Source organism: Lentzea sp. NPDC003310 (genome assembly GCF_040610935.1).
Classification (GTDB): Bacteria; Actinomycetota; Actinomycetes; order Mycobacteriales; family Pseudonocardiaceae; genus Lentzea.
The window spans coordinates 454356-511861 of the sequence record NZ_JBEXNC010000003.1 but is presented as its reverse complement, the minus strand read 5'-3'; the positions used below and the strand labels follow the sequence as shown (position 1 = coordinate 511861).

Below are 57506 nucleotides of genomic sequence, written 5' to 3'. Positions count from 1 at the left end.
CCTCTGCGCCTTCGTCGAGGCTGTGCGTCCAGTCGAGCAGCTGTTTCAGGCCCTTGCGGAAGATTTGCACTCGTTCGTCATCAGGCTCGTCGCGGAACGGCTGGCAGTCGATGATCATCTGTGCTTGCGTTCTGAGCACGCCGTTGAGGCACGCTTCGGACAGCAGTTCCTCCAGCGACTCGTGCGAGTCCGCGAGAGGAAAGAACCTTGGGCGCTCGGAGTCCTGCAACCGTTGCCGCACAGCGAAGATCTCGGTCGACTCCACGACGAGCGAGTCCAGACACGCCCACAGTTCGTCGATGACGGTGCGGAAGAGCCTAGTCAGTTCCTCTTTAGCGCCATAGGGCCAGCTTGCGTAGACGGTGAGATACCCAGTTCCATCAGGTTCTACGACCACGCCTTGGTCGAGAAACTCATCGTCGAGTAGGTCGCCCCAGAGGGCGCTCAGCTGGGACTTGGCGTCGAGTGCGGAACGGAGGTGCGCGTGCGCCCTCGGGTAGGACTCGCCGATCATCGTAGGAGCGTAGTCCGGATTCGAACGATAGCCCGATGATGCATCTGAGGTGGACGTGGCGAAGCTGCGGGCGTCGTGGGGAGATTGTCAGCGATGCGCTGGTGCATCGGCTATCGGCATCGTTGCGGGACCATCGTCTGGTGTCGCCAGGCACGTGGTGCGTTGACACCAGCGCCTGGTCGCCGAGAAGTGGGGCCCACCCGAACAACCTGTCACTTCCGTTTGGTGCCATCGTGGTCATGCTTTGAGGAAGTCGCGGTTGCCGCGTAGTCGAGTGGGGTGGCTGGGCCTCCACGAAACGAGCCCATTAGCGACAGAACTCGCTTGGCAGCACTTGGTACGGGCGCGTTGGACGCGACACGCTCAACGGACCAATCGCGGGCCCCTGTGGTGGCAGCCGAACCAGCGCAGCAGGCAAGCACCTGCTTGCAGGCGATGACGATGTTGACCGTCGCTGCCGGCGTGCTGCACAGCTCACCAGATGCTGCACACGCTCTTCCGTCGGCTTGGCGTATCGGCTTGTCTTGGTCGGCGGCCGGATCGCAACTACGGCTGCTGCAACTTAGTCGGCTTGTACCGCTGGCTACCAGTAGAGTCGATCCGTGGAACCGAGAGAAATTTTCTCGTCATCGCAACGCTGGATGATGGCTGGGTTGGACGCGTTCTCACGTGACGACGGCTCGGAGGACTTCGTCGTCCACCACATTGGTGTCGCGACAGAGCATCTGCTCAAGGCGTACCTGGCGTCGCTACACCCGGCCCACATCGTTGATGACAAGCACTGGGAGTCCTTGCTGCACGCCACTGGTCACGGTAGCCGCTCAGGAATTCCTCGCTCACGCACCAAGACGATCGGGTTGAAGGCCGCATTCGATCGTGTTAAACGGCTGATCCCCAAAATCTCTGTTTCTGTACAGGAGTTCGAGCCGGTCTTGGCGGCGCGCAATGGAGTCGCTCATGTTGGTTACCACGACGATGCTGAAGCACGATCCGTGCTCACGACCGTAATCAGGCTTGCTGTCCCGGTCTTGGCTGCCATCGAGGAGCTGAACGAGGTCGACGACTGGGCGTCGCGCTACTGGGGCAGCTATGGTCAACTTCGAGATGACCTTCTGGACGAACGCACGACAGAGCTACGGCTGGGACTCACGGCGAAGATCGCCCGGGCGAAAAGGACTTTCCTCGATCGGCTGGCTGGGATTGAGGGCGTGCAGCGAGGTGCCGTGATTGAAACCATCGGTGCCCACAACCCCTACCCATGGCATGCGGACTATGAGCAAAGAGCTGAGTCCTGTCCTGCTTGCGAGGGACGGGGATGGGTCCGCGGTCAAGTTTCGATCGACTGGGAAGACGACGGCGAAGGAGTTGGTCCCCGCGTCACCGCCTATGTTGACGGCTATGAGTGCGCCGTATGCGGAATCAGCCTCGGTCGAGAGGAAATGGAACTTCTCAAGCTTGATGCACCTGTCCAGCTAGAGGTTGAGGATGCTTATGAGTGGCTGCAGCCAGACGAGGACCTCTATCGCGATCGTTGACCTGCGACGGCTAGGGAACGCTAGCGCTCGTCGAAGAGGCGGCTGATGATTCGCGTGGCGCGGCCGGTGCGCAGCGAGCCAATGCCGGTGCGGGAATCCGCACGCCTGGTTCGGAGTCAGTTCCAAACGAGCCCAGTGGCATCCTCATCTGCAGCAACGAAATCCCCGTTGCCGCAGGAGACGGCAGCGGGGATTCCGCTTACTCGAACAACCTCACTCGCGGCACTTCTTGCCGGTGTTCACGCAGTTGACCAGGCGGTTCATGATCTTCTGGGACATCACGTTCGCGAAGTCGTCGTGGTCGGTGAGCGGGTTGTGTTCCTCTTCCGGGAACGAGTCGACCGAGTACAGGCGTGCCTGCTGGACGTCCCTGGGGATGTTGTAGGTCAGGGAGATCCGCAGCTGCGGAACGGCCTTGAAGCCCTTCTTGCACTTGCCGTTCTGGTCTGGGAAGACGATGTGGTCGCGGTGGTTGGCGGAGTCGATGTTCTTGCCGTCCCAGCAGCTCGGGAAGTCGTGGATGCGCTTGACCTTCGATCCCTGCGGGCAGATCGGATACTTGTCGATCAGGACCTTGTCCTCGAAGCCCTGGCAGGTCCAGGAGGCCTTGGCGTTCTTCGGGCCGTTCTGGCCGGCCTTGGCGTCGCCGTAGAGCACGCGCAGGAACTTCGGCATCGCGACGACCTTGCCGGTCGGGGAACCGCGGAACTGGAGATCGACGACTTCTGGGCGCTGGATCTCACCCTCGTTGCCCGGCAGCTCGTTGTTCGCGTTCTCCTCGACGTTGTTCTGGTTCTTCTTGTTCTCGGTGCCTTCGGCCTGGGCGTTGTCGCTGTTCTCGCCGCCGTTGTCGAGGCCCTTGTTGTTCTGGTCCTTCACCTTGCAGGGTGCGAGCTGCTTCAGCTCGGGTGCCTGCTGGTTCAGTCTGCGGAAGGCGATCTCCATGCGGTCCAGCACCGCGGCGCGCTTGTCCTTCAGCGGGCCGAGGACGGCGTTCTGCACGAAGTTCGGACCGCCCTGGCCCTGCGACGAGGCAATGCGCTTGTCGGCCTCGTCGATCTGCTTCTCGATGTTCTCCAGCTCGCGGCTGATCTCGGCCTGAGCCCCGTCGGGGACGTCCTCGGGCAGCGCGGAGGCGACGTCCGGGCACTCGACGGCGGGCGCGGCCTTGTCGGCCTTGTCCTTGTCTTGCTGCGCCTTGTCGTCCTTCTTCGGCGGTGTCTTCTCCTCGTCGTCTTCGGCCTTGTTGATGCGGATGACGGGCCAGAAGTAAGCGGACTTGTCGCCGTTCTTGCAGGTCGTGCCGGCCTTCTGCAGCGACTTGTTGTTCGAGTCCGCGTTCGTCGACAGGTTGCCAACGTAGTCGTGCAAGTGCTGCGCACCGTTGCGGACACCGGGCTGCGCGATGAAGTTGTCCGGGTTGAAGTGCCCGTTCTCGTTTCGACCGCAGTCGACGGTGAACGTACCCGTGGTGGCGTCGTTCTCCGGCTTCGGTTTCTTGACGTTCGGCTTCACCTTGGTGATGTCGACGAACAAGCCTTTGTCCAGAGCGCCGTCGGCAAGCGCCGTGCCGTCGGTCGAACCGACAGCCACCACCGCGGCACCGCCAGCGACCAGTGCCATCGCCGCTGCGGCGGCGGTCAGCCAGATCGTGGATTTCCTCCGGTGAAAAGCCATTTGCCACCTCGTGTAGTCCGATAAAACGGCATGGTGAAGCTGACGGCGGTTGGCCGTGTCGTTCGGGGTGAGCTTCGGTGTTCGGTTAGTATGATCGATATTTACTTCTCGTATTTACTTTTGGGCCCGGATATCATTCGCACTCCGAAAGTGCGCGTGCTGGCACCGCTGTCGCGCCGAAGAAAACCCGGTTGTTCTGGCCGAATACGCCTTGCTCGGCGGTGCGGGTGAACCTGGGTGCCCTCTGGTGCAGTTGGGATCACGCCGTCAGTCGGGTTGGGCGACGCGTCCGCTGCCTGCTGATCTCCGCTGGCGCCTGGTGCCCCGGTGCTGTTCGGAGGAGAAGCTAGCGGTTGCGGCGACTCGATCGCGCCGAAGTCGACGCGTCCGGTGTGCTCCTGGATCTGCGCGGCATAGGCGTAGACCTTGCCGTGAGCTATGTGGAGTCGGTTGGTGAAGACGGAGTCGAACTCGTCGCCGTTGGCCGCGTCTATCTCGGTGAGCCAGCCCGTCTGCTCGTCGGTGGCCTTCTGCGGCAACGTGACTTCGAGCAGTACGCCCGCCCGGTTCACCATGTTGGCCACCAGGGTGCGCCTCTCGATGGGGTACTTGCCGGCCTCTTGGATCTTCGGCTGGTCTGGCCGTTTGGCCTTGCCTCTCTCGCCGGCTGGCTTCTCCCGCAGCTCGGTCTGGTTGGCCCGGTTCACGAAGTTCCGGTTGGCAGGTCCGAGCGGGCCCCGCCGGGTCTGCGTGACCTCGTCGCCCCTCCCGCCACTACCGGGTGGCGAGGTTGAGATGGGGCTGGAGGGATTGGCGGCCTGACCAGTTGGGCTTCCGGTGGTGAGCGGCACGGCCGGCGCAGCGCCCGCCGGCGCGACGATGAGTCGCATCGGCGTTGCCAGGTCTGTGGGGAGTCGCACGAACTGAACTACGAACCAAGATAGTAGTACGCCTCAATCCGAGACTTCAGTGTTATCTAAACGTTACCTGGTCCGGCGCGGTCCAGGCCTGGCATCGAGGGCTATAGACCTGAGCGCGCGTTTCGTGAGTTGGGGACCGTTCATCGAGAGTTCGGTGAGCTCGCTCCAGGCGCGCGTTCGGGGGTTCTGCGGGGACGTATCCGGCGCGGCGACCGGTCCTGCGGCGGCGACAAGGTCAGGCCAGGGCTACCGCTGGAGCCCGCCGATGTGGAGGAATCGGCTTCGGCCATCAGGCGTCTTCGTGTCCGCAGATGCCGGTTGACCACCGCATCGTCGGTTTGTTCGAGAACTTGGCGGCCTCAAGCCAGTCCGGGCGTTAGGTCTCGGTGACGCACGCTTCGCGCCGCAGGGGCTTAGGCCTAGACCTGAACGCACTGTGTTCACCCCTGCCTTCTGTACTCCGCTGGGTGAATGACCGAGCGTGTGCGGCGTTGCAGACTCGATCCAGGTGAACATCGCTGAAAGGGGGAGCGGTGAGTCAAGGGTCGCTGTTCGGGCCGGATGCGGCGCCGGTGGCGAAAGCCGCTGATGACGCTTGGCGTCGAATGCAGGTGCTGGTCACGGTCAAGGCCGCGCCGAACCCGTCGGCCGCCTATGGCGAGACCGTCTGCGTGGCGGGGTTGAGCATGGATCTGGACGCGCCGGGGTGGGTGCGCCTGTATCCGATCAACTTCCGTGATCTGGAGTCCGCGCAACGGTTCAGGAAGTACGACATCGTGTCGATCAAGGTGAAGCCTGCTCGCAACGACCCTCGCGTCGAGAGCTGGAAGCCGGACATGACCAGTCTGGTGGTGCAGGACTACCTCAAGCCTTGGAAGAGAAGGCGGCCGTTGGTCGAGCCGTACGTCGAGGAGTCGATGTGCGAGGTGCTGAACGCGGTCAGGTCTCGTCCGCCGGCCCGTTCGTTGGCGGCGGTCCGTCCTGCTTCGGTGCAGGGCATCGACCTTGAGTCTCATCCTGGCTGGACGGCGGACGAGCAAGACAAGATCAACAGGTACGTCGGTCAGATCGACATGTTCGGCACTGACCGCACGGCCCTGGAGGCTCCGCGCTTCAGGGGTTGGTACCGCTACAAGTGCACGACGACCAGCTGTGGTGGCCATCGCCAGGGCATCCTCGACTGGGAGTTCGTGGCCCTTCAGCGCCGGTTGGTCAAGCTTGGTGACGACGCGTTGAAGGTCGAACTGCGCAAAAGGTACTTCGGCGAGATGTGTGCTGCTGGCAAGGACGTCGTGTTCTTCGTCGGCAACCAGGCCAAGCGGCAACACGTTTTCGGAGTGGTCGGCGTGTACTGGCCGCCGCGCTAGACCTCGACGAGGTCGCGCTCCAGCCGAAGGCGCACCTGGTGAAGGACGACGTCGCGGTGGCACCGCTGCTCGTCGGCCTCGAAGCACATAACCGCCACGCGCTGGTGCTTGGCGAGCTCGACGAGTTGGTCCAGCGCGGTCTCCGCGGCCTCGTCGGTGAGCAGTGCCGAATAGCGGTCACGGGCTTCGGAGAGTTCCTGAAGGCTGCCGCCGAATCCGGCCCGGTTGGTCTTGGGGTTGCCCAGGCCGCGCAAGTGCAGGTACTCGGCACCTGTGGAGGTGACCGCGGTCGAGAGTGCTGTCTTGCTGAAACCTCGCTTGCGGGAGATCGGAGTCAAACGAACGTCGACGAGGACGTTGATCCGCTGTTCGCCGAGGCGTGCGAGGAACGCGTCCAGATCAACCCCTTCGTAGCCGGTGCCGACGATGCCTGGTGCCGTTCCGTGCATGCGCCGACCCTTTCACAACCTGGACGGGCGGTCGTCACCGGTCTTGCCGCCTCCGTTGGCTGGCCGAGAGTTCCCACGTCGATGCCAACATATCGATGAGTGTTGAGATGACACTCACTTGGACTAGATTCCAACTTATCAACGAACGTTAGGATGAATCGTGACGGACGACCGCAGGGACACCTGTGACCTGTTGTGCCTGGATCTGCCACATGCCGAGGAGATCCGGACGGGTCTGCCCGAGCTGGGTGTGGTGGAGGCGGCGGCAGCTGCAGCTCGGGCGCTGGGCGATCCGACCAGGTTGCGGGTCGCGGCTGCGTTGTTGACCGGCGGCGAGTTGTGCGTGTGCGACGCCTCTTGGGTAGTGGGTGCGGCTCAGAACCTGACGTCGCACCACCTGCGGCAGCTCAAGATCGGCGGGCTGGTGTCGTCTCGGCGTGACGGGCGGTTGGTGATGTACGCGCTGACCGGTCGCGGGCGCGCGTTGGTCACCGCGGTTCTCGAAGTGCGGACGGAGCAGGTCGTGCCTGCGGGTGACGGTGGAGCGTTGAAGGGGTGAGTCGTGGCTGAGGAGTGCTGCGGGCCGCAGGAGTTGAGCGTGCGGACGACGGGGCAGGGTGACGAACACGGTCCCGACGAGGGGCCGGGAAGCCTGTGGCAGGTCCGCGAACTCCAGCTGGCCGCTGTCGCTGCGGTGCTTCTGGCTGTTGGGTGGTGGATCGGGTCCACGGGCGCGGAGCTGGTGGGCGACGGGCTGACGTTGGCGTCGGCCGTGGTGGGTGCGGCCTCGTTCGTGCCGGGCGCGGTGCGTGGCCTGCTGCGGCGTCGGGTCGGGGTCGGCACCCTGATGACCATCGCCGCTATAGGTGCCGTGGCTCTGGGGCAGTTCACCGAGGCCGCGATGCTCGGCGTGTTGTTCTCGATCGCGGAGGGCCTGGAGCACTACGCGATCGTGCGGACACGTCGTGGCCTGCGTGCCCTGCTCGGGCTGGTGCCGCCTACCGCGTCGGTGCTGCGGGACGGGACCGAGCTGCAGGTCTCGCCGGACGAGCTCGTGGTCGGCGACCGGATGGTGTTGCGGCCCGGTGAGCGTGCCGCGACCGACGGGGTCATCCGGACCGGCCACACCAACCTGGACCTGTCGGCGATCACCGGTGAGTCGGTGCCGGTGGAGGCCGGGCCTGGCGACGTCGTGCACGCCGGTGCGATCAACGGTGGCGGCGCGATCGAGGTCGAGGTGACGTCCCGGGCGTCCGACTCCTCGCTCGCGCGGATCGTGCACATCGTCGAAGAGGCCCAGGATCGGAAGGGCGCCGGGCAGCGGCTGGCTGACCGCATCGCGCGTCCGCTCGTTCCGGCGATCATGGTCTTGGCCGCCCTCATCGCCGGCCTCGGGGCGCTGTTCGGCGAACCGATGTTGTGGCTCGAACGCGCTTTGGTCGTGCTGGTGGCCGCTTCGCCTTGTGCGCTGGCGATTTCCGTTCCGCTCACCGTCGTTGCCGCTGTGGGGGCGGCGAGCAGGCAGGGGGCGCTGATCAAGGGCGGCGCCGCGCTGGAGGAACTGGGCCGCATCGGCACGGTCGCGTTGGACAAGACCGGCACGCTGACCCGCAACGCTCCGCGCGTCATCGACGTCCTGACTGCTGGGGAGGCAACGCGCGAGCAGGTGCTGGCGACCGCGGCCGCGCTCGAAGCCCGCAGCGAGCACCCGCTGGCGCGCGCGATCTTGCAGGCCTCGGCAGCTGTTCCTGCCGCTGACGACGTCACCGCGGTGCCTGGGCGCGGACTCACCGGAACTCTCGACGGCGCTTCGATCCGGCTGGGCAAGCCGGGGTGGGTGGACGCCGGCGCGTTAGGTGGCCAGGTCGACCGCCTTCAGCGGGCGGGCGCAACCGTGGTGCTGTTGGAGCGGGATGGGGTTCTGCTCGGCGCTGTCGCGGTTCGCGACGAGTTGCGCGACGAGGCTCCCGAGGTCGTCAGCAGCCTGCGTGGGCTGAACATCGACACCGCGATGCTCACCGGCGACAACACCGCCACCGCAACGGCGTTGGCCGGTCAGGCGGGCATCTCGACCGTCCACGCCGAGCTCCTGCCCGAGGACAAGGCCGCCCTGGTCGAGCGGCTGCGCAACGGTCGCAGGATCGCCATGGTCGGCGACGGCGTCAACGATGCTCCTGCGCTGGCGACCGCCGACGTCGGTATCGCCATGGGCGCCATGGGAACGGACGTGGCGATCGAGACCGCGGACGTGGCGTTGATGGGCGAGGACCTCCGGCACCTGCCTCAGGTTCTGGCGCACGCACGGCACGCGCGTCGCGTGATGCTGCAGAACGTCGGGTTCTCGTTGGCGATCATCGGGGTGTTGATCCCGTTGGCGGCGTTCGGGGTCATGGGTCTGGCGACGGTGGTGTTCGTGCACGAGTTCGCCGAGGTGCTGGTCATCGTCAACGCGATTCGGGCGGCCAAGAGCACACCGTTGCCCGAGGTGACCGCGGTCGCTCCAGCTACACCGCAGGCGTTGAACCTCACGGTCGTGGGCAACAAGCAGGGCGACTCCGGCTGTTGCGACGCCTGCTGATCCCTCCTGCAAGGCACCTCTATCCTGGTGTTCGTGTTGAACGGAAGGCGCCTTGCCACGACGACTGCGCCAGGCGTTGTGCGCCTGGTGGTCGTGCTCGGCGTCTTGTTCGGCTTGATCGTGGTGCAGGCCGCTCCCTGCCTGGATCGCGTTGATGTTTCGGGCCACGGCACAATTTCCGTAGTCGTGTCGAGCGATGCCGCTTCCGTCGATCAAGTGGAAGCTGCGGCTTCGTCAACGCCGTTGAACGCCCCGGCTGGTCTGGTCGGGCTCTGCGTTGTTGTTCTTCTCGTGGTGCTGTTCGTGATGGCGGGGCTCGAGCGGCTGAGCCGGTTGATCGCCGTGCTGACGCGTCCTGGCGGCAGGCGGCCTGTCTTCCGTCGTCGGCGCCCGACTCCTGATCTGGACGTTCTCTGCGTGCTGCGCGCTTAGGCCGAGTCTTCCCCGTTCCGCACGGGGAATCGACCTTCCTTTCGCCGTCACACTCGGAGGCTTGAGTTCGTGCTGTCCACGTTGAACCATCGATTGGCCGTGACCATCGCGGCGATGCTGCTCGTCACTGGTTGTGCCACTGGAAAAGACGCCGTTGTTCCCGGCGGGACGTTCGAGTTCGTGGCGCCGGGAGGACAGACCAAGATCTTCTACGATCCGCCGTCGCAACGGGGGACGGTGGCGGGACTTGCCGGTGAGAGTCTGATGGAGCCGGACAAGCAGATCTTGCTGGCTGACTTCACCGGTCAGGTCGTAGTCCTCAACGTGTGGGGGTCATGGTGCGGGCCCTGCCGTGCCGAGGCCGACGATCTGGAGGCGGTCTACACCGGGACGAAGGAGTCCGGGGTGAGCTTCCTCGGGGTCGACGTGCGCGACGACCGTGCCGCCGGTCAGGACTTCATGCGCAACTTCGGAGTCACCTACCCCTCGATCTTCGATTCGTCCGGGCGTTCTTTGCTGGCGTTGAAGGGCTTTCCTCGCAACACCGTGCCCGCCACGATCGTGCTGGACCGTCAACACCGCGTCGCTGCCGTCTTCTTGACCGCGCTGGTGCGTGACGACCTGCTTCCGGTCGTGCAGCGTGTCGCGGCTGAGGCGACTCCATGAACCCCACCGACATCGCCGTCTCCGGTCCGCTGCTGCTGGCCGCGTTGATTTCCTTGGCTGCGGGGGCGATTTCGTTCGCCTCTCCGTGCGTCATCCCGCTGGTACCCGGCTACCTGGCCTACCTCGCGGGGCTTGTCGGCGCGGACGCTCCAGCGGTGGACACCGATCCCGCGCAGGTTCGTGCAGGGCGCTGGCGTGTCGCCGGTGCCGCGCTGTTGTTCGTGGCGGGCTTCGCCGTCGTGTTCGGGGCTGCGGTGCTCACGGTGTTGGGCGTCTCTGACGCGCTGCTCGCCAACGAGTTGTTGTTGCAGCGCATCGGGGGCATGGTCACGATCGCGATGGGCTTGGCGTTCTTGGGCTTCATCCCCTCGCTGCAACGCGATGTGCGGCTGCGTCACCGGCCGCAACGGGGGATCTGGGGTGCTCCTGTGCTCGGTGCGGTGTTCGGCCTCGGCTGGACGCCGTGTCTCGGGCCCACCCTGGCCGGGGTGATCGCGCTGGCCAGCGGAACCCAGGCGGGTCCGCCGGTGTGGCGGGGCCTTGTGCTCGTCCTGGCGTACTGCCTGGGGCTGGGGCTGCCGTTCGTGCTGCTGGCAGTGTCCGCGCGCTGGGCGATCACCACGGCGAGCTGGCTGAGGCGCCACACGAGGGCGGTTCAGCTCACCGGCGGGGTGCTGTTGCTCGCCGTCGGAGTGTTGTTGGTGACCGGGCTGTGGGGTGAGGCGATCATCTGGCTGCGCGGGCCCATCTCTGGCTTCAGCACGCCTTTGTGACTGGGTCGGGCAGGAGCAGGTCGCGGGAGATCCTGGTGAACTCCTCGCCGTAGCCGGCCTGATCGGTTCTGGCGAGGCCGCCTACCTCGACGAGGGTGCGTCCGTCCGCGTTCGGGGTCGCGCGCACCCAGACGCGGCGGCGCTTGATGGTCAGCGACGTGCCCAGGCCGACGGTGATCAGCGCGGAGAACACCAGCACCCACCCCTGCGTGGGGTCGTGCGAGATCTGGATCGACACCCAGTCGCGCACGCCGTCGAAGCGGATCACCGTGCCGTCGTCGAGGCGCAGGTCCTCGCCGACGCGCAGGTTCTGCCGGGCCACCCTCACCAGGCCGCCGTTGTCGACCATCCGCTGGTCGATGGAGAAGATCGACTGGCCTCGCCCGGAGTCGGTGCCCAGGTCGCCGCGGTAGACGTCGACGGCGACCGCCGGGTCGTTGGCGGCGGGGAACGCGGACGTCAGCACCTTGTCGCGGAACTCGGCGGTCGGTGCGAGCAGGCCGGTGATCGCGAGTTGGTTGCGGCGGCGTTGGTCGCCGTCGGCCATGTTCGGCGGGTCGAACTTCGTGGCGCCTTCCGAGGCCAGCGTGATCGGGTCCACTGGCCGCCATTGCGTTGCACCGGTGCGGACTTCGCCGTTCGGGAAGGTGACGGTGAACAGTGGCGTGTAGCCGTGGCCGAGCAGGTAGACGCGGTCGCCCGCAGTCCGCAGGGGCCGGTTGACCTCCAACGCGTACGGCTTCCAGGTGTTGTTGTCCAGATCCGCGCCGGACTGGTAACCGATGTCCGCGCGGAAGCTCTCGGGCTGGCCGTTGGACAGATAGCGGGCGGTGAAGCCGTCGACCTTGACGCACAACGGAGTCAGCTGGGTGCCGTCCACGCGCAGACCGGGCCGGAACCAGTCGTAGTTGTAGACACCGGAGTTGCAGAACTGGCCGCCGTCGGCCTGGACGATGACCTGGCCCTCGTAGTTGAACATCTTGCCCAGCGCGAACGCCACGAGCAGGCCCAGCAGGGAGAAGTGGAACACCAGGTTGCCCGCTTCGCGCAGATAGCCACGTTCGGCGCTGATGGTGCGCACACCACCGGGTTCTTCGCGAACGGTGCGCCGCCAGCCCTGGAGTCGGTGTCCGGCTTGGGCGACTACTTCTTCGGGTGTGCGCGACGCCTCGGCTGCCGCGTGGTGTGGCATTCGAGCGAGGTTGCGAGGCGTGAGCACTGGCTTGGCTCGCATCTGCCGCACGTACTCCGCGGTTCTGGGCAGCAGGCAGCCGATCAGCGAGATGAAGAGCAGCACGTAGACGGCGGAGAACCAGTAGCTGGCGTAGACGTCGAAGAACTGCAGCCGATCCAACAGCCGGCCCCACCAGCCGTTCGCCACGATGTACTGGTCCACCCGCACCGCGTTGAGAGAACGCTGCGGCAGCAGGGCACCGGGCATCGCGGCCAGTGAAAGCAGGAAGAGCAGGGTCAAGGCGGTCCGCATGGACGTGAGACCACGCCACGCGTTGCGCAGGAACGGGACTGTGGTGCCAAGAATGCTGGGCGGCATCAGGTGAACCGCTTTCGTTCGTCCGTCATCGACACGTCGGCTTCACGCTTCGGTATCTACTATCCAGCATAGTGGTGAACGGCTGTCGGCCGGTGTCCGTAGTCACCTGAGAGGGACATCCGCCGTTGAAGGGAACCACCGTGAGCAGAAGGCATGTCGTCGTGCTCGTAGCGCTCCTGCTGACCGCTGCTTGCTCAGCAGAAGGTGAGAGCGGATCCGCTCCGAACGGGACCGAGCAGCAGGCGGCCGGCCCCGCCGTCGGCGCGGGCAGCAGCACTCGGGTTCTTCCCGGCGACATCGCGACCTTGCAGGTGGTCCAGCTGACGGGCGGCGGCGAGATCCTCGCCGACAGCCAGAAGTACACGCTGTACCGCAACGAGAAGGACTCCACGAACCCGCCCAAGTCCAGCTGCAACGACGAGTGCGTCCTGGTGTGGCCGCCTCTTCTCGCCCCCGGCAGCCAGTTCGACCTCAAGGGTGTCGACAAATCCCTTGTGGGCACGATGAAACGTGACGACGGCACGTTGCAGGTCACCGTCGCCGGACGACCGCTCTACCGGTACGTCGACGACGAGCAGGCCGGCGATCTCAACGGGAACGGGGTCGACAGCCAGTGGTTCGCCGTCACGCCCGTGGGGGAGAAGGTCCGCCCCTGAGGTTGTGGTCCACACGGGACACCGGGTGGCGTCCCGTGTGGACGAGGATCATGCAGACGTGGTCGAGCGCTTCCTGATGAACAGAATGGCGCCCACCGCGCCGACCACGCCCACGGCGACGATCAGCCATACCCACCAGGGCATTCCGCTGCTCTGATCGGTCTGCGCGTCAGCCGCCGGGGCGATCGAGGGTGCGGCCGAGCTCGGCGTGGTCGTCGTGGTCGGGGGCGGAGTGGTCGTGGTGGTCAGCGGAACGGTCATCGTGAACTTCACCGCTCCGGTCACGGCGTGGTCGTCCGCCGAGCCGATCTTGTAGTTGAGCGTGTAGACGCCTGCCGGACCGGCCGGTGTGACCGGGACGAGCAGCGAGGCGTCCTTGCCGGTGAGCTGACCGACGGTCCACGCGGTGCCGTCCGCACCGGTGACGGTGACGGTGGTCTGGTCGACTTGGATGGGCTCGTTGAACGTCAGCGTGATCTGCTGCGGTGGCGCGGCGACCTCGGCGCCGTCCTTGGGGTCGCTGGAGATCAGCTGGGTGTGCGCCGAGGCCAGTGGAGCGGTCGCCAGGAACGACAGCAGGAAGATCGGCAGGAGGATCAGGACGCGCTTCACTTCGGGTCTCCGGTCTGTGTGGTGCGGCGGGAACGCAGGGCGGTGCCAGCCGCGATGCCGAGTGCTAGGGCGGCCACCCCGAGGGCGGAGCCGCCGAGCCAGGTCGCGGACGAGCTCGGCGCCGCAGCGGCAGCGGGGGCTGGAGTGCCATGCTCGCCGGACGAGTCCGACGACGCTTCGGCGTCGGTGGCGACGAGCTTGAGCACGGGCGCGGGATGGTCTGGTTCGCCCTGGCCTTCCGCGGGCGGAGGCTGGTTCCAGTTCACGACCTCGCCGCTCTCGTAGGTCTGCACGGCGTTGATCACGAGCCGCTCGGCGTTGTCCGGCATCGTGCCGAGCGTCACGGCGAACTCCGCGAACTCGTTGGGAGCGATGCGGGTCCCGGCCTCGGCGGTCCAGGTGATGCTGCGGAACGCCTCGGTGAACTCGCTGTTGCCGACTTTGACCGGCGGGTCGAGCTTGGCCTTGACCACGTCGGCCTTCCAGCCCGCGGTGCTGCGGGTCCGGACGGTGCGCAGCGGGAACTCGGCGGGCAGGTCGAGTCGCACCGAGACGGTGCCGGAGCCAGGGCGTTCGTTGGGAACCTTGAAGGTGATGGTCGCGGACTTGCCTCTGACCGCCTGGCCTGGCACGGGTTCCAGATGTGCTGAGGCCGCTGTGCTGGTGAGCAGCGTGGTCGCGCACGCGACGACCGCGGCCGCCGCGAACACGCGTGGGTACTTCGGGGACATGGAGCTCCTCGCATGACAGAACACCGGCCCGAGAGGACCGGTAGGAAGGGGATGTCAGCGGGGGAGCGGAGGGCCGCGTCTGCTCGCGGACGTGAACACGACGACGCCGTGCAGCACGTCCACGAAGTCGGTCACCGGCCTGGACACGGTCCGAGGTACGACGATCGGCGCGAAGACAAGAGGCAACGTCCGGCGCACGGCCGTGATGAAGCCGAGCAGGCACGCGTCGGCCTTCGCCAGCAACGCGCCGAGCAGCACGCCTGCCAGCACGTGCGCCAGCGCCATCCGCAGGCTGTCCGGCCCGGCCGACGGGCCGTGGTGCGATCCGCCGGTGTTGAGCAGCAGGTGCATGAAGAGCTGCGCGACGCCGAGTGCCAGAACCACGGCCACCGGCGAGCGCTTCCGGTCGGCGAACGCCGTGGCGGCGGCACCGATGAGTGCGGTGACGAAGAGCGTCATCGCGCCGTCCGGGAAGTCGCCGCCACCGATGCCGTGAGCTGTGACGGTGAGCGCGGTCGCGCACGTCGCGAGCAGCCCTCCGCGCACCACGCGCAGCGTCTTGGGCAGCTCCGGACGTCCGGTCACCGCGCCATGCTAACCACGTCGCGCAAAATGCACGTCAGGTCGATCTTCCGTCCTCTTCGGACTCCGTCGCGAACGAGCGCCGCGGGCCGTTGCCCACCAGCATGCGGCGCATCTCCTGATTGGCTTTCCGGTTCGGGTCGCGGTACTGCGCGAAGCCGACGGCGACCAGACACGTGACGATCACCAGGGCCACCACCCCGAGGATCCAGGTGCTGCCTTCGCCGTCGTGGCTGGCCAGGGGAATCGTCTGGAGGAGCAGGTGTGCGTACATCGTTTCTCTCAGTGGTGGACTGTGCGCGCGACGAGCAGGGACTCGAGTTCTTCGACCTCGGACCGATGGCCCGCGCGAACCTTCTTGGCCAAGGTCGTCTCGGTCTGGTCGTGCCGGAGCATGAGCTTGAGGAACGCCACGTCGAACGCGCGGCCCGACCGTTCACCGAGCTTCCTGATCCGGCTGTCGTCCGTGCGGTCGAGCGCTCGGGTGATCAGTTCGACGCGGTCGGTCTCGATCTCGAACGCGATCCGCCTGATCTCCGGGTCGTCGCTGTGCTGGATCGCCAGGCCCGCCATGCGCACGGCGATCGCGTGATGTCTCAGCAGTTTCGCCGGCGTCGCGGGCTTGGCCGAGGCCGTGCCCACGAGGTAGCCGGCGATCACCAGGGCCAGGCCGAAGAAGGCCAGGATCAGCAGGAGCGTCCAGTTCACGGACCCTCGCTCGGCGTCGGCGCGGAGGACTCGGACTCGGGGCGGCCGTTCACCGGCACGGCGTCCGGGCCGGGCTTCTCCGCGACGAACGGGGCCGGGTTCGCGAGGAACTGCGAGTTCTCGCAGGACGCGCCGACCTCGGGGTAGGTGTTCGGGTTGCGCAGCAACGAGGAGATGAACTGGTCGACGCGCTCGTCGTCGGCACTGTCCAGCTTGAGCTGATGTCCCCACGTCTGCAACGAGATCGGCTTGTCGAGGCCGGGGAACGGCGACAGCATCGTGTACGAGATGCCCTCGACCTTCGACTTCAGCTTGTCGAACGCCGGGCCGGTGACCTGGTCGGGGTTGTAGGCGATCCACAACCCGCCGTGCTCCATCGAGTGGACCATGTTCTCGCTGCGCACGGCCTTGTCGTAGACGACGCCGGTGCAGTCGGCCCACTGGCCGTCGTGCGCGCCGCCGATGGGCGGGTTGTGCTCGTAGGCGACGCGTTCGGTCGGCTGCACGTGCTTGGCGGCCGGGAACTCCTTCTTCACGACGCCCGTGATCTTGTCGGACGGGTCCTTGTTCGTGTCCGAGGGCTTCCACTGGGCCAGAGCGGCCTCGCGGTCGTTGTTCGCGGAGATCTGGGTGAACGCGTAGCCGAACACGCCGCCGGCCAGCCCGAGTACGGCTACGACGGCGATGATCGTGCCCCATGGTGTGGCCTTGGTGCTGACGATCGGCTTCTTGGCGCGCCGTTGCTTGGTTTTGCGGCCACTCGTCATCCCCAGCTCCCACCGGTTGTCAATTACTAATGACCCTAGTACTAAACTCGCTGCGGAAACTATGCCACCTAGTAGATGGAGGCAAGGTGCCGGTACAGCGGCGACTCCTGCCGATGGCTCTGACCAGCGCTCTTGTGACGGTCGCGGTCGTACCCGCGTCCGCGCAGCCCGCTCAGGACCCATTAGCCCGTTACAACGAACTGGGCGCGCAGGCGGCGAAGACGAACGAGGACCTGCTCAAGGCCCGCGAGGACCTGACGGCCAAGCGCGCCGACCTGACCAAGGCCGACGAGGCGGAGAAGTGGGCCAAGAGCGAGGAAGGCAGGTTCCGCGAGCAGGTCGACGTGCTGACCTCGGCGTCGTTCGAGGGCGCTCGGCTCACCAAGCTGTCCGCGATGCTCGTCGCAGACTCGCAACAGGACTTCCTCGAACGGCTGTCTGCGATGGACCTCATCGCCGCTGACAACGCCGAGGCGCTCTCGAGACTGGCCGCCGCGGTCACCACCGCCGAGAACGCCCGTCAGCAGGCCCAGGAGGCCACTGCGGCGGCGGAGAAGCTGGTCGGCGAGGTCGAGGGCAAGCAGAAGGAGCTCGACGGCAAGATCAAGGAGGTCAAAGCCGCGCTCGGCGCGCTGGACCCCTCCGTCCGCAGCGGACTGGGCAAGGTCAAGGACAACGGCAGCTACCTCGGTCCGCCCGGCGCGGCCAACACGGCGTTGCAGGCGGCGCTGTCGAAGCGCGGGTCGCTCTACCTCTGGGGCGGCACGGGCCCGGACCGGTTCGACTGCTCCGGCCTGATGCTGTGGGCGTACAAGCAGGCGGGCATCACGTTGCCTCGGGTCGCGGCGGCGCAGTTCAACGCGGGCCGGGCGGTCGCGCTCGACGCGCTGGTGCCCGGCGATCTTCTGTTCTACGACGACGGCACCGGCAATCCCGCGACCATCCACCACGTCGCGATGTACGTGGGCGAAGGGAAGATGGTCGACTCGCCGACCGACGGTCAGGTCGTCGACATCCGCTCGAGCCGTGGCGACGGGCACCTCATGGGAGCGCGGCGCATCGCCGGGTGACCGTATTCTTCCCGGACGGAGGTGCCATGCAGGGGCTGGGTGAGCTCGAGTCGGCGGTCATGGACGTGCTGTGGCGCGGTGACGGCGACCGGACGGTCCGCGACGTGCTCGAAGAGCTGTCGAAGGAACGGGAACTGGCGTACACGACGGTCATGACGGTGCTGGACAACCTGCACCGCAAGGGCTGGGTCGAACGCGAGAAGGTCAGCCGGGCGTTCCACTACCGGGCCGCGCTGAGTCGTGAGGAGGCGGCGGCCAGAGCGTTGCGGGCCGTCCTCGAGTCGACCGACGACCCGGCCGGGGTGCTGCTGCACTTCGCGCGGTCGGCGTCCGAGGAGGAGGCCGACGTGCTCCGCAAGGCCTTGCGGAAGCGCCGATGACCGTCGCCGTCGCGCTCCTGCTGGGCGCGTTGACCGTGGCCTGGACGGGCCCCCGGATGCTGGACCGCCTGCTGGTGCTGCGGGCGCCGGCCGGAGCTTTGCTGACCGGCTGGCTGATGATGGTCGCCGGGTGCCTGACGACGGTCACCGCAGCGGTCGTGATCGCGGTGCTGCCCGGCCACGGCCCGGCGCCGTTGCTGGTCGGGCTCGTGCACCAGTGCTGGCAGACGTTGAAGCACGGCGGCTCACCCCGGACGGAGGAGATCGCGGGACTGCTCTTCGCGGCGATCCTGCTCGGCGTGGTGGTCAAGCTCGCCCTGTCGCTCGTGCGGCACCACCGCTCGCAGGGGCGGTTGCAGCGCAAGCAGAGGGACGCGCTGAACTTCGTCGCGCAGGAGCAACCCGGTGCGATCCCGACGTGGTGGATCCCGCACGACCGGCCGCTCGCCTACAGCCTGGCCGGTCGCCCGGCGCTGATCGTGGCGACCGATGGTCTCAACCAGCACCTGAGCGAGGCATCGGTGGCCGCGGTGATCGAGCACGAGCGTGCGCACATCCTCGGCCACCACCACCTGCTGGTCGGGTTCGCGAAGGCTCTTGCCTCCGCGGTGCCGTGGACGCCGTTGACCCGCCGTTCTCCTGAGCTGGTCGCGGCCCTGGTCGAGCTCGCCGCGGACGCCACCGCTGCTCGAATGCACGGCGCCGACGCGGTGCGGTCAGCGCTGGTCACCATGACCGGCGGCGCGACGCCTCCCACTGCGCTGGCGATGGCGGGCGACTGCGTGGAGCTGCGTCTGCGCAATCTCGGCGGACCTCAGTTCTCCGGCGCGCGGACGTGGTTCGCGGGGGCGGCCGCGATGGCGTTGCCGATGGTTGTCGGGACTGCGTTGCTCGCGGTGGCGGCCTTCGCGTTGTGTCCCTTGATTCTTCCGCTGTAGGTGCGGCGAAGGGGCGGACCGAGTCGGTCCGCCCCTTCAGCCTTGTTCGGTCAGTTCTGCTGGAACACCACGTCCACCCAGTAGTTGCCGCCGTTGTACGTGGTCGACGGGAACCCTGACCCCGCCTGGAACACGCCGTTGGCGATCCCCGCCGCGAGCGGCGGACTGGTCACGGCCGATGCCGAGAAGTACCCGGTGTCGAGCGCGTACCTGCCCGTCGTCGTGGTGTACGAGGCGACGTAGGTGGTGTCGGCCGTGATGTCGACCGGCGTGCTGAAGGTCAGCGTCTGCCACCCGGTCTCCGTCTCGTTCGAGAACGTGCCGGTCGCCAGGCGCGTTCCGTCCGAGGTCCAGAGCGACCCGGTGTGGGTGCCGGTGTTGCCCGCACCCTTGTAGAACTTCACGCCGGTGACCTTGCCGCTGACGGACGACGTGAATCGAACGCCCAACTCGTAGGCGCCGCTGTCATCGGTCGCCGCGACCGTCGGAACCGTTGCGGCGCTGAACAACGAGCATGGGCAGGTCTGGGTCGTCGCTGCGGTGAACGACCAGGTGGTCGCCGCCGGCATCAGGTTCCCGTACGCGTCCGCGATCCGAAGGCTCGCGGTGTACTTCGTGCCTGCCGCCAGACGCGAGGACGGAGTCCACGTGACGGTCCGCTGATCCCCGGACAACGCCAGCGTGCCGGTGAGCTTCGCGCCGCCGGGGTCGGTGACGCCGAACTGCGCCGTGCTCAGCTCGACCGGCTCGTCGAACTGGGCCGTCACGGTGGTCGTCAGGCTGACTCCGCTCGCACCGTCGAGTGGGGTCCTGCTCTGCACCACAGGGGCGTTGTTGTCCGAGTTGGGTTGGTAGACGACGTCGACCCAGTAGTTGCCGGAGCCGTAGGTCATGGTCGGGAACCCGGTGCCGGGCACGAACACGCCGTTGGTCTCTTGCGGTGCCGTGAGCGGGCCGGAGTTGACCGGGCCCGTGCCGAAGTACCCGGCGTTCACCGCGTAGTGCCCGGTGGTCGTCGTGTACGAGGCGGTGTAGGTCTGGCCAGCGCTGACGATCACCGGCTGGGCGAACGTCAGGGTCTGCCAACCGGTCGCGGACTCACCGGTGAACGTGCCGGTCGCGAGCCTGGAACCGTTGGCGTTCCAGAGGCTTCCGGTGTGCGTGCCGGTGTTGCCGGACCCCTTGTAGAACTTCACGCCCGTGATCTGGCCGGACTGATTTGGCGTGAACCGGACGCCGAGCTCGTACGCACCGCTGTCGTCCGCGGACGTCTCGGCGGGCACCGTCGCCGTGCTGAAGAGCGAGCAAGGACAGGTGGCCGTCGTGGTCGTGGTGAACGCCCATTCCGCCGGGGCTGCCAGGGCGATGCCGTTCGCGTCGGCGATGCCGAGGTGTGCCTGGTACCGGGTTCCAGGTGCGAGCTTTCCGGCCGGCGTCCAGGTGACCGTCTTCTGGTCGCCGGACAGCGACACCGAGCCCGACAGCCTGCCGCCTCTGGGATCGGTCAGCCAGATCTGCGCCGACGCGGGGTCGACCGGTTCGCTGAACGTCGCCGTCAGCGGAGCCGTGAGCGACACGTTCGTCGCGTCGACGCCCGGCGTGCGGTTGGTGACCGTCGGGGGAGTGGTGTCGCCGTTGAGGCCGTTGCGATAGATGACGTCGACCCAGTAGTTCGTCGCGTTGTACGAACTGTTCGGGAAACCGCTGCCGTACTTGTAGACGCCGTTGCCGCCATCGGTGCCGTTCTGCAAGGCGTGCAACGACTTGTAGTCCGCGCCCTGGCCGTTGAAGTAGCCGGACGTGACCGAGTAGCGGCCGTTCGGGGCGAGGTAGGAGACGACGTAGGTCGTGTTCGCCTGCACCGCGACCGGGCTGCTGAACGTCAGCTTCTGCCAGCCCGACGTGGTCTCGTTGGTGAACGTGCCGGTGGCGAGCAGCAGTCCGGTCGAGGTCCAGAGGCTGCCGGTGTGGGTGCCGGTGTTGCCAGGACCCTTGTAGAACCGGACGCCGAGCACTTCGCCCTTGCCGTCGAACCTGACCTTCGTGCCGACCTCGACCTGGTTGGTGTCACCGGAGTCCACTGTGGCCGGTGCGGCGAAGTCGTCCCACACCGTGCACGGGCACGCCGCCGGTCGTGGCGATCCGGTGGTGAACGTCCAGGTCGTCGCGGCGGACAGGTTGTTCGACGCGTCCGCGGCTCTGAGCGACGCCGTGTAGGAGGTCGCCGCTGCCAGTGGTGCTGACGGGGTGAAGGTGACGGTTCTCGTGTCCGCGGACAACGAGGTCGAGCCGGCCACCGCGCCGTTCGGGCCGGTGACGGTGAACTGGGCGCCGGTCAGCGACACGTTCTCGTCGAACGTGCCCGAGACCGTCGTGGTGAGCGCGACCGAGCCGGCGTTCGCGGCGGGGGAGCTGGACGTCTGGATCGGTGCGCGGGTGTCCGGCCCGGGGTCCGGCGCCCACACCACGTCGACCCAGTAGTTGGTGTCGCCGAAGGTGTTGTTCGGGAAGCCCGCGCCGAACTTGAACACGCCGTTCGGCCCGTCCGTGCCGGACTGCAGGCCGGTGAGCGGCTCGAGCTTCTTGTCCTTGCGGAAGAAGTACTCGGTGTCGTAGGAGAACCGGCCGGTCGGGGTGAAGTATGAGGCGATGTAGGTGGTGTTCGCCTGCACCGCGATCGGGGACGGGAACAGCAGTGTCTGCCAGCCCGTCGCGCTCTCGTTCACGAACGTGCCCGACGCCAGCAGGTCGCCGTTGCTCGACCACAGCGACCCCGTGTGCGAGCCGGTGTTGCCGTCGCCCTTGTAGAACCGCACGCCGCGCACGTACCCGGCCGTGGCGCTGCGGAACTTCATGCCGAGCTCCAGCGCGGAACTGTCGTTAGCGGAGGCAACCTTCGGCAGGTCGCTGCCCGCGAACACGCCGCACGGACAGGTTCTCGATGTCACGCCGGGTGTCGCCGAGACCGGTTGCGAGAGGTTCGCCGAGTCGTCGACCGCGCGGACCCGCAGCTGAGCGGTGCCGGACTGCGAGGGTGTGTAGGTGTAGTTCCAGGTGGTCTGGCCGGCGACCCAGTTGGCCGGGTGCCAGCGGTTGCCGCCGTCCGTCGACACCTCGACGCCCGCGACCTGCCCGGCCGCGTCGATCACCGTGCCGGAGAACGTGTACGGCTGCCCGACCGTGGACTGCGCGGGCACGTTGCTGATCGTCACCCCCGGCGGGGCCGTGTCGCTGCTGGGCGTGGCCGCGGTCAGGCCCGCCTGCAGCGTGGACGGGAAGACGCCCATGTCCGCGAGGAAGTTGATCGTGGCCTGCTTCATGCGCACGTCGGACGTCGGGGTGTTGGTGCGGAACGCGTGCTCGTCGTCCACGCCCCAGGCCCACTGCACGGTGCCAGCCGCGAGCACGAGTGATCCGCTCGGGTGCCGGTAGTACGTGACGGCGTGCGTCTTGACCTCGGAGCCGTACTCGTCGCCGTGATTCTTCAGCACGTAGTAGCCCTGCAGGTCGACCGTCGTGCGCGACAGCTGGGCGACGCCTGGCGGCTGGAACCCGTTGTCCTCCACGGTGTTCCACTCGTAGCCGAGCGTGCCGGGCTGGAACGTGTAGGTGCTGCCGGCGGCCATGGTCTGCAGGTCGGTGTGCCGCCAGAGGCGCATCTTGCCGTACGCGGCGGGCACCTGCATGGCGTCGTCGCGGCGGCCGTTGACGGTGAAGAGGTTGCCCAGCAACGCGTTCTCGGGCCTGCCGCCGTCCTGTGGCGGGCTGTAGCGCGGGTCGCGCCATGTGCCGGTCCAGTCGTTGAGCCCGTCGTTCTGGGTGCCCTTGGTCTCCTTGAACGCCGCCACGGTGCGCCAGTCGGTTTGGGAAGAGTCGATGCTCTTCTCCCAGCGGTGCTTCCAGAAGATCTCGTTGCCCGTCAGGAACGCCAGGTGCACTCCGGCGTCGCGGGCGGCCTCGACGTTGGCGCGCTGTTCGTTCGACCAGTACTCGGGGTGCCCGACGGGCATGAAGACCTTGTGGTTCTTGATGAGCTGGCCGCGCCGGGCCGTGTCGGCCTCGGTGGTGTAGGTGACGTCGTAGCCGTTGGCTTCGAGGAACCTGAGCATCGGGTATTCGGCGTTGAAGATGAAGTTCTCGTCGCCGTCGCCGCCGGTGTAGGGGCGGTTGTAGCTAACCTTGTAGGAGCTGCCGCCCTGGCCGGGGCCGTCGCCGAAGTAGAGGCTGTTGCCGCCGTAGCGGTTGTACGCCACCCACGTCGCGTCCGACGTCTGAAGCATGATCTTCGCGCGCGAGGTGTCGTCACGAACGACGAACACGATCTCGTTCTCGGCGCCCGTGTCGGTGCGCTTGGTGCGTGCGTAGTAGATGCCCGACACCGCGTCCGCAGGCACGTTCCAGCTGAGCGACACCGCCCAGTTCCCGCAGTCGATCAGCGCCGTGGGCCCGTCTCTGAGACACGGCGGCTGGTTCTGCGGGGTGTTCCGGCTGGTCTGGCCCATGTGCCGCGCACCGATACCGCCGTACCAGCCCAAACGGTAGATGTCGATCGTGTAGGACGACGCCGTGGTGAGCATCTTGAAGTCGACACGACCGCCAGGCGTGACGCTGATGTCCGTGGTGAACCCGAGGATCGAGTCGTCCCTTGAGGACACCTGCCAATCCGGCGTGCCGGACTTGGTGTTCTCGCAAAGCACCTTGTTGGACACCGGAGTGTCACACGGTGCCGCCGACGCCATCGGTGCGGACGCGACCACGAAGGGCATGGCCACGCCCGCACCGACCACAACGGACAGGAACGCACGGAAAATACGTCTTCGCAGCGGAAGGGGTCTGGCCTTCGGCGCCGTCATGCAGTCCACCTCTCGGAATACCGAACACTCTCTGCGACACGGCGACTACTAGACCCCTTAGTAGTAGCTCGTCGTCTCGGTGTTCGGTCCCGCGCTGGATTGCGTTACAAGTACCGGGAAATCCGCTGGTGTGATCTCAGTCGTCGACGCACCCGGCGTCGGGATCGACCGCGAGCACGACCTCGACCAGCTCGGTGAGCGCTCGTGCGAGGTGCGCGTCGGCCAGGTCGTAGCGCACCTGGCGACCTTCGTAGGTGGCGACGACCAGGCCGCAGCCGCGCAGACACGACAGGTGGTTCGACACGTTGGACCGGGTCAGCTCCAGTTGCTCGGCGAGCTGCGCGGGGTAGCCGGGGCCGTCAAGCAGGGAGATGAGGATCCGGCAGCGGGTCGGATCCGCCAGGGCCCGGCCCAGGCGGGCGAGCGCCGCTCCGCGCGACTCACGAGTCAGCATGGACAAAACAGTACAGCAAGTGCTGTAGTACAGCTTCTGCTGAATAGTTGTCGTGGGGGTGTCGGATGGCTGGCTTGGCTTTAGGTCTGTACGTCGTCTACCTGGCGTTGGCGTTCGGGTGGCAGAGCTGGGCGCAGTGGCGTGCGACCGGCTCGACTGGCTTCCGCGGCATCCACGGGCGCGTGGGTTCGCTCGAGTGGCTGGGCGGTGCGCTGTTCGTGCTCTCCCTGCTCCTGGGCATCGCGGCGCCGGCACTGCAGTTGGCCGGGCTGCTCGCGCCCATCGCCTTGCTTGATGGCCAGGTCGGCCACGTGCTCGGTGCCGTGTTGGCGGCCGGCGGCATCGCCGGCACGTTGGCGGCGCAGCGGGCGATGGGCGCGTCGTGGCGGATCGGTGTTGATCAGGGCGAGTCCACCGCTCTTGTCACGGACGGGTTGTTCGCCCTCGTGCGCAACCCGATCTTCACCGCGATGGTCACGACCGGCGCGGGCCTCGCGTTGCTCGCGCCGAACGTGCTCGCGGTCGTGGCGTTCGTCGCGCTGGTCGCCGCGATCGAAATCCAGGTGCGGGTGGTGGAGGAGCCGTACCTGCTGCGCACGCACGGCTCGGTCTACGCCGAGTACGCCTTGCGGTCAGGCCGCTTCGTGCCAGGACTCGGTCGACTCAGTTGAGCGTCGGGGCGATTGGGTTCAGATCTTTCGGTGGGATCAAGCCGGTGATCTTCGCCGCGTCGTCGAGGTACTCGATCGGCACGTGCTTGGCGGTCTTGCTGAGCAGGTTCGCCACCCGCGCTTTGACGTCGGAGCTCGGGTTCACGACGACGACGGGCGTTCCGTCGGTGTAGCCGTGCTGGAGGAGGAATCGGACGAGCAGATCGGTCTCGGGGAAGGAGTAGCCGACGAGCCAGATGCGGTCGGCGTCGCGCAGGCTGTTGAAGGCGTGACGCCACTCGAGCCTGATCGTCTCGTTGTTGAAGAAGTTGGTCTTGCCAGCGGTCGGAGGCACCACCAACGGAACCTTGTCGGCGATCAGCCAGTCTCTGATCGGCCAATCGTTGTCGGCAAGCCAGCCGTTGACCCTGCAGGCGTCGAAGATGGTCTCGCCGTAGAAGGTTTGGCGGCCCGAGTACATCCAGGAGCGTGACCCGTGGAGCTTCATGAGGTTGAACGTCTCGACGTATGAGGGGCCGAGGGTGCCGCCTGACCTGCTGAAGATCGGCATCAGGGGAGTCGTCCGGAGCTGAACGGGGTTCACGTAGTTGTGGGCCGGATTGCTGCTGTGGACCTTCACAACCTCGGTGTACGCCGCCTCGACGAGGTTGTCGTAGTTGAAGGTGATGACCTTCGCGCGGTCTTCGTGCCACCGGGCGACGAGAGCCTTCAGCCAGTCAGGAAGCGATGAGCGACGTGCCTCGATCTCCCGCTCGTGGATCACCTCGCAGATGACGCGCGAAGCGGCGAGGAATGTGGAGCGGTGGCGGAGGTGTTCCTCCTCCGTCAACCAAGGCTGATCCTCTGCGAGGAAGGACAGCCAGTTCTCGAAGTCCTCGATGGGCAAGCGCGTGTCGTGCGGCAGGATGCGCTTGTCCAGCCGCAGCTCGAGTTCTCGGCCGAGCTCGGTGAGAAGGGGCATCGAGTTGCTGATGGCTCGTGAGAAGCCTGCTCCGAGCACGAACACCTCGGCCACGGTGGGTCTCCGATCTGGTTACGCGGGACGTGGCAGCACAACAGGGATCAAGGTCAGGCGGATCGCGCGGTGGTTGTCTACCGCGGAGGTGAGCGCGAATTCGCTTGGTGCGTCAGGTTCGTTGGTGGAGCGCTCGTTCAGGAACTGCTCGTGTTGCCGCACGCACGCGGCGGCCTTGTCGATGACGGACGTGACATCGGTCCGATCGCGGATGAACAAGATCAGCGCGGTGCGGGTGTCCCGCCACACCGTGTAGCCCAGCAGTTGGTCGATCGCCTCGACGAACCTCTTCTCGCCGTGCCAGATCTTGCACTCGGCGATGAACGCGTCGCGGTCCTGCCACCGCAGGAGGATGTCGGTCTTGCCCTTGCCGACGAAGGTCTCGCCGGTGGCGAGGCCGCGGTAGTTGGCGTTGAGCAAGAAGAGCAGCACATCGCGGATCGTCTCCTCGGACTCGCCGACGAGTTTGTCCGCGGTGGAAGGCAGGCGCTCCAGAGCCCGACCGAACGAGGTGATCAGCGTGATGAGGCTGGTGGCGATGTCGTCGGCGAGCGCGTGCTCAGGCGTGCCCGATTCTTTGGCCTGCTCGACCTGGTCGAGCGTCAGCAGGGTCGGCGTCAGCGGCACGGCCACCGATGCCTTGGCGACCGGCTCAAGGGGGATCGACAAGCTGGCCGCCGCGCTGCGAAGGCCGATGACGCGCGCTCGGCGCGACCTGATGATCGGCGCGATCGCGGCCCGAACCGCTGAGCGATGCTCTTCAACTCTTTGGTTGGCGACTTTGGAGGCCGCAGTCAGTGACTCTTCGAGCTTGTTCCAGGCGTCGCGGAGCACGGACTCGAAAGTCAGCCACACCTCGTCGTCAGCCGCCGCCAGGCTCAGGTTCAGGGAGATCTGCCAGGCCGGGTAGTCGGGTTGCTTGTGTCGTAGCAGGGGATCGGTGCTGCTGCCGCCGTTCACGATCCGGTCAGGCACCTCGAAGAGGAGGGAGCCTGCGCCCTCGCACGGCACGTTCAAGGTGAAATGCGCGGGGTGAGCAGCGCTGCTCGTGTCGAAGCCACGCGCGTTGGTCTCCCACATCTTGTTCCACTTGAGATCGAACCTCGGCACCACCGGCGATGCGGCATAGCGGGTGACGACCGCTTCGATGAGGATGTCCCCGTCGTGCGCCGCAAGCTCGTCCTCCGACAAGCGGTGGGCAGCCGCGAGCGCCTGCGCCAGGCGCTCAGGGAACTTCACTTCCCACACCGGGATCGGCTCTGGCCGTTGGGGGATCGACACGCGTTCAGTATCGGCGAGCTTGTCCGGACGTCGTGGAGATCAGGGCGTGTCGTTGTTGAGTTCCTCCGGCGCCACCAGGTTGTCCTCAAGGGCACGGGCGAGCAACTCTGACTTGGAATAGGCGGAACGACCTGCCTTCTCGTACTTCTGGCGCGCCCTTCGGATGTACATGTCGACGGTGTGCGGCGACACCTGCATCTTGCGGGCCACCGAGGCCTTCGACGACGACTGGAACCACAGCAGCAGCGCGGTGCGTTCCTGTTCGGACAGCCGCGGCCGGTCGGCGCCGCCGTCGCTGATCAACGCGCCGGCCATCACCGGGCCGACGTACGGGCGGTCGGCGGCGACCGCGACGACTGCCTTGACGAGGTGCTCGCGTCCTTCGTGCTTCGCGACGAACTCGCGTGCGCCGGACTCCAGCGTGCGCAGGATCAGGCCGTGGCCGGTGAACTGCGAGTAGACGACGACGCGTTGGCCCGTGTCCGCGAGCCTGGCGACGTTCTCGAGGTCCATGCGGCCGTGCAGGCTCAGGTCGAGCAGCACCACGTCGGGCTGGAGCTGGTCGTCGGCGGTCAGCTTGTCCACGTCGTCGCCGGTGTGGACGACCTCGATGCGTGAGTCTCCGGTCAACCAGCTCGCGACCCCTTCGATCACGACCGGATGGTCATCGATGATCGCGACCCTGATGGGGCTGTCCAATGCGCTTCCACCCACAGGCGTCCGTCCTCCTCCTGAACGTCGATGGTCACTTCTTCGGGTGTTGCTTCGCGGAACGGCTCCAGCGGTGTGCCGCTGCCGTCGGCGAAGACGCTGACGGTCAGGGCGTCGCTTTCCGCGAGCACGGTGATTCGGGCGTGCGATTGCGTTGCTGCCAAAGTGACGAGCGTTGTTTCGGTGATCGCTCGCCTTGCCGCTGTCTCGATCGCGGGTACGTCGCCGACCACGATGAGTTCGACGACGACACCGCGTCGTTCAGCCGCATCCGCGCTGGCACGGAGTTCGTGCAGCAACGGGGTGTCGACCGTGTCGCCCTCGGCGAGGAGTCTGCGCATCCTGCCCACCGCGAGCTCACACCTTCTTCGTACGGCGGGGTCGGACGGTTCGAGATCGCCTTGCGCGAAGTCGGCCAGCAGTCGTGTGAACTCCTGGTCCATCTCGGCGAAACGGCGGAGGCGCCCGGCCTGGACGGCTTTGGCAGCGTTGTCCTTCGCGGCGATCAGCACGCCGGACTGGGTCGCGGTGACGGTGGTGTGCACCGCGTGAACGATCATCCGGTCGACGAGCACCGCACAGACCTGCACGCCGACCGTGATGAAGAGGCCGCTGAACAGCCGCAGCACCATCGGATGGTCGGGTTGTTGCAGCAACACCAGCACGGCGAAGCTGAGCGACGGAAGTCCGATGAGGACTCCGCCGACGACGTTGAGCTGCCAGTGTAGGATGAGCAGGACGCCGACCCAGCCGATGGTGCCCGACATCCAGCAGCCGATCTCCTCGACGGCGCTCTCTGGGACGTACGCGGCGAGTGTGGCGATGCTGATGGCTGTGGCGCACAAGGCAAGCACGCGGATCGCGTAGCGACCGACCTGCAGCCACGCCATGATCACCGCGATGGCAACGGTGCACGCCGTGAGGACGATCGAGACGGCCGCGGCCGGGTGGACGAACGGCACCGGCTTGTCCGCCGCGAGGGCGTGCCACACGTTCCAGGCGGCCGCCATCACCACGACGACGGCGGTCATCGTGCGGTTGTTGCTCTTGCCGGCTTGGTCAACGGTCGCCGCGAACACGCCACCACCGCATCGTCACGCTCGTGCCCTGGCAGCGTCCGGTCCGGACCTCGACGGTGCCGCCCACCGCGTTCATGCGGTCGACGATCGACCCGCGCAGGCCGCGGCGGTGGTGGGGTACCTGCCGGGTGTCGAACCCCCGGCCGTCGTCATGCACTGTCACCTCGATCCCGTCACCGCACTCTCTGACGCTCACCGAGGCGATTTGGCTCCCGGAATGTCGTGCGACGTTTGTGAGCGCTTCGGCGGTCGCCTCGGTGAACGCCATGACGACCTGTTGGGGCAGGCGCACGGGAACGAGGTCGAAGTCGATGCGCAGCTTCGGAAGGCCTGGCACCCAGGTCGATTCGAGGGTGCGCAGGGCGAGGTCCAGGCTGCTGTCGGAGAGGTCCGGCAGGGGGATGGTGCGGTCGCCCGCGCTCTGCAACGTCATGAGGTCCGCCGCGGCACGCTGGCGCAGCATCGGGCTGCTGTGCCGGACCGCGCCGGTGGCCACCATCGTCAGGGTCGCGAGGCCGGTGTCGTGGAGCCTGCGCTGGTAGTCGTCCTCGTCCGCGCGGACCGTCGCGGCCATCACGGCTTGCACGTAGGCAGAGGCGGCCTGGGTGACGGCCTCGTCGACCTGGCGGACGGCCTTGTTGAGCAGGTGGACCAGGACGGCCGTGACCGCTCCCTGTGCCATCAGCATCGCGACGATGTAGGCGGACGAGCCCCCGAGGTGCTGCGCGGACGCCAGCGCCACGCACACGATCAGACCGCCGGAAGGGGAGAAGAGCATCTGGCCGGCGAGCAACGACCCGATCGCGAGCAGGATCGTCCAGTCGACGTGATCGGACGGCGACGGCAGCAGCACGTCGTCGATGGCGCAGATCATCCCCACGATCGCGACGTCGGCGGCCGCGACGAGGGTGTTCGCGTTGTCCAGCACCGCGACGGCGGAGATCACCGACCAGAGGACCATCGCCGACACGACGAGTCCCAGTTGGGCTCCGGACACGTCATGGGCGGCGCTCGCCACGATGACCGTTCCCGCCGTGGTAACGAGCCGAACCGCGACGGCGATTCTTGTGAAACCGATTCGCAATCGCTGTTGGGTCATGCTCACGCGCTGCTTCTCGCGCGCCCCGTCCAGAGTCCCCGTGTCCACGCTGCCCCCTTTGCCCATCGAGTATGTCCGAGCGGGCGCGGCTTGTGCTGGGGTTTTGTCCGCTGGTGGAGCGCAGGTGGCGAATATGGGCCGATCGGGGTATTTTTCTGCGGCCTCTGGGAGGTAGCGCTGTTATCTACCCATGCGTAGGGTCACTGAGTGACTACTCGGATTTGAGCCGGTAGTTAGTGTTACGCGTTCTCGTGTTCCCTGTTCGCGTGTCATGCCGTGCGGACATGCTCTCGGTACGGTCCCGGTTGTGGGGCTGAGAGACAGCAGGGGTCATCTTCACTCGCCCTTCACACGATTGATTTCGCTGATCCGTGCCATTCGTCGGACCGACTGGTGCGTTCGGGTGATCCTGCCTGATCGGCGGCAGGATGGAGGGGGACGTGGTAATGCGGAGTTCTGTTGTGAGTGGGCCGCGCACAGCTGCGCCTGGACCGGTGCGGCTGCCGTTCGGGCCGTGGCTACGCGCGCGGCGGCGCGGTCGCGGTCTGACCGTGCGCGCCGCCGCTGACCTGGCCGGGATCTCGCCGGGCTTTCTGTCGATGCTGGAGAACGGGACCCGGCGGCTCAACCGCCACCGGGACATCGTCGCGCTCGCCGGGGTTCTCCGGGTGAGCGAGGCCGAACTGGTTGAATTTGAAGCGAACGAGCCCGAGTGCCTGAAGCTGGGTGCCTGAGCCCGTGCGCTTGATGGCCTACTGCCTGCCCGGGTCGGTGGGGCAGTAGGTCCATTCGAACTCATCGCGAATGGAAACTCCTGCTAAACGCAGGTGTGTTGCCCTGAAGTTGAAAGCTGCACCTTTCATGAGGTGCAGTGCCACGTCGGCGACCTTTCTCCGGTCGGGGTCCTTGAGGTACGTCGATGCCGCCCATTCGTTGAACCCCGCCATTGCCGGACCGCACCACATCTGGTAGTCGAGACGGCGGTTTTCGTCACCTGTGCTCGCCCAGCGCGAGGCCATCCCGAGGTACCAGCGGAACAACAGGGCCACGCGGCGCTTGGGGTCCTTCGCGGCGCGCTCGAGCTGGCTGGGATCGCGCCGGGAGAAGAAGTCGGTGACCTCGCGCCACACGTTTTCGAGCGGCTGCCGGAAGATTTCTGCCTCGAGCTTGGCCCGCTCCTCCAATGGAATCGATTCCACGCTGTCGTAGCGCCGATACAGTTCGTACAGACGCTTGGCCCTCATGGGGAACATCGAGTTCCGGCGCAGCACCTGGATCTCCGCGCCGAGCTCGAACATGTCGGCCGCGGGGGCCATCTGGAAGTCCGCGAGGCCCGCGTCGCACAGAGCCAGGCGAACAGCGGGTGACGTGCCGGCCTCGACGCAGGCCTGGTTGATCGAGCCGGTCACGACGTAGTCGGCTCCCATGGCGAACGCGCCCGCCACCGATTCGGGCGTGCCGATCCCGCCGGCCGCACCGACTCCGACGCGGATCTCGTAAAGGCCCGCCGCCGCATCACGCTGCCGGACGATCATCGGCAGCAGGACGGGCAGCGGCCTGCGGTCCGTGTGGCCACCGGAGTCGGCCTCCGCCGTGATGTCGTCCGCCATCGGCACGAACCGGGCGAGTGTCGCCTGCTCCGCGGTCACGAGCCCTGCCCTGACCAGTTCCGCGACGACGGACTCGGGTGGTGGAGCCAGGAAACGCGCGGCGACCTCGGGCCGGGACACCTTGGCGATCACGCGGTTCGCCACCACGATCTCGCCGTCCCGGCCACGGGAGAGCCCCGCGACCCGGTACCGGACGATGTTCAGGCTGAGCATCACGAACGCCGAGGCCTCGACGCAGCGGACCTCGTGCCGCAGGAACATCTCGACGGCGCCCTGTTCCAGCGCGGGCTCACTCGGGCTGCTGATCAGGTTGCAGGCGAACGGAAGCCTGGGGATCTCGCGCGCGAACCGCAGTAGCGCCTGCTCGATCACGTCGGGGGTGAGCCCGGCCGCGCCGAACGACGCGAGAAACCCGGCTCGTGCCATGGCGATCACCAGATCGGCCGACGCGATCCCGCCTGCCATCGCACCGCTCTGGTAGGCGTAGCGGACGCCGTGGCGTTCCCGGAACGCGGCAGAACCGAGCTGATGCGCCGGCAACGGGCGAACGCTTGCGACGACCTCGTCGCCGTTGGAGGGGAGTTCGGTGGTCAGGCTGCCGTCGCGCAGCAGGTGGACGTGCGCCTCCAGGTCGGCGAGCGGGGACTGCTCGATCGTCGTCATCGTTGTGGCTCCACGGAATCGGGGCGGGAACGGGCGAGCGCGGCGACGGCGTGTTGCTGCGCCGCGTTGTGTGCGCGCAGCACGTGGCGGTGCGCCAGGACCACCTGGAGGGCGAGCACCGGTTCAGGTCCGGGAACGCGATGGCACACGAGCCGGGCGAGGACCCTGGCGACGGCGAGGCCGGTGGGCACGCCCCGCTGATCCGCGGACACCGCGACGTGCGGGCGGTCGCCCAGCGTGTCGCGGATCCACCGCGTGCAGCTCGCGGCCGGGCCGACCTCGACGAAGTACCGGTAGCCGCGCAGGTACGCCGCCTCGACCAGCCGGGGGAAGTCGACGGGGCGGGTGAGCGTGTGCGCGATCCGTTCGGCCGGAGTCGATCCGACCGGCAAGGACGCGGGACCGAACTCGACCATCGACAGCAGCTCGGCGTCGGGGACCCGACGGACCTCGTGTGCGTGCAGGTTCGCCAGTTCCGGCCGTGAGTCGTCCAGCAGGTCGCAGTGCAGCACGTGGGCCGTGGGAGACTTCGCCGACGAGCACCCCAGTCTTGCCAGGACTTCGGCGCACCTCGCCGGGTCGCCGGCGATCACGGTCTCCTCAGGGCTGTTGACGTGGGTGAGGAAGACGCGGTCCTCGTCCCCGATGGCCGCGCGGACGCGTTCCGGGCCGGTCAGGACCACGTGCGAGGCCCACTCGGCGGTTCCCCAGGCCTGACGCACCACGTCCTTGCGTCCGCTGAGGCCGTTCTGGACCAGCGGGCTGGTGTCCAACGAGGACGGGTCCCAGCCCGCGAAGTCCAGGGCGCCCAGGGCGAACAGCATGCTGGCCTCGCCGAAGCTGTAGGCCAGAGCGCCGTCCGGACGCAGTCCGAGCTGGTCGCGCAGCATCCTGGTGTGCAGCACGGCCACGTTGAGGCCGATGTTGACCATGCCCGCCAGGTCGTCGCGCAGGGCCCGTTCGTGCCGCATCGCCGCAGCATGTCCGGGAGTGAGGCCGAGCCCGTGGATCGTGTCGAGGCGGTACCTCGTCGCGGGTTCGTCAGCCTCCTGCTCGAACTGGTCGCGCAAGGCGGGGAAGAGGTCGAACAGGTCCTCGGCGACGTCCGGGTAGGCGGTGAAGCCGCCGGGGTAGACGAAGGCGACGCGGTAGGCCGTGCCGATCGGAGCCGTCGTGCAGTAACTGCCCGCCGGCGTTGCCCACTCGCCACCGGGCTGGACGTCCGGTAACCCGTCCACGGCGGCTACAAGTTCGCTGTGGAGCTGCTCCTCGTCAGCGCCCACGATCGCGGCACGCCACTGCCCTCGCCGTCCGGCGTGCTCCTCGACGAGCGCGTGCGCCGGGCGGCCCGCGGCGAGTTCGCCCAGGCACGTCTCCGCCGCCACGACGATCTCCGCGATCGTGTTGCCGGACAGCACGAGCAGGAACGGCAGCGGGCTGGCGGCCGGGGCGGTGGCGCCGAGGAGGAACAGTCGTTCGGTCCCTGCGTCGACCACTGCGGCGACCGGGCTTTCGCGGTGCCTGCGGAGCCAGGGACGGGTCTCGGCCGGAGTGCTGAAGCCAGCCAACTCGGATTTGGCCGACTCAGGCACCACGAGAACGGACGTGGGTAGCCGCCGAGCTGCGATGTGTTGTGCCACAAGGGCCACCGCGCCGAGGAGACCCTGGCTGACACTGATCGACTTGCCAGGCGAAGTAGCCGGATACGTGGCTGCGATGGAGGTGAGCCGTTGTGGAGACACCTCGCCGACCAGTTCGACGTGGTCAGGCTCGTGCACGTCGCCGGTCAGGTCGAGAAGCGCGTAGACCCGCTGGCTGGCCGAAGCGGCCAGCACGATCGCGGCGGTGTCGTCGAACACCACCACCGGTGACCCGGCTTCGCGGGCCACCAGCTGCAGCTGCTCCAGGGAGTCGACCCTGACCACGTGGGCGGTGGCGACGGCGGCGTCGCGCAGGGCGGCGTCCGCCGTGTCGCCGACGCCGATGATCGATGTGCGCATGTGCCTTCCTCAGCGGCCGAACTTCGCGGCGAGATTCGAGGTGGTGACGAGCTCCAGGCCGGTGAAGCGCAGCATCACCCGTCCGTCGGGTGCGCACGCCGTCACCGTGCAGATGGCCTTGGGGGACTGGTCGAGCACGTCCTCCACGACGACCACGAACTCCTCGGTGAGCGGTGCGTGCACCTCGACCCGTTCCACTCGCGTCGGCAGCGCGGACCGGCCGAGATCTCTCGACACCACCAGGGCTGCCGCCTGCGGCAGAAGATCCGCGCGCACCGGGTCGTAGCTGTCCGCGGCGCAGAGGCCGCCCGCGAGTGTGCGAGCGGGCACCGTGCAGCGGAACGCGTTTCCTGCGGCCTCGACGATCCCCTGGAACGCCGGGCCGTGGAACAACGTGCCGTCCGCATAAGGGCTGACCGGTGTCCATTGCGAGGGGAGTTCGAGCTTCTCGGGCGGGCTGAGTTCGAAGTGGACGGTGGCGCTGTACCTCGGTTTTCCGGCGTCGTCGTGCACTCGCACGTCGTCACCGTCGGCGCTGGCGGAGAGTTCGGCCGGGCGGTTGTCGTTCAGAACGAGGCCACGATGCACGACGACTCGGTTCAGCCCACGGGGGTTGCGGGTGTCGACGGCGGCGAGCATCGTGCCGATCGCCGCGGTCAGCGGGAGGACCGGGACGCCGCCGATCGAGTGGTCGGCGAGCTCCGGATCGTTGTCGAGCGCCGCGATCCGGAGCGTCCTGCCGGTCGTGAGCCCTGGCCCGGCTTGGACGACCGCGTCCCGTGCGGTGCACAGCTCCGTGAACAGCCTGGCCCCGGCGGGGACGTCGATCAGCTCGACGCCTCGGTCGGAGAAGCGCCGGGCCAGCTCCGGTGTGACCATGCCACCGGCCCAGGCACCCCACGCCACGGAGGTGACGGTCGCCTTCGGTAGGGCCGTGCGCAGTGCACGCGCCATGCCGTCGAGTGCCTGGTTGGCCATCGCGTAGGCGGCCTGTCCTGGGTTGCCGAAGAGTCCGGCCACCGAGGAGAACAGCACGACGTGACGGAGCCGTTCAGGGTCGAGAGCCTCGAGCACGTGACTCAGACCGTCGACCTTCACCGCCAGCACGTGGCGGGCGGAGTCGAGGTCGATCTCGGCGACGCGCCGGTCGGCCAGGACGCCCGCGCCGTGCACCACACCGGTGATGCGTTCGGCGAGCGGTGCCAGCGCGGTGCGCACGCTTGCCGCGTTGGCGACGTCCATCGTCACGTACTCGGCGCCTGCGATGGCTTGGAGAGTTGTGCGGATCTCCCGCTGTGCCTGGATCTGCTTGACGAGGTTCGCCACGGCGCGCGGTGTCGGATGTCCGTTGGCCGACAGCCGTTCGGTGACCGCGGCGGTCAGATCCTCGTCTGTGACGCCGTTGCTCCAGAAGTGCTCGTCGGTCAGTTCGGTGCGGCCTGCCAGCACGAACTGGCAGCGGTATCGCGCGTGCAACTCACGCGCGCAGGCTGCCGTGACGCCTTGGCCGCCACCGATGACCAGCAGGACGTCCTCGGCGCCCGGTGCCTCCTCCGTCGTCTCGACCTCGGAGTGACGGTCTGGAGCGATGGTCCACCGCAGGCCGTCATGACCGGCCTGGTGCAGCGTGATGTCGGCGTCGTGGATCTCCGCGAGGATCAGGTCGGCGCTGGTCTCGTCGTCGAGAGCGGGGTGCAGGTCGACCGCGCGGCAGAACAGGTTCGGATGCTCGTGGGCGAGTGTCTTGACCAGACCCGGCAGACCGGCCATCGCGGCGTGCGCCGTGTTGATCGCCGTGTCGCCGAACTGGCCGTCGATCCGGCTGACCGTCACGAAGGCAGCCCGGCCCGGTGCCTCCGCGAGCGCCGCGATCGTCTGCTTGGCCGTGGCCAGGGCGGCAGCCAGTTCGGTTGCCGCGCCGCTGACCGTCACCGGCTCGCCGGCGACGTGGACCACGAGGTCGAGCCCGCCGTCCGCGGTGGACGCGATCTCCCAGCCCGCGGTCCGCAGCACCTCCGCCAGGTGGGTGGCCAGGCCGCACTCACCCCGGACGAGCGCACGCTTGACGACGTACGCGTCGTGCGTGACGTTCGGAGCGGAGAGCGGGCGTGGACGCACCGGCGTGCTGCCGGGTGCGCCCTCACCTGCTTTTGGGCCGACCACCTCCTGCGCGACGCCGGCCAGGAGCTCGTTGATGTCAGTGAGCGTGCGCAGCTCGGCCAGCCGTTCCGGCTCGAGCTCGGGAGTGGCGGGGAAGCGTTCCCGGACCGCGCTCATGATCTCCACGCGCTTGATCGAGTCGACGCCCAGGTCGGACTCCAGGTCCATGGCGGTGTCGAGGACCGCTACCGGGTAGCCGGTCTGGGCCGACACGATCTCCAGCACGACGCTGATCGTCGGTTCCTGGGCCGCGGTGGGTGCGGGGGTGGGCGATGGCGGTGGGGCGACCACGGCCTTGGGCGGAGGAGTCGGTTGGGGGAGAGGCGCGGGAAGTGGTTCGGGCGAGGGGATCGGGGCGAGCGCCGGCACCTGAGGTGTGGCAGGCAGAGCGCCGTCGAACGTGCCCGCGAGGTGGGCGAGGCGCAGCACGGTGTCGGCGGCCTGCACGTGGGTGCGCCCCAGTTCGAGGCTGTGCTGCACGAGCGCCTTGACGCCCTCGGACAACGCGGGGTCGATCGGGCCGCGCCCGGCCTGGTCGCGCAGCAGCGCGGTGAGCTGCTCGGAGACCCGGAGCTGCCCGCGCAGGTACTCGTTGTGGCCCGCGATGTGCTCTGCCAGCAGGGAACCCGCTGCGGGCGCCGCGGCCGGCATGGGTGCGGGTGGTGCGGCCAGTTCGTCCAGGTAGGCGCGTCGCTCGTCGGCGACGTGGTTGGCGCCGGTCACCAGGATCGCCATCCTTTCGGTGTGCTGGGGTGCGGGGGAGTGCGCGTGCTGGCCGAAGCCCGTGAGTCCGGCGCCCAGGACGGCCAGACGGGCGGCCGTCCGCTTGAGGCTGTGGTCGCCGTCGCCGTGCGGGCCGTCGTCGGCGGACAGCACCACGACGTCCGAGTGTTTGGCGAGGATCCGGCGGATCAGCCCGGTCAGCACCTGCCTCGGGCCGAGCTCCACGAAGACGCGGAAACCGTCGGCGTACATCCGGTCGACCTGCGGGGCGAAGTGGACGGGCTCGCGCAGCTGCCGGGCGAGCACGTCGGCGTTCGCCGAGGTGTCGGTGCCGTACTCGGCGCCACGTGTGTTCGCGTACACCGGGACCGCTGGGGCCTTCACCACGATCTGGTCCACGGCCTCGCGGAACGGTGCCAGAGCGTGCTCGACGTACCTGGTGTGGAAGGCGGCCGCCACCGGCAGCCGGGAGATGCGCGGACCGGTCGTCTGGAGCGCTTTCACGAATCGCGCGATGCTCTTCTCGCCACCGCCGACGACGACCTGCTGCGGGCCGTTCACGTTGCAGATCCACAGGTCCGGCTCGTTCGCGAGCAGCCCCTCCACGTCCCGTTCCGATGCGTACACCGCAGCCATCGCGCTCGGTTCGGCGCTGTCACCGGCCATGGCCGCACCTCTGGCTGCGGTGAGCCGGAAGAGTTCGTCCGTGGAGAGGCTTCCCGCCGCCCACAACGCGCCCAGCTCGCCGAGGCTGTGGCCGATCGCGCCGTCCGGCATGAAGCCGAGTTCGCGCAGGTAGGAAAACTGGCCTGCGGCGAGCGCGGTGATCGCGGGCTGGGCGAAGTCGGTTCGGCGCAGCAGGTTCTCCTGTGCGGTGCGCTCCTCGTCGGTGAACACCGGGATCGGGAAGACCACTTCGCCGAGCGGCGGTGAACCGGGGAACGCCAGCGCTGCCGCGTCGAACGCCTCGCGCACCGCGGGCACGGACAAGGCGGCCGCCGAACCCATGTCGAGGTACTGGCTGCCCTGTCCGGCGAACACTGCCGCAACCCGGCCCGTGAGGGCGCGCCTGCGGTAGAAGGCGGAGCCGTCGATCTCGAAGGAGTCCGGATCGGCGGTCAGCCTCTCCAGCACCTTGGCGCGCAGCCGGTCGAACTCCTCGTCGGTTCTGGCCAAGAGCGCGACGCGGGCGTGACTGGCGGGAATCGGTGTGCCCGTCGCGGGTTCGGCCAGCCGTTGCGCCAACGCGGCGGCGTCGGGTGCATGCCAGATCCGCACCTCGGTCGTGGGGTGCAGCACCTCGGTCTGTGGTGCGTCGGCCTCCTCGACCACGCAGTGGAAGTTCGTGCCACCGAAGCCGAACGCGGACACACCGGCTCGGCGGCGGGGGCGGTTCGGTTCGACGATCCACGGCCGCGTCTTGGTGTTGACGTACAAGGACGAGTCGGCGAAGACGGTCGCGGGTTTGTCCACGTTGATGGTCGGCGGCAGCACCTTCTGGTGCAGGGCCAGCGCCGCCTTGATCAGCCCGGCCGCGCCTGCGGCCCCCTTGGTGTGGCCGATCTGCGACTTCACGCTGCCGACCGCGACCCGCCCGCCACCGAGGACCTCGGACAGCGCTTCGAGTTCGGTGCGGTCGCCGGTCGGGGTGCCGGTGCCGTGGCACTCGACCAGGCTGATGGTCTCCGGTTCGACGCCGGCGTCGGCGTGGGCGCGGTGCAACGCCCTGATCTGTCCCTGGGCGTTGGGGGAGTAGATGCTCTTGGACCGACCGTCGCTGGAGGAGCCGATGCCGCGCAGCACGGCGTAGACGCGGTCGCCGTCGCGTTCGGCGTCAGCGAGACGCTTCAGAGCGAGCATGCCGATGCCCTCGCCCAGCAGGGTTCCGTCGGAGGCGGCGTCGAACGGGCGGATGTGGTCGCCGCGCGACAGGACCGTCGTCTTGGCGAAGCACATGTACATGAAGATGGTGTTCTCGATGTCACAGCCGCCGGTGAGCATCAGGTCGGCGCGGCCGGACTGGAGTTCGGAGACGGCGACGTTGACGGCGGCGAGCGAGCTTCCGCAGGCGGCGTCGACCGTGCAGTTGAGGGCGCCAAGGTCGAACCTGTTGGCGATCCGGCCGGCGACCACGTTGCTCAGCAGGCCGGGGAAGGCGTTCTCCTCCCACGGCGCGAACGCGCGGTTGAACCGTTCCACGACCTCTTCAGCGTCCTGAGAGGACAGACCACTGTGGTGCAGCACCTGGCGCAGCAACGGTGTCTGCAACCGCGCCGACAGCGAGTGCTGCAAGGTCCCGGTGCCGGTCATGCCGAACACCGCGCCCGTGCGTTCGGGCGTGTACCAGGAAGATCCCGGCGCGCCCGCGTCGGCGAGCGCGTCCCTCGCGACGGTGAGTGCTAGCAGCTGCGCGATGTCGGTGACCTCCATGAGGTTCGGCGGCATGCCGAACTCCGTGGGGTCGAACCGCACCTCGGGAACGAAGCCTCCGCGCACGGCGTAGGTCTTGTCCGGTGTGGATGGATCGCGGTCGAGGAAATCCGCGGAGCGCCAATGGCTTTCCGGTACCTCGGTCAGGCAGTCGTTGCCGGCCAGGACGTTGCGCCAGAACGCGCCGATGTCAGGGGAACCGGCGAACAGCCCGCCCAGGCCGATGATCGCGATGTCGCTCATGCGGGCGTCGCCGCCTCACTGGCGACGTGCTCGGCGAGCCGCGAGATCGTGGGGAAGTACCAGAGCGTGGCGGAGTCGATCTCCACACCCGTCCACTTCGCGAGCTCGTCTGACAGCACCAGCACGTCCGTCGAGTCGAGCCCGAGCTCGTTGAAGTGCCAGTCGGGCGCGACCTGGCTCGGGTCGAACCCCTTGCGCCGCGCGACGGCGTCGACGAGCCACGCCCGCGCGGAATCCGTTGAGACCAACATGAACACGTCCTCCAGAATCAGGCAGTGGCGCTCAGCCGCACGGAACGGTCGGAGCCGTCGGCGGGCACGGTGTCGGCGACGGCGAGGTGACGGGGAACCCCGAGCTCCTCGCGCAGCAGGTTCAGAATCCGGCGGCGGGTCGGGCCGATGGAGCCGTGCGGGATCCGCAGTCGCCTGCTGATCTCCGCGTAACTCAGCTCGTCCTCACCGAAAAGCAGGTCCAGCAACGCGCGCTGGGCTTCGTTCAACACGGACAGGGCCTCTTCAAGCCGTGACGAGTCCGCGGCGGCGGAGAGCGTCTCCTCGGCGGTCGCCTCGTCCGCCGGGAGCTGGAGCAACTCCAGCCCGTCGCCGACCGGGTGGTCTCGCTTCGGCCGCCCGACGTGCCGCAACGCCTCGCGCTTGGCGACCGTCACGATCCACGCGCGGATCTTGTCGGGCTCGCGGATCACGTCGATGCGCTGGAACACCCGCGTCCAGGTCGCCTGGCAGGTGTCCTCGGCGTCGTCGGCGTCCAAACCGAACGAACGGACCGTGACCCACACCAGCGGCCGGTACGACTCGACGAGCTCGGCCCAGGCGCGCTGGTCGGATTGCCGGCAACGGGCGACGACCGTACTGATGTCCGATGGCGGCACGACACGATCCCCCTGCTGTGTGAACAAAAGCCGTTGCCAGCGAACTTAAGCGCGGCTCGAGCCGTTTTGTTCACAGTCGTGATGCTCTGGAGGATTCGCTTCGAGGGCAGCGAGGCATGGTCTAGACCTCGACTCGTTAGGGTGACGCGGCATCTAAACCAGTCGAGATTGCGGGTGTGGCTCTGCGATCCTCACCGCGTGGAAGCTGACTACGAAGACGACGGCTGGTCCGAGGAGGAGCGGCCTGCGCTGAACTCTCCAGAAGAAGCCAAGGGTCTGGTCGAGGAAGTCACCGCGATCCTCGTCGCGGGCGCGAACAGGTCAATGGCCGGCCCGCCACCCGACAGGGCGGACTACCGGAACAAGCGCAAGGCGCTGGCGCACGTCCTGACGCAGTTCGGCATCCGCAACCCGTTTCCGTGGCGGACGCTCGATATAGCGGTGGAAGCGGCGAAGAACGCCCACAGCGGCACAGGCTCGCATGCCCTACGACGAAGGTACTTTCAGGAGTACGCAGCGAAGGCGATCGGCCCCCTGGAGCTGCGGATCGCTGACCGCGACAGCGGCGACATCTCGGCGGCCATCGAGGGTTTGCGTTCTGCCGTCGAGGCTACCGTGCTGGACGCATCGTCGCTTCGGCTTGAACTTCGCCGAATCGAGGCTGCGTTGCCGGGTGATCCAGGTGCCGCGATCAGTCGCGCCAAGAACTTGATCGAGGCTGTGGCCAAGCGAGTCATCATCGACTCTGGGGGCACCGTCAACACCGACCGCGCCATCTCGGCGTTGACCACTCAAGCCACCGAGGTCCTAGGCATAGACCGAAAGTCGGCAGCGGGGTACCACAAGGACTTCGCAATTCTCATGGAGAAGCTTCACGGTTGTGTCATCGCTATCGGTGACATACGGAACGCTGTCGGCGATGGCCACGGTGCAGCCGAGCTGCCAGAGGACCTTGCTCCGAGCCATGGACGTCTTGCTGCGCGTGGTGCGATCGCTTGGTGCGGCTTCATGTTGGACACACTTCACGCCAGGCAGCAGCGGTCCTAGCTGCTCTGCATTTCGGTCGGGACCTCCGGCTCGGCACGCTGAGGAGCACGGCGTTCGGTACGCATCAAGGGATGAGCTGAACTTCTGGGGCGGGAGGCTTTAGTTTCCCGCCCCAGAACGATCACGCGGTGATCGGATCGCGTGCGTCGTCGGACATCAAGGTGGCCACGAAGCCGCGGATCGTCGGGTGTTCCGCGAACGCCGACGCCGGCACCTGCCTGCCCAGCTCGGCACCGAGCTTGGCGGAGATGTCGATGAGCACCAGCGAGTCCAGGCCGAGCTCGAACACGTCCTGGTCGGGGTCGGGCGGCCCGTCCTGCGCCCCGAAGATCCGCATGACCTCCTCCTGCACGTACCCGATGATCGACGCCTCGTCGGTGAGCAGGAGCCGGGGCTGCTCGGCCGCCACGGCCTGACCGCCTGCCGCGTACCGCTTCCGCTCGAACGGGTAGGTCGGCAGCGGAACCCGGCGTGCGGACTCGTCCGCGTAGACCTTCTGCCAGTGCACGCCGGCACCAGCGGCCCAGGTCTGTGCCAGCGCGGCCAGCAGGGGACCACGGCCCGCAGCAACGTCGGCGAGGTCGAGCCACAACGACACCGGGTCACCAGAAGCGAACTCAGCCCCGGCGTGCCCGTCGGCCTTCGCCAGCGCCTCGCGCAGGTCGGACGTCCCGGCCAGGCAGGCGAGGGCGAGCTCGCCCAGCCCACCCCGGACGGCGGCGGACGAGACTCCCCACGAGAGCAGCAACTCGGTCAGTGCGAGTTGGGCGACGAGCGAGGCCTGCGGCGAGGAGGTGCCGAGCAACGCGCGGGCGTTCCCGGCCCCGGCCCGTGCCGCGACAGAGTCGGCGTGCCGGGCGAACGTGGGCAGGTCGTCGTACAGGTCGACCGCACCGGGGCACATTGCGGCGAAAGCGAAACCGAACCTCGGCGCGGCCTCAGCGACTGCGGTGACGACGGTGTTTTCGTCGCCGATGGCCAAGGTCAACGCGGCAGCACGGACGTCACCAGGGCATCGCACGGCTCGGCGGAACCGGTATGCGCGCCGTCCGACGGCGAGGGTATGTGCCACGTCGGCCAGGTCGAGCTCCGGATGGGCACGCAGGTAGCGCGACAGCCGTTCGGTCGCGGTTTCCAGGGCAGCCGGGGTGCGTGCGGACAGCACCAGCAGTTGGTCCTGTTCAACGCGGTCCGCCATGGCCGGGACGGGGGCTTGCTCCAGCACGACGTGTGCGTTGGTGCCGCCGATGCCGAACGAGCTGACTCCGGCTCGGCGGACCGGAGCGGTCCAGGCGACGGTCTCGGTGTTCACCCGGAACGGCAGGGTGGCCGCGTCGACCTCGGGGTTGAGTGCGGTGAAGTGCAGGCTCGGCACCAAAGACGCGTGCTCGAGCATCAGTGCGGTCTTGATCAGGCCGGCGACCCCGGAGGCCGCGTCGAGGTGGCCGATGTTGCTCTTCACCGAGCCGATCGCGCAGGCGCCTGCGGGCAGGCCGGGGCCGAACGCCTCGGTGAGTGCGGTCAGTTCGATCGGGTCGCCCAGCGGAGTGCCCGTGCCGTGCGCCTCGACGTAGGTGATCGAGGAAGGGGAGATGCCGGCGACCGCCTGCGCCTCGGAGATCACGGCGGCCTGGCCCTCGACGCTGGGGGCGGTGTAGCCGGACTTCGCGGCGCCGTCGTTGTTGACCGCGCTGCCCTTGATCACGGCGTGGACGTGGTCGCCGTCGCGCATGGCGTCGGCGAGGCGCTTCAGCACCACGACGCCGACGCCGCTGCCGAGCACGGTGCCTTGGGCCGACGCGTCGAACGGGCGGCAGTGGCCGTCCGGCGAGAGGATCATGCCTTCCTGGTGCAGGTAGCCCTCGGTTTGCGGGGTGCGCACGTGCACGCCACCGGCCAGTGCGATCTCGCACTCGCCGCCGACCAGGCTCATCACCGCCTGGTGCACCGCCACGAGCGAGGTCGAGCAGGCCGTGTTCACGCTCATACTTGGGCCGCGCAGGCCCAGCTTGTAGGACAGCCGGGTGGCGAGGAAGTCCTTGTCGTTGGCGATCATCAGCCGGTACCGCTCAGGGCCGGAGGCCGTGAGGTAGCGCTCGTACAGGCCGTGCAGCAGGTAGGTGTTCATGCCGGCGCCCGCGAAGACGCCGATCGAGCCGTCGAACGAGTTCGGGTCGTAGCCCGAGCGTTCGAGTGCCTCGTGCGCGCATTCGAGGAACTGGCGGTGCTGCGGGTCGAGGATCTCGGCGTCGTCGGCGGTGATGCCGAAGTGCTCGGCGTCGAACATGTCGGCGTCTGCGAGCGTCTGTCCAACCCGGACGTACGCGGGATTGTCCAGCACATGTTGGGGAACGCCTGCCGCGAGCAGTTCGTCGTCGGTGAAGTGGCGGGCCGATTCGTGGCCGGCGCACAGGTTGCGCCAGTACGCGTCGACGTCCGCCGCGCCGGGGAACCGGCAGGCCATGCCGACGATCGCGATGTCGAGTGCCATGATGCTCCAGGGGTGGTCGGGTCAGCGGCGGGGCAGCGCGAGGCCGAACTCGGCCGCGGTCTCCCGCAGGTCGAGGCACGTGCGGGCTACGTTGGCGGCGGCGTCTTCGGAGGCGCCCAGCATCGAGAAGAGTTCGATCAGCTCTCGTTCGTGCGCGGCGGGATCGCCCTCTCCGGCGGAGATCGCGAACAGGACGGTGCGCAGCCGGTCCTCCAGCTCGATCACGTTGAGCGCCTTGGGGAACTTGAGGCTGAACGACGTGCGCTGCATCTCCGGGTTGCGGTGCGAGGCGCGCAGGTGGCTGGCCGCGTTGATCTTGTAGTACATGCTGCCCCAGTGCGTGTACGAGTACAGGTTCAGCAGCCCGAACAGCCGGCAGTGGGTCTCCAGCGGTGAGGCGTTGTACAGCCCCTTGTCCTTCATCTCCGCGACCATCTGGTCCGGGTCGTAGTCGTAGCGCGAGCCGATGTACGGGAACACGATCCGCGGCAGGTCCTCCTCGGGAGCGAAGAGGATCTCCTCGACGCGGCCCTTGAACACCTCGTCGGTGAGCTTCGGTCCGAACGTGCGGTAGAAGCCCTGCACGACCTTCCGGACGTCCGACTCCATCGTGAGGATCTGCTGCGGGTCCGCGCACAACGCGATGTAGGGGATCTTCCGCTCGAACGCTACGAGGATCGCGCGGATCAGGAAGAACGACCGACACGAGTGGCACGGCAGCTTCTCGTCCAGGTACTTGCCCGGTTTCTCGGGCGACCGGGAGAAGATCTCCGCCATCACCTTCGTGATGCCGTCGTCGTCGGAGTCGAGCAGGAACTCTGCGTCGATCTTGTCCCGCATCTCGCGCACGTTCCGGACGGAGTGCCTGCTCTCGAACGGGATGTCGAACGTGTACGCCAGCACGCGCTTGCCCATGCCGTTGACGAACCGGTCCAGCATGAACGTGCTGTCCTTGCCGCCGCTGTACATGAACAGGCAGTCGAACTCACCGGACGTGGCCGGACCCGCGGTGACGAACTCCCGGTACCTCTCGCTGGTGTAGCGGAAGTTCTCGACCAGCTCGGTCGCCATCGTGAGCTTGCACAGGTTGCACAGGCCGTCGTCGTCCAGCGTCACACCGGGGTGCTGCGCCCCCAGGGAACACACCTTGCATGAGGTCACTTCCGGGGCTCCCCGTCTCCTGGTGTCCTGACCGGGCGCAACGCGCGCAGCTCTGCCAGCCCCGCCGTGCGTCGTCCGGTATCCGCCTTCGCCCGCGCCGGTGTCTTCGCGGTGAGGTGTCCTGCCATCGCACGCACGGTGGGGTGGCTGAACATGTCCACCCGCGTCACCGGGACGCCGAACTCGTCGCGCAGCCTCTTCACGACCTGCATCAGGAGCAACGAGTTGCCGCCCAGATCGAAGAAACCCGAGTCGAGTCCGACGTCGCCGCGGCCCAGCACCTCCTGCCACACGCCCGCGACCGCGCGTTCGGTGTCGGACCGCGGCACGACGAACAACGCGACCGGGGCGGCGGGCGCGGGCAGCGCCTTGCGGTCGACCTTGCCGTTGTCGGTCTGCGGGATGGCCGTCAGCCACACGAACGTCGCCGGCACCATGTAGCCGGGCAGCTCCGTAGCGGTCCAGTCCCGCAGTTCCGCGTCCTGCGCACGTTTCTGCCGCGCGACCAGGTACGCGACGATGCGCCGGTCGCCGGGGGAGTCCTCGCGCACGATCGCCACGGCATCGGACACCGACTCGTGGCCGCGCAGCCGCGACTCGATCTCACCCAGTTCGATCCGGTGCCCGTGCACCTTCACCTGGTTGTCCATCCGGTTGAGGTAGACCAGCCGCCCGTCCGGGCGTTGCCGCACCAGGTCGCCGGTCCGGTAGAGCGTGCCGGACGGCAGGCCTTCCGGAGCGCGCACGAACCGCGCCGCGGTCAGCTCGGGACGGTGCAGATATCCCTGCGCCACACCGTCCCCGCCGATGTACAGCTCGCCGGGCGTTCCCGGTGGCACCGGAGCGCCGGACGCGTCGAGCACGTGCAGGAGGGTGTTGGCGATCGGCCTGCCGATCGTCACCGGCTGCCCGGCGGCCACCTTGTCCACTGTGGACCAGATCGTGGTCTCGGTCGGGCCGTAGAGGTTCCACACCTCGGCGCACGACCCGGAGAGGAAGTCGGCCAGGTCCTGCGGCAGAGCTTCGCCGCCGCACAGCACGCGCAGGTCCGGGTCGCCGGGCCACCCCGCCGTGCGCAGCATCTGCCACGTGGCCGGGGTCGCCTGCATCATCGTCGGACGGCTGCGGCCGAGCTGGTCCAGCAACGCGAACCCGTCCGCCGCCGTGTCCCCGGTGGCGATCTCGACCCGTCCACCGCTGATCAGCGGCAGGTAGAGCTCCAGCCCGGCGATGTCGAAGCAGACGGTGGTGACCGCGAGCAGGTGGTCTTCCGCCGTGCACCCCGGCTGCTCCGCCATGGTGCACAGGAAGTTCGTCAGCGCGCGATGCCCGATGCGGACACCCTTGGGCTTGCCCGTCGAGCCGGACGTGTAGATGACGTAGGCGAGGCTGTTCGCGTCGGCGCGGTGGCGGAACTTCTCGCCCAGGCCGGTGACGTCCTCCCGGCTCACGTCCACGACGTGCGTCGGGAAGTCCCGCACGTCGTCCAGCAACGCCGACTCGGTCAGCAGCACGGCCAGACCCGCGTCCTCGGCCATCGCCCTGATCCGGGCGGGCGGGTACGTCGGGTCGAGCGGCACGTAGGCGGCACCCGCGCGCAGTACGCCGAGCAGCGTGACCACGAGGTCGGCCGACCGGCGCAGGTAGACCCCGGCGAGCGAGCCGGCGGCGACACCACGCCTGACGAGGAAGGCGGCGACGTCGGCGGACCGGCGGTCCAGCTCCGCGTAGGTGAGCGTGGTGTCCCCGAAGATCACCGCAGGCGCGTCGGGAGTGCGCTGGGCCTGCTCGACGATCAGTTGGTGCACGCACTTCGCGCGTGGGTAGTCGCTGCGGACGCTCGCCCACTCCGCCGCCATCCGCGCGTGGTCGGCCGCCGTGAGCAGGGACCCCGTCGAAGTGAACTCGGCGAACCGGCTGGTGATGTCGTTCGCGACGGCCGGGTCGAAGTGCCGGGCCGAGAACCGCCAGACCGTCTTGCCGTCGTCCGCGACGGAGATCGACAGGGTCGTGCCCGGTCGCGGAGAGGTGTCGAGGCTGACCGGGAGCCCGTCGCGGCTGAGGTCGGCCGCACCGGCCAGTTCTGGCCGGGCCCACACCTCGTCACGGCACTCAGGCAACGCGCGGGCGAGCTCCAGTTCGGTGCGCACTGCCGAGGCGAAGGCGTCCGTGAGCGGCGGCACCCGCAGCACACCCTGGTCCAGGCCCACATCGAAACCCCCGGTCTGCCCGCTGATCCTCGCGAGGAACGCGAGCACACCGGCCTCGTCGCTGAGCGCGTCGACCTCGATGGAGACGTACTCGTCGGCGGGCACCGCGGACGGCTGCTCGTGCGGCAGCCGAAGTGCCTGAAGACCGCCCAGCCGGCGCACCCAGAACTCGTCGGCCGCCTGCGCGGCGGCGATGGGGTCGGACGGACCAGGCAGGGTGCCCAGCAACCGGGTCGGGTCGGCGGCCATCTCCTCGAGCAACGCGACGAAGTGCTCCAGCAGGTGCGCGGCGGCCGCGTCGTCGAACCGTGAACGGTCGTAGCCGAGCGAGAAGGCGAGTTCTCGGTCGCGGTAGGCGTTCAGGGTGAGGGGGACTCCCACCTGGTCCCGGTAGGTCGTGCGGACGTTCTCCCAGCGCCCGCCCTGCCGGCGGAACAACGTGTCCACCACGAAGTCCTCGAACACCAGGATGCTCTCGAACAACGGCATCGACGCGGGCACGTCCGCCCACGTGCGGATGAGGCTGAGCGGCGTGTGCTCGTGCCGCTGCACGAGTTCGTGCCGGTCCCGCAGCTCGCGCACGAAGTCGATCACGGTGTGCGCGGGGTCGACGGCAGCGCGGTGCGGCAGGGTGTTGATCAGCAGGCCGAGCATCGACCCGCTGCCGGGAACCCCGGAACGGCAGGACCTGGTCACGCCGAACACCACGTCGTCACGGCCCTGGTACTGGGAGAGCAGCAACGCCCAGGCAGCCTGCACGAACCCGCTGACGGGAATGCGGTTCTCCCGCGCGAGCTGCTCGACGGCCGCCGTGGCCTGTTCCGGCAGCGAACCGGAGACCGAGCCGTAGCCGCTGTCGCCGGTGGAGCCGCCCGACCGGGGAGCTGCCGTGAACCCGGCGAGGTGAGTGCGCCAGAACGCCTCACTCGTGCGGAAGTCCTTCTGCGCCAGCCAGTCCAGGTGCTCGCTGAACGGAACCCGCTTGGGGAGATCCGGAGCGCTACCCGTGCGGAACGCGTCGTAGCGGACCACGAGCTCGTGCACGATCGCGGCGAGCGATCGTCCGTCGACGAGCGCGTGGTGCACGGTGAGAAGGAAGTGGTGCTTCTCGGATCCTGTGCGTGCCAACAGGAAACGCACCGGCGGAACGGAGAAGTCGAACGGCTGGTGCTTGTCGGCGAGCTGGTGGTCGCGCAGGCGTTGAGCAGGATCGCCGTCGCGCCAGTCCACGACGCGCATGGAGAACTCGGCGTGGGCGCGCACGATCTGGTGAGGACCGGCGGGGGCCAGCACCGTGCGCAGGACCGGGTGGGCGGCGACCAGGGCGCGCAGTGCCGCGCCGAACGCCTCGACGTCGACGCGCTCGGCCAGCGCGAGCGTGCACTGCACGACGTAGCTGCCCTCCTCGGGCGCGCTCAGGCTGTGCAGCAACATGCTGTGCTGAAGCTCGCTCAGCACGCGCGGTTCGTCCGAAGTGGATGGTCGGGTCATGGGTGCGGCTCCTTCACGTCGCACTCCCACAGTGGGGGGCCGCACCGGTTTTGATACGCCGGAGACGAATTTGCCGTCTTGGTATCTCCGCCGCACCCGGCCGGGTCTGTGGCCGTGAAGGGCGATCGCCCCGTCACCACACCAGCCGGGAGGAACCGATGTCGGAGCGTCCGTGCGCGATCGTCACCGGAGGATCGCGCGGGATCGGCCGAGCCGTCGCCGTCAGACTGGCCGCGGACGGCCACGACATCGCGTTCTGCTCGCGCTCGGTCGACGACCACGTCAAGGAGACCCTGGAGCTGGTCAGGGCCGAGGGCGCGGACGCCGTGCACGAGATCTGCGACGTCAACGACCTCGCCTCGGCACGGGCGTTCGCCGAGCAGGTCGAGGAACAGCTCGGGCCGATCGCGGTCCTGGTGAACTCCGCCGGCGTGGTGCGCGACGGCGCGTTCTTCCGGATGTCCGCCGATGACTGGGACACCGTGCTCGGCACCAACCTCACCGGCACGTTCAACCTCTGCCGCGCCGTGACGTTCGGCATGATGCGCCGCAAGGCGGGCGCGATCGTCAACGTCTCGTCCATCGTCGGCGACCGCGCGAGCGCCATGCAGGTCAACTACGCCGCCGCGAAGGCCGGCGTGAACGGCCTGACCCGCTCGCTCGCCAAGGAGGTCGCGGCCCACGGCGTGCGGGTCAACGCGGTCGCGCCGGGGTTCATCGAGACGGACATGACCGCCGAGCTCGACGACAAGGTGCGCGAGGCCGCGCTCGCGATGACGCCGCAGCGGCGGTTCGGCACCCCGGACATGGTCGCCGACCTCGTGTCGTTCCTCGTCTCGCCGCGCGCCGAGTTCATCACCGGCCAGATCGTCCACGTCGACGGCGGCATCAGCCTGTGAGCGAGAGGCAGCAGATGAAGACCGTTCCGACCTACGCGTCGTTCGTCGGCGGGCAGGACGTCCCCTCTGACCGCCACCTCTACACCGTGAGCGCGCGTTCGGTGCTGGAGGACGTGTTCGCCGCGCTGACGCTGAAGCGCAAGCTCGACGCCGGCACCACCGACCCCGCCGAGTTCGCCGACCGGATCGTCGGACGGTGCGCGGTGGCCGGGGACGACGTCAACGAGGCCGCGCTGCGGGCCGCCGCCGAGGCCGCGCCGATCTGGGCCGCGACTCCGTTGCGGACCCGCATCGAGGGCATGGCGATGATCCGCGAACGAGTCCGCGCTCGCCACGACGAGATCGTCGACACGCTGATCGCCGAGGGCAACCCGAGGCTGCTCGCGCAGTGGCAGGTGTCCGGCATGCTCACCGCAGCGAGCGACGACATGCTGAAGTGGTTCGAAACGCAGCTGTGCCAGGAGTTCTCGGTCGGGCCCCGTCGCTTGATGGTGCGCAGGGTCGCCGATGGCGTCGTGTGCGTGAACCCGCCCCAGAACGCGCCCGCGTCGAGCGCGCTGCTCGGCTGCATGTCGCTGGTGGCGGGCAACGCGATCGTCGTCCGGGCACCGCGCAGCGCACCGCTCGGCGTGATGTACCTGCTGCGCGAGTTCGTCGCGCCCGTGCTGGAGGAGCTGGGTGCGCCTCCCGGCACGCTCAACGTGTTCTGCGCCCGGCCGGGCCGCACCATCGACGCGTGGCTGGAAAGCCCGTTGGTGGACGACATCTTCTACACCGGAAGCGTCGAACGCGGCCTCGAGGTCGAGCGGAAGTGCGTCGAGGCCGGCAAGAAGCCGATCCTGGAGCTGAGTGGCAACGACTGCGTGGTCGTCTGGCACGACGCTGACGTCGAACTCGCCGCCCAGGCGCTCACCGAGGCGTTCTACGGCTCCGGCCAGATCTGCATGGTGCCCAACCAGGTCGTGGCGCATCCGCGCATCGCGGACGCCCTGCTCGCCGCGCTCGACGACGCGCTGGAGAAGGTCCAGCCCGGCTACCCGGACGAGGACGGCGTGCTGTTGTCCCCGGTCATGCGCACGGAGAGGTTCTTCGGCTATGTACGTGACGCGCTGGAGCACGGCGCCGAGCTCGTGCGCGGCGGACGGCGGCTGGAGGTCGACGGCACACCCTCCGACACCGGGATGTTCCTGGAGCCCACGGTGCTGCGCGTGGATGGTCTTGCGGACTGCCGAGACGTCGAAATGGTCCGCGAGGAGACCTTCTTCCCCCTCCTCCCCGTTGTCGTACCGGAGGAAGCGGAGGACCAGAGCCTGCTCGACGACGTGATCGCGTTCGTCGAGAGCAACCGCTACGGCCTGCGCAACTCGTTGTGGAGCAAGGACCCCGCGGTGATCGACCAGTTCGTCCGGCGGATCCGCAACGGCGGCCTGCTCAAGGTCAACGACTCGCACATCGGCTTCGCGCCGTACCTCCCGACCCACGGCGGCACCGGCCTCACCGGTGGCGCGTTCGGCGAGGCCAACTACCCGGCCCTGCGCACCTCCCACCTGCAGGGCGTCTCGATCGCCGAGGACGTCCGGCCCCTCGACGCCGTCTTCGACTCGTACCGCCTCGTCGCCGGCGGTCCCGCCCAGACCAAGGAGTAGCAGTGCAGTTCATGGAGACCGACCGGACCACGCTCGACCGGCTGCTGCCGGGGCTGCGCGCGAAGCTCGCCGAGGTGCAGCTGACCGAGCTCGAGTCCGAGAAGAACCCCGGCATCGAGATCTTCCGCGAGCTCGGCGGCACGAACCTGCTGGTGCCGAAGGAACACGGCGGCCTCGGTGCGGACGCCCTCGACGCGGTCCGCGTCATGCGCGCACTCTCCGCCGTCGCCCCGTCCACGGCCGTCGCGACGATGATGCACCAGTTCTCGGTCAGCACGATGGTGGCCGCGGTGTCGTTCGGCGCCGAGAGCGGCGTCAACCCGGCGCTGCTGGACACCATCACGCAGAACCATCTGCTGCTCTCGTCCGCCTTCGCGGAAGGCCGCACCGACCAGGACATCCTGCAGCCGACGATGACCGCGACGCCGGTCGAAGGCGGGTTCCTGGTGAGCGGCAGCAAGAAGCCGTGCAGCCTCTCGCGGTCGATGAACCTGATGACGGCCAGCGTCGCGCTGCCGCCCGAGCACAGCGTCACCGGTCTGGGCATCGCGGTGATCCCCGCCGACGCCGAGGGCCTCTCGGTGCACCCGTTCTGGTCGAGCTTCGTGCTTGCCGGCGCGGAGAGCGACGAGGTCCGGCTCGCGGACGTCTTCGTGCCCACCGAGCAGATGGTCGCGCCGCCGATCGAGGCGGCGATCGCGTTGCAGATGACCGGGCTCGTGCACTTCCAGCTGTCGGTCAGCGCCGCCTACACCGGCATCGCGAGCGAACTGGTGCGGCGCGTCCTGGAACGCGGCCGCGGCTCCGTCACCGACCGCGCGGACCTCGCCGTCCGCATCGAGGCGGCCGCGCTGGCGACGGAATCCGTTGCGCGCCAGCTGATCGCCGGGGACCCGATCCACGTCACGCTCGCGGCGGCACAGGTCGCGCGGTTCGCGGCCCAGCAGACGATCGGCGAGGTCGTCAACCGCGCGGTCGAACTGCTCGGCGGCATGGCATACGTGTCCTCGTCGGACGTCGCCTACCTCGCCGCCGCGTCGCACGGCATCTCGTTCCACCCGCCGTCGCGCAGCAGCGCCGCGCAGTCGATCGTCGACTACTTCACGGCCGGCTGATGACGACCGAGACGCAGCTCCGGTACCGGGCACACCTGGGCAAAGGCCGCGCGGCACTCGCCGAGCTGCTCGGCGGCGAGGAGGAGGTCTCCTCGTCCGGTGCCTGGGTGCACACCCGGTCCGGTCGGAGGCTGCTGAACTGCGGCGGGTACGGCGTGCTGATCATGGGCTCGCGGCACCCGAGGGTGGTCGAGGAGGTGACGGCCCAGCTCGCCACGCACCCGGTAGCGACGCGGTTGTTCTTCGAACCGTCGATGGGCCGCGCCGCCGAGGAGCTGGCGTCGGTAGTCCCGGACGGACTCACGAAGGTGCACTTCGCGAACTCCGGCACGGAGGCCGTCGAAGCGGCCGTGAAGATGGCCCGCAGCAAGGGAAAGCGCAAGCTGATCTCCGCGCACGGCGGCTACCACGGCAAGACGCTCGGAGCGTTGAGCCTCACCGCGAAGGACGCGTTCCAACGCCCGTTCCAGCCGCTGCTGCCGGATGTCACGCACGTTCCCTACGGCGACGTGGACGCCATCCGCGCCGAGCTCATTGCGGCACAGGGGGAGTGCTGTGTCGTGCTGGAGCCCGTGCAGGGTGAGGCCGGCGTCATCATCCCGCCTTCCGGCTACCTCAAAGAGGTCTCGGCGCTGTGCCAGGAGTTCGGCGCCCTGTTCGTGCTGGACGAGATCCAGACCGGCATGGGCAGGCTCGGGAGCTGGTGGGGTGCCGACGCCGAGTCGGTCACGCCGGACGTCCTGCTGACGGGCAAGGCGCTCGGTGGCGGCCTGCTGCCGGTGTCGGCGGCCGTGGCCACCGAGGACGCCTACAGCGAGTTCGACCGCGACCCGTTCCTGCACACCTCGACGTTCTCCGGCAGCCCGCTGGGCATGGCGGCGGTCATCGGCGCCATCGCGGCGGTGCGGGAGGACGGGCTCGTCGACCGTGCTCGCCACCTCGGCGCCGAGCTGCTGCCCGAACTGCGCGCCGTCGTCACCCGCGTGCTCGGCGACCACGTGCGGGACGTCCGCGGTGAGGGCCTGCTGATCGGCCTGGAGTTCGCGACGCCGGACGTGCCGACGCTGCTGATGGTCGACCTGGTCGCGGAGGGCGTGGTCGCGAACCACTCGCTCAACGAGGGGCACGTCCTGCGCTTCACCCCGCCCGCCGTGCTGACCGGCTCGGACGTCGCGTTCCTGCTGGACGCGGTCGAACGGGCCGCCACGAAGGTCGCGCGCTGGTGCGACTGATGAGGAGTTCCCACGAATGAGGAGCATCGAGCTGCGGGCGACCGTGCCCGCGTGCGCGCCGGCCGACGCCTTCGACCGGCTGAGCGACTTCAGCCGGTTTCCCGAGCTGTGCCAGGAGATCAGGTCGATCACGCAGCACCCCGGTGAGCCCCGGCGCACCGACTGGTCCGTGGAGTTCCGCCAGGGCCTGCTGAGCTGGACCGAACGCGAGGTCTTCGACCACGAGAACCTGTGCGTCGAGTTCGACCAGATCGACGGCGACTTCGCCGACTTCCGCGGCACCTGGCGGGTCGCCGCGTCCGGCGACGGCAGCGAGATCGTCTTCGAGGTCACCTACGACTTCGGGATCGAGAGCCTCGCCGGAGCCATGGACCCCATCGCCGAACGCCTGCTCCTGCGCGTGGTCGGCGACATCCTCGACGGCCTGTTCGACGGCGTCGTGCTGGCCAAGGCCACCGATCCCGAGGCGCTGAGCCTCGCCCAGTCCGAGTAACCACCAGAACCGAAGGTGACCACCATGGCAACGACCATCGAACGCCTCACCACCGTCCTCGTCTCCCGCTTCGGCATCACCGAGGGCGAGGTCAGCGAGGACTCGAAGCTGACCGACCTCGACCTCGACTCGCTGGCGCTGATCGAGCTGGGCATGGTCGCCGAGAAGGAGTTCGGCATCAAGATCAGCGAGGAGGACGTCTCCCCGAGCGACACCATCGGCACCCTCGCCGGCCTGATCGACGGCAAGGTCGGGGTCGCCGGATGAGCGGCACCTTCGACGTCGCGGTGACCGGGGTCGGCCTGGTCACCTCGGCGGGCATCGGCGTCCAGGCCTCCTGGGAACGCATCCTGCGCGGCGAGCCCACCGCCACCACCGACCCCGGTCTCGCCGGGCTCGGCCTGCCGGTGGACTTCAGCTGCCGCGTGCCGGACTTCAACGCGGCCGAGCTTCTGGACCGCCGCAGCGCGTGGCGTCAGGAGCGCTTCACCCACCTGGCGCTCTACGCGGCACGGGAAGCGGTCGCCGACGCGAAGCTGGACCCGGCCACGTGGGACGGCGCCAGGGTCAGCGTGATCATGGGCAACGCGCTCGGCGGCACGCCAACGTACGAAGCCCAGCTCGCGGCGTTGCGCGAGGACGGGGTGTCCGCCGTGACGCCCATGCTCATCCCGATGATCGGGCAGGGCGGCTCCACCGGGTTCGTCTCGATGGACTGCGGTGCCCGTGGCCCGAGCTGGAGCGTGTCCTCGGCCTGCGCCTCGGGTGTCACAGCGCTGGGCACGGCTCGTGACCTGTTGCAGAAGGGCATCTGCGACGTCGTGATCGCGGGTGGCTCGGAGTCGGCGCTCAGTCCGCTCATCACCGCCGGCTTCGCCCGCATGGGCGCGATGTCGACTCGCTGCGACGACCCGGCGGCCGCCTCCCGGCCGTTCGACGTCGACCGCGACGGCTTCGTCGCCTCCGAGGGCGCGGGCGTGCTCGTGCTGGAGCGGATGGACGACGCCCTGGCCCGCGGTGCGCACGTGCGGGCCAAGCTCAGCGGCTACGGCTCGACCTCGGACGCGTTCCACGTCAGCGCGCCCCGCCCGGACGGTTCCGGTGCCGAGGCCGCCATCCGGATGGCGCTCGCCGACGCGGGGGTGAGCCCGGAGGAGGTCGACCACGTCAACGCCCACGGCACGTCCACGCCGCTCAACGACCTCAACGAGGCCAAGGTCGTGCGCCGGATCTTCGGCGACCGTCCGGTCGTCACGTCGGTCAAGGGCAGCGTCGGCCACTCGCTGGGTGGCGCGGGCGCGATCGAGTCCGTCTGCGCGGTGCTGTCGGTCGAACAGGGACTCGTGCCCGCCACGGCGAACCTGGTCAACCAGGACCCGCAGATCGAGCTCGACGTGGTCACCGGGGAGCCGCGCCGGATGCCGGTGCACGTGGCCATCAACAACTCGTTCGGCTTCGGCGGCGCCAACGCCGTCGTCGTGTTCACCAAGTAGGGGAACACCATGCTGCTCAAGGACAAACGGATCCTCGTGACCGGAGTCCTCACCGAGGACTCCATCGGATACGCGGTCGCGCGGATGGCCCAGGAGGCCGGCGCCGAGGTCGTGCTCACCGGGCATGGCAAGGCGTTGCGGCTCACGAAACTCACCGCGGACCGGCTGCCCCGGTCGTGCGACGTCCTGGAGATGGACGTGACCGAGCAGGACCAGGTCGGCGCCGTCGTCGCCGACCTGGAACAGCGGTGGGGCGCGGTCGACGGCGTCGTGCACGCCATCGGCTTCGCACCGGCCACCGCGCTCGGCGGCGGGTTCCTCACCGCGCCGTGGGAGGACGTCGCCACGGCGTTGCAGATCTCCACCTACTCCTACGCCTCGCTCGGCGCCGCGTTCGGGCCGTTGCTCGCCAAGTCCGGCGGCGGTTCGCTCGTGGGCATCGACTTCGACGCCCGCCAGGTGTGGCCCGGCTACGACTGGATGGGTGTGGCGAAGGCGGGGCTGGAGAGCTGCAACCGCTACCTCGCCTACGACCTCGGCCGCGACGGCACCAGGGTCAACCTGGTCGCGGCCGGCCCGCTGCACACCGTGGCGGCCCGTTCCGTGCCGGGCCAGAACCTGCTCGAGGAGCTCTGGGGCGACCGGGCGCCGCTCGGCTGGGACGTGCGCGACGCCGGACCCGTGGGCAGGGTCGTCTGCTCGTTGCTCTCCGACTGGATGCCGCTGGTCACCGGCGAGCTGATCCACGTCGACGGGGGCGCCCACGCCATCGCCACCAGTGTCTCCGGCACCTGGCTCAACCGGGAGAAGACTCCATGAAGCGCTACAGCTCGCCCGCCGAGATGATCGCCGAGGCCGGCACGACGCTGGGCACCAGCCCGTGGCGGCTGGTCGACCAGCAGATGATCAACGTGTTCGCCGACCTCACCGACGACCCCCAGTGGGTGCACGTCGACGAGGTGCGGGCCAAGGAAGGCCCGTTCGGCGCCACCGTGGCGCACGGGATGCTGACCATCTCGATCGCGGTGTCGCAGCTCGGCGAGATCGTCGAGGTCGGCGGCACGGACATGCTGCTCAACAAGGGCATGGACCGGCTGAGGTTCTCGGCGCCGGTCACCGCCGGCACGAGGATCCGCACCACTGCCGAGCTGGTGTCGGTCACGCCGCGGATCAAGGGCTTCACCGAGATCGTGTTCGGCATCAGCGTCGAGGTCGAGAACACCGGCAAGGTGGCGCTGACGGCACAGGTGAGGGCGTTCGCCCACGTCGCTGAATCGGACGAATCGACCGTCTGATGTGTGCCCCTGTCACAATGGAGCCGACGTACGGCGACCGGCGTGGACAGGGGAGGCTGATGGCGGACGGCACCTGGAGCGGTGGGTTCGGCGTGATCCGGCCGGGGTGGCAGCTCTACCTCGGCGCGGTCGGCCAGGCGGCCGA

General features: G+C 68.2%; 50 protein-coding genes (2 of these 50 cut by a window edge). 24 read left to right on the top strand and 26 right to left on the bottom strand.

What is annotated here, in order from left to right; genetic code table 11:
- A protein-coding gene (locus tag ABZX02_RS07495) for a hypothetical protein (RefSeq protein ID WP_355295790.1) crosses the window boundary here: on the bottom strand, positions 1-514 show its 5' end (the start). 1685 nt of this gene lie to the left of the window's left edge; the window shows 514 of its 2199 coding nt (coding positions 1-514); it begins with the start codon at positions 512-514; its stop codon lies off the left edge, out of view.
- A 602-nt stretch (positions 515-1116) separates the two neighbouring features.
- Between ABZX02_RS07495 and ABZX02_RS07490 the strand changes: the two genes are divergently transcribed.
- Positions 1117-2049 (top strand): hypothetical protein, encoded by a 933-nt coding sequence (locus tag ABZX02_RS07490; protein WP_355295788.1) that lies wholly within the window; start codon positions 1117-1119, stop codon positions 2047-2049.
- A gap of 213 nt (positions 2050-2262) precedes the next feature.
- Here ABZX02_RS07490 and ABZX02_RS07485 read toward each other — a convergent pair whose 3' ends face one another.
- The gene (locus ABZX02_RS07485) at positions 2263-3672 is read right to left on the bottom strand and encodes a DUF1996 domain-containing protein (RefSeq protein WP_355295845.1); all 1410 of its coding nucleotides are present in this window, start codon (positions 3670-3672) and stop codon (positions 2263-2265) included.
- 155 nt (positions 3673-3827) lie between these two features.
- Complete coding sequence (locus ABZX02_RS07480; RefSeq protein ID WP_355295786.1) at positions 3828-4616, bottom strand: hypothetical protein; 789 nt, start codon at positions 4614-4616, stop codon at positions 3828-3830.
- Between the two features lie 563 nt (positions 4617-5179).
- Between ABZX02_RS07480 and ABZX02_RS07475 the strand changes: the two genes are divergently transcribed.
- Positions 5180-6013, top strand: coding sequence for a hypothetical protein (locus ABZX02_RS07475; protein WP_355295784.1), 834 nt, complete (start codon positions 5180-5182; stop codon positions 6011-6013).
- On the opposite strand, the gene ABZX02_RS07470 is transcribed toward ABZX02_RS07475, so the two are convergent.
- Positions 6010-6462, bottom strand: coding sequence for a DUF488 domain-containing protein (locus tag ABZX02_RS07470; RefSeq protein ID WP_355295783.1), 453 nt, complete (start codon positions 6460-6462; stop codon positions 6010-6012). The two genes, ABZX02_RS07475 and ABZX02_RS07470, sit on opposite strands and share 4 nt — an antisense overlap.
- Positions 6463-6622: 160 nt before the next feature.
- Here ABZX02_RS07470 and ABZX02_RS07465 point away from each other — a divergent pair, with 160 nt between their 5' ends.
- The 5 genes from ABZX02_RS07465 (at position 6623) to ABZX02_RS07445 (ending at position 10911) form a co-directional block, all read left to right on the top strand.
- The gene (locus ABZX02_RS07465; protein ID WP_355295781.1) at positions 6623-7021 is read left to right on the top strand and encodes a metalloregulator ArsR/SmtB family transcription factor; all 399 of its coding nucleotides are present in this window, start codon (positions 6623-6625) and stop codon (positions 7019-7021) included.
- A gap of 39 nt (positions 7022-7060) precedes the next feature.
- On the top strand, positions 7061-9040 hold the full coding sequence (locus ABZX02_RS07460; RefSeq protein WP_355295843.1) for a cation-translocating P-type ATPase: 1980 nt from the start codon (positions 7061-7063) through the stop codon (positions 9038-9040).
- 33 nt (positions 9041-9073) lie between these two features.
- On the top strand, positions 9074-9472 hold the full coding sequence (locus ABZX02_RS07455) for a hypothetical protein (RefSeq protein ID WP_355295779.1): 399 nt from the start codon (positions 9074-9076) through the stop codon (positions 9470-9472).
- 114 nt (positions 9473-9586) lie between these two features.
- The gene (locus tag ABZX02_RS07450) at positions 9587-10138 is read left to right on the top strand and encodes a TlpA disulfide reductase family protein (protein ID WP_355295841.1); all 552 of its coding nucleotides are present in this window, start codon (positions 9587-9589) and stop codon (positions 10136-10138) included.
- Positions 10135-10911, top strand: a complete 777-nt coding sequence (locus ABZX02_RS07445; RefSeq protein WP_355295778.1) for a cytochrome c biogenesis CcdA family protein — start codon at positions 10135-10137, stop codon at positions 10909-10911. The genes ABZX02_RS07450 and ABZX02_RS07445 overlap by 4 nt, the downstream gene beginning before the upstream one ends.
- Here the strand turns inward: ABZX02_RS07445 and ABZX02_RS07440 are convergent.
- Positions 10895-12463: a cytochrome c biogenesis protein ResB gene (locus ABZX02_RS07440; protein WP_355295776.1), complete on the bottom strand. Its 1569-nt coding sequence runs from the start codon at positions 12461-12463 to the stop codon at positions 10895-10897. The two genes, ABZX02_RS07445 and ABZX02_RS07440, sit on opposite strands and share 17 nt — an antisense overlap.
- A 140-nt stretch (positions 12464-12603) precedes the next feature.
- Between ABZX02_RS07440 and ABZX02_RS07435 the strand changes: the two genes are divergently transcribed.
- Positions 12604-13119 carry a hypothetical protein gene (locus ABZX02_RS07435; RefSeq protein ID WP_355295774.1) on the top strand — a complete coding sequence of 172 codons (516 nt, stop codon included), beginning with the start codon at positions 12604-12606 and terminating at the stop codon, positions 13117-13119.
- Between the two features lie 48 nt (positions 13120-13167).
- Here ABZX02_RS07435 and ABZX02_RS07430 read toward each other — a convergent pair whose 3' ends face one another.
- Genes ABZX02_RS07430 through ABZX02_RS07405 form a run of 6 tightly spaced genes read right to left on the bottom strand, consistent with a single transcriptional unit; the run spans position 13168 to position 16519 of the window.
- Complete coding sequence (locus ABZX02_RS07430) at positions 13168-13731, bottom strand: copper resistance CopC family protein (RefSeq protein ID WP_355295772.1); 564 nt, start codon at positions 13729-13731, stop codon at positions 13168-13170.
- On the bottom strand, positions 13728-14462 hold the full coding sequence (locus ABZX02_RS07425) for a YcnI family protein (RefSeq protein WP_355295770.1): 735 nt from the start codon (positions 14460-14462) through the stop codon (positions 13728-13730). The genes ABZX02_RS07430 and ABZX02_RS07425 overlap by 4 nt, the downstream gene beginning before the upstream one ends.
- Positions 14463-14516: 54 nt before the next feature.
- A complete protein-coding gene (locus ABZX02_RS07420) occupies positions 14517-15047 on the bottom strand; it encodes a hypothetical protein (RefSeq protein WP_355295768.1) in 531 nt (176 codons plus the stop codon).
- A 34-nt stretch (positions 15048-15081) separates the two neighbouring features.
- Positions 15082-15318, bottom strand: a complete 237-nt coding sequence (locus ABZX02_RS07415; RefSeq protein WP_355295766.1) for a hypothetical protein — start codon at positions 15316-15318, stop codon at positions 15082-15084.
- A gap of 8 nt (positions 15319-15326) precedes the next feature.
- Positions 15327-15752, bottom strand: a complete 426-nt coding sequence (locus ABZX02_RS07410; RefSeq protein ID WP_355295764.1) for a hypothetical protein — start codon at positions 15750-15752, stop codon at positions 15327-15329.
- Complete coding sequence (locus tag ABZX02_RS07405; RefSeq protein ID WP_355295762.1) at positions 15749-16519, bottom strand: DUF3105 domain-containing protein; 771 nt, start codon at positions 16517-16519, stop codon at positions 15749-15751. The genes ABZX02_RS07410 and ABZX02_RS07405 overlap by 4 nt, the downstream gene beginning before the upstream one ends.
- A gap of 86 nt (positions 16520-16605) precedes the next feature.
- On the opposite strand from ABZX02_RS07405, the gene ABZX02_RS07400 reads away from it, so the two are divergent.
- The 3 genes from ABZX02_RS07400 to ABZX02_RS07390 are packed head-to-tail and all read left to right on the top strand — an operon-like array spanning position 16606 to position 18907.
- On the top strand, positions 16606-17589 hold the full coding sequence (locus tag ABZX02_RS07400) for an NlpC/P60 family protein (protein WP_355295761.1): 984 nt from the start codon (positions 16606-16608) through the stop codon (positions 17587-17589).
- Positions 17590-17615: 26 nt separating this feature from the next.
- On the top strand, positions 17616-17969 hold the full coding sequence (locus tag ABZX02_RS07395; protein ID WP_355295760.1) for a BlaI/MecI/CopY family transcriptional regulator: 354 nt from the start codon (positions 17616-17618) through the stop codon (positions 17967-17969).
- Entirely contained in the window at positions 17966-18907 is a 942-nt protein-coding gene (locus ABZX02_RS07390) for a M56 family metallopeptidase (RefSeq protein ID WP_355295758.1), read from the top strand. Before ABZX02_RS07395 ends, ABZX02_RS07390 begins: the two co-directional genes overlap by 4 nt.
- A gap of 50 nt (positions 18908-18957) precedes the next feature.
- Here ABZX02_RS07390 and ABZX02_RS07385 read toward each other — a convergent pair whose 3' ends face one another.
- Positions 18958-23673 carry a DUF4082 domain-containing protein gene (locus tag ABZX02_RS07385; protein ID WP_355295839.1) on the bottom strand — a complete coding sequence of 1572 codons (4716 nt, stop codon included), beginning with the start codon at positions 23671-23673 and terminating at the stop codon, positions 18958-18960.
- A gap of 223 nt (positions 23674-23896) precedes the next feature.
- Positions 23897-24214, bottom strand: a complete 318-nt coding sequence (locus ABZX02_RS07380) for a metalloregulator ArsR/SmtB family transcription factor (RefSeq protein ID WP_355295756.1) — start codon at positions 24212-24214, stop codon at positions 23897-23899.
- Between the two features lie 65 nt (positions 24215-24279).
- Here ABZX02_RS07380 and ABZX02_RS07375 point away from each other — a divergent pair, with 65 nt between their 5' ends.
- Positions 24280-24885: an isoprenylcysteine carboxylmethyltransferase family protein gene (locus ABZX02_RS07375; protein WP_355295754.1), complete on the top strand. Its 606-nt coding sequence runs from the start codon at positions 24280-24282 to the stop codon at positions 24883-24885.
- Here ABZX02_RS07375 and ABZX02_RS07370 read toward each other — a convergent pair.
- From ABZX02_RS07370 to ABZX02_RS07350, 5 genes are read right to left on the bottom strand one after another with little or no spacing between them, the layout of a single operon-like run.
- Positions 24878-25900: a hypothetical protein gene (locus ABZX02_RS07370; RefSeq protein WP_355295752.1), complete on the bottom strand. Its 1023-nt coding sequence runs from the start codon at positions 25898-25900 to the stop codon at positions 24878-24880. The genes ABZX02_RS07375 and ABZX02_RS07370 overlap by 8 nt on opposite strands.
- A gap of 18 nt (positions 25901-25918) precedes the next feature.
- Positions 25919-27181, bottom strand: a complete 1263-nt coding sequence (locus ABZX02_RS07365; RefSeq protein WP_355295750.1) for a hypothetical protein — start codon at positions 27179-27181, stop codon at positions 25919-25921.
- A gap of 39 nt (positions 27182-27220) precedes the next feature.
- Positions 27221-27835 (bottom strand): response regulator, encoded by a 615-nt coding sequence (locus ABZX02_RS07360; protein WP_355295749.1) that lies wholly within the window; start codon positions 27833-27835, stop codon positions 27221-27223.
- A complete protein-coding gene (locus ABZX02_RS07355) occupies positions 27832-28971 on the bottom strand; it encodes a hypothetical protein (RefSeq protein WP_355295747.1) in 1140 nt (379 codons plus the stop codon). The genes ABZX02_RS07360 and ABZX02_RS07355 overlap by 4 nt, the downstream gene beginning before the upstream one ends.
- A complete protein-coding gene (locus ABZX02_RS07350) occupies positions 28952-30118 on the bottom strand; it encodes an ATP-binding protein (RefSeq protein ID WP_355295745.1) in 1167 nt (388 codons plus the stop codon). The genes ABZX02_RS07355 and ABZX02_RS07350 overlap by 20 nt, the downstream gene beginning before the upstream one ends.
- A 446-nt stretch (positions 30119-30564) precedes the next feature.
- Here ABZX02_RS07350 and ABZX02_RS07345 point away from each other — a divergent pair, with 446 nt between their 5' ends.
- Positions 30565-30804 (top strand): helix-turn-helix transcriptional regulator, encoded by a 240-nt coding sequence (locus tag ABZX02_RS07345; RefSeq protein ID WP_355295743.1) that lies wholly within the window; start codon positions 30565-30567, stop codon positions 30802-30804.
- Positions 30805-30822: 18 nt separating this feature from the next.
- Here the strand turns inward: ABZX02_RS07345 and ABZX02_RS07340 are convergent, their stop codons facing one another.
- The 5 genes from ABZX02_RS07340 to ABZX02_RS07320 are packed head-to-tail and all read right to left on the bottom strand — an operon-like array spanning position 30823 to position 40788.
- Positions 30823-32343: a PfaD family polyunsaturated fatty acid/polyketide biosynthesis protein gene (locus ABZX02_RS07340; protein WP_355295742.1), complete on the bottom strand. Its 1521-nt coding sequence runs from the start codon at positions 32341-32343 to the stop codon at positions 30823-30825.
- On the bottom strand, positions 32340-34343 hold the full coding sequence (locus ABZX02_RS07335) for a hypothetical protein (RefSeq protein ID WP_355295741.1): 2004 nt from the start codon (positions 34341-34343) through the stop codon (positions 32340-32342). Before ABZX02_RS07335 ends, ABZX02_RS07340 begins: the two co-directional genes overlap by 4 nt.
- A gap of 9 nt (positions 34344-34352) precedes the next feature.
- Positions 34353-39899 carry an SDR family NAD(P)-dependent oxidoreductase gene (locus tag ABZX02_RS07330; protein ID WP_355295739.1) on the bottom strand — a complete coding sequence of 1849 codons (5547 nt, stop codon included), beginning with the start codon at positions 39897-39899 and terminating at the stop codon, positions 34353-34355.
- A complete protein-coding gene (locus ABZX02_RS07325) occupies positions 39896-40150 on the bottom strand; it encodes an acyl carrier protein (RefSeq protein ID WP_355295738.1) in 255 nt (84 codons plus the stop codon). Before ABZX02_RS07325 ends, ABZX02_RS07330 begins: the two co-directional genes overlap by 4 nt.
- 17 nt (positions 40151-40167) lie before the next feature.
- On the bottom strand, positions 40168-40788 hold the full coding sequence (locus ABZX02_RS07320) for a sigma-70 family RNA polymerase sigma factor (protein WP_355295736.1): 621 nt from the start codon (positions 40786-40788) through the stop codon (positions 40168-40170).
- Between the two features lie 198 nt (positions 40789-40986).
- Here ABZX02_RS07320 and ABZX02_RS07315 point away from each other — a divergent pair, with 198 nt between their 5' ends.
- Complete coding sequence (locus ABZX02_RS07315; RefSeq protein WP_355295734.1) at positions 40987-41835, top strand: abortive infection family protein; 849 nt, start codon at positions 40987-40989, stop codon at positions 41833-41835.
- A gap of 121 nt (positions 41836-41956) precedes the next feature.
- Here the strand turns inward: ABZX02_RS07315 and ABZX02_RS07310 are convergent, their stop codons facing one another.
- Genes ABZX02_RS07310 through ABZX02_RS07300 form a run of 3 tightly spaced genes read right to left on the bottom strand, consistent with a single transcriptional unit; the run spans position 41957 to position 49188 of the window.
- Complete coding sequence (locus ABZX02_RS07310) at positions 41957-44326, bottom strand: beta-ketoacyl synthase N-terminal-like domain-containing protein (protein WP_355295732.1); 2370 nt, start codon at positions 44324-44326, stop codon at positions 41957-41959.
- A gap of 21 nt (positions 44327-44347) precedes the next feature.
- Positions 44348-45487 carry an OzmP gene (locus tag ABZX02_RS07305; protein WP_355295730.1) on the bottom strand — a complete coding sequence of 380 codons (1140 nt, stop codon included), beginning with the start codon at positions 45485-45487 and terminating at the stop codon, positions 44348-44350.
- Positions 45484-49188, bottom strand: a complete 3705-nt coding sequence (locus ABZX02_RS07300) for an amino acid adenylation domain-containing protein (protein ID WP_355295728.1) — start codon at positions 49186-49188, stop codon at positions 45484-45486. Before ABZX02_RS07300 ends, ABZX02_RS07305 begins: the two co-directional genes overlap by 4 nt.
- A gap of 158 nt (positions 49189-49346) precedes the next feature.
- Here ABZX02_RS07300 and fabG point away from each other — a divergent pair, with 158 nt between their 5' ends.
- The 10 genes in view from fabG to ABZX02_RS07250 are tightly spaced (at most 24 nt apart) and all read left to right on the top strand, a layout consistent with a single transcriptional unit that may run on beyond the window.
- Positions 49347-50087: a 3-oxoacyl-ACP reductase FabG gene (gene fabG / locus ABZX02_RS07295; protein WP_355295726.1), complete on the top strand. Its 741-nt coding sequence runs from the start codon at positions 49347-49349 to the stop codon at positions 50085-50087.
- A 14-nt stretch (positions 50088-50101) separates the two neighbouring features.
- Positions 50102-51733 carry an aldehyde dehydrogenase gene (locus ABZX02_RS07290; RefSeq protein ID WP_355295724.1) on the top strand — a complete coding sequence of 544 codons (1632 nt, stop codon included), beginning with the start codon at positions 50102-50104 and terminating at the stop codon, positions 51731-51733.
- 11 nt (positions 51734-51744) lie between these two features.
- Positions 51745-52848: an acyl-CoA dehydrogenase family protein gene (locus ABZX02_RS07285; RefSeq protein WP_355295837.1), complete on the top strand. Its 1104-nt coding sequence runs from the start codon at positions 51745-51747 to the stop codon at positions 52846-52848.
- Positions 52848-54080 carry an aminotransferase class III-fold pyridoxal phosphate-dependent enzyme gene (locus ABZX02_RS07280; protein WP_355295722.1) on the top strand — a complete coding sequence of 411 codons (1233 nt, stop codon included), beginning with the start codon at positions 52848-52850 and terminating at the stop codon, positions 54078-54080. Before ABZX02_RS07285 ends, ABZX02_RS07280 begins: the two co-directional genes overlap by 1 nt.
- A 16-nt stretch (positions 54081-54096) precedes the next feature.
- Positions 54097-54573, top strand: coding sequence for an SRPBCC family protein (locus tag ABZX02_RS07275; protein WP_355295721.1), 477 nt, complete (start codon positions 54097-54099; stop codon positions 54571-54573).
- Positions 54574-54597: 24 nt separating this feature from the next.
- Complete coding sequence (locus ABZX02_RS07270) at positions 54598-54840, top strand: phosphopantetheine-binding protein (RefSeq protein ID WP_355295719.1); 243 nt, start codon at positions 54598-54600, stop codon at positions 54838-54840.
- Complete coding sequence (locus tag ABZX02_RS07265; RefSeq protein ID WP_355295717.1) at positions 54837-56066, top strand: beta-ketoacyl-[acyl-carrier-protein] synthase family protein; 1230 nt, start codon at positions 54837-54839, stop codon at positions 56064-56066. The genes ABZX02_RS07270 and ABZX02_RS07265 overlap by 4 nt, the downstream gene beginning before the upstream one ends.
- A gap of 9 nt (positions 56067-56075) precedes the next feature.
- Entirely contained in the window at positions 56076-56885 is an 810-nt protein-coding gene (fabI, locus tag ABZX02_RS07260) for an enoyl-ACP reductase FabI (RefSeq protein WP_355295715.1), read from the top strand.
- Positions 56882-57361, top strand: coding sequence for a MaoC family dehydratase (locus ABZX02_RS07255; RefSeq protein ID WP_355295713.1), 480 nt, complete (start codon positions 56882-56884; stop codon positions 57359-57361). Before fabI ends, ABZX02_RS07255 begins: the two co-directional genes overlap by 4 nt.
- 17 nt (positions 57362-57378) lie before the next feature.
- On the top strand, positions 57379-57506 hold the beginning of the coding sequence (locus ABZX02_RS07250; protein WP_355295711.1) for an AraC family transcriptional regulator. The gene runs 742 nt beyond the window's last position; 128 of the gene's 870 nt are visible here — the first part of the coding sequence; it begins with the start codon at positions 57379-57381; its stop codon lies beyond the right edge, outside the window.

Coding starts and splice junctions, on each gene's coding strand:
- ABZX02_RS07485 (WP_355295845.1), bottom strand. CDS start 3,672: ATGGCACTGGTCGCTGGCGGTGCCGCGGTGGTGGCTGTCGGTTCGACC.
- ABZX02_RS07480 (WP_355295786.1), bottom strand. CDS start 4,616: ATGCGACTCATCGTCGCGCCGGCGGGCGCTGCGCCGGCCGTGCCGCTC.
- ABZX02_RS07470 (WP_355295783.1), bottom strand. CDS start 6,462: ATGCACGGAACGGCACCAGGCATCGTCGGCACCGGCTACGAAGGGGTT.
- ABZX02_RS07450 (WP_355295841.1), top strand. CDS start 9,587: ATGCTGCTCGTCACTGGTTGTGCCACTGGAAAAGACGCCGTTGTTCCC.
- ABZX02_RS07445 (WP_355295778.1), top strand. CDS start 10,135: ATGAACCCCACCGACATCGCCGTCTCCGGTCCGCTGCTGCTGGCCGCG.
- ABZX02_RS07440 (WP_355295776.1), bottom strand. CDS start 12,463: ATGCCGCCCAGCATTCTTGGCACCACAGTCCCGTTCCTGCGCAACGCG.
- ABZX02_RS07425 (WP_355295770.1), bottom strand. CDS start 14,462: ATGTCCCCGAAGTACCCACGCGTGTTCGCGGCGGCCGCGGTCGTCGCG.
- ABZX02_RS07415 (WP_355295766.1), bottom strand. CDS start 15,318: ATGTACGCACACCTGCTCCTCCAGACGATTCCCCTGGCCAGCCACGAC.
- ABZX02_RS07405 (WP_355295762.1), bottom strand. CDS start 16,519: ATGACGAGTGGCCGCAAAACCAAGCAACGGCGCGCCAAGAAGCCGATC.
- ABZX02_RS07395 (WP_355295760.1), top strand. CDS start 17,616: ATGCAGGGGCTGGGTGAGCTCGAGTCGGCGGTCATGGACGTGCTGTGG.
- ABZX02_RS07390 (WP_355295758.1), top strand. CDS start 17,966: ATGACCGTCGCCGTCGCGCTCCTGCTGGGCGCGTTGACCGTGGCCTGG.
- ABZX02_RS07385 (WP_355295839.1), bottom strand. CDS start 23,673: ATGCCCTTCGTGGTCGCGTCCGCACCGATGGCGTCGGCGGCACCGTGT.
- ABZX02_RS07380 (WP_355295756.1), bottom strand. CDS start 24,214: ATGCTGACTCGTGAGTCGCGCGGAGCGGCGCTCGCCCGCCTGGGCCGG.
- ABZX02_RS07375 (WP_355295754.1), top strand. CDS start 24,280: ATGGCTGGCTTGGCTTTAGGTCTGTACGTCGTCTACCTGGCGTTGGCG.
- ABZX02_RS07340 (WP_355295742.1), bottom strand. CDS start 32,343: ATGACGACGATCGAGCAGTCCCCGCTCGCCGACCTGGAGGCGCACGTC.
- ABZX02_RS07335 (WP_355295741.1), bottom strand. CDS start 34,343: ATGCGCACATCGATCATCGGCGTCGGCGACACGGCGGACGCCGCCCTG.
- ABZX02_RS07330 (WP_355295739.1), bottom strand. CDS start 39,899: ATGAGCGACATCGCGATCATCGGCCTGGGCGGGCTGTTCGCCGGTTCC.
- ABZX02_RS07325 (WP_355295738.1), bottom strand. CDS start 40,150: ATGTTGGTCTCAACGGATTCCGCGCGGGCGTGGCTCGTCGACGCCGTC.
- ABZX02_RS07310 (WP_355295732.1), bottom strand. CDS start 44,326: ATGGCACTCGACATCGCGATCGTCGGCATGGCCTGCCGGTTCCCCGGC.
- ABZX02_RS07300 (WP_355295728.1), bottom strand. CDS start 49,188: ATGACCCGACCATCCACTTCGGACGAACCGCGCGTGCTGAGCGAGCTT.
- fabG (WP_355295726.1), top strand. CDS start 49,347: ATGTCGGAGCGTCCGTGCGCGATCGTCACCGGAGGATCGCGCGGGATC.
- ABZX02_RS07290 (WP_355295724.1), top strand. CDS start 50,102: ATGAAGACCGTTCCGACCTACGCGTCGTTCGTCGGCGGGCAGGACGTC.
- ABZX02_RS07285 (WP_355295837.1), top strand. CDS start 51,745: ATGGAGACCGACCGGACCACGCTCGACCGGCTGCTGCCGGGGCTGCGC.
- ABZX02_RS07280 (WP_355295722.1), top strand. CDS start 52,848: ATGACGACCGAGACGCAGCTCCGGTACCGGGCACACCTGGGCAAAGGC.
- ABZX02_RS07275 (WP_355295721.1), top strand. CDS start 54,097: ATGAGGAGCATCGAGCTGCGGGCGACCGTGCCCGCGTGCGCGCCGGCC.
- ABZX02_RS07270 (WP_355295719.1), top strand. CDS start 54,598: ATGGCAACGACCATCGAACGCCTCACCACCGTCCTCGTCTCCCGCTTC.
- ABZX02_RS07265 (WP_355295717.1), top strand. CDS start 54,837: ATGAGCGGCACCTTCGACGTCGCGGTGACCGGGGTCGGCCTGGTCACC.
- fabI (WP_355295715.1), top strand. CDS start 56,076: ATGCTGCTCAAGGACAAACGGATCCTCGTGACCGGAGTCCTCACCGAG.
- ABZX02_RS07255 (WP_355295713.1), top strand. CDS start 56,882: ATGAAGCGCTACAGCTCGCCCGCCGAGATGATCGCCGAGGCCGGCACG.